This window comes from Rhodonellum sp. (genome assembly GCF_030656585.1).
GTDB lineage: Bacteria > Bacteroidota > Bacteroidia > Cytophagales > Cyclobacteriaceae > Rhodonellum > Rhodonellum psychrophilum.
In genome coordinates this window covers 57,672-103,142 of the sequence record NZ_JAUSPP010000057.1, presented here as the reverse complement: position 1 = coordinate 103,142, position 45,471 = coordinate 57,672, and the positions used below count along the sequence as shown (strand labels likewise).

At 42.4% G+C, this 45,471-nt stretch carries 33 protein-coding genes and 1 pseudogene (1 of these 34 cut by a window edge); 6 read left to right on the top strand and 28 right to left on the bottom strand.

The genetic code is table 11. The features are described 5' to 3' along the window. Positions 1-666 precede the first annotated feature (666 nt). The 5 genes from Q7J63_RS13650 to Q7J63_RS13630 all read right to left on the bottom strand — a co-directional run bounded on the left by Q7J63_RS13650 (position 667) and on the right by Q7J63_RS13630 (position 6,065). Positions 667-1,452: an SDR family oxidoreductase gene (locus Q7J63_RS13650; protein WP_304886916.1), complete on the bottom strand. Its 786-nt coding sequence runs from the start codon at positions 1,450-1,452 to the stop codon at positions 667-669. 146 nt (positions 1,453-1,598) lie between these two features. Beyond that, entirely contained in the window at positions 1,599-2,423 is an 825-nt protein-coding gene (locus Q7J63_RS13645) for an amidohydrolase (RefSeq protein ID WP_304886914.1), read from the bottom strand. 311 nt (positions 2,424-2,734) lie between these two features. After that, the gene (locus Q7J63_RS13640; RefSeq protein WP_304886912.1) at positions 2,735-3,592 is read right to left on the bottom strand and encodes a fumarylacetoacetate hydrolase family protein; all 858 of its coding nucleotides are present in this window, start codon (positions 3,590-3,592) and stop codon (positions 2,735-2,737) included. A 267-nt stretch (positions 3,593-3,859) separates the two neighbouring features. Next, entirely contained in the window at positions 3,860-4,618 is a 759-nt protein-coding gene (locus tag Q7J63_RS13635; RefSeq protein WP_304886910.1) for an SDR family NAD(P)-dependent oxidoreductase, read from the bottom strand. A gap of 139 nt (positions 4,619-4,757) precedes the next feature. After that, on the bottom strand, positions 4,758-6,065 hold the full coding sequence (locus Q7J63_RS13630) for an L-fuconate dehydratase (RefSeq protein ID WP_304886908.1): 1,308 nt from the start codon (positions 6,063-6,065) through the stop codon (positions 4,758-4,760). 110 nt (positions 6,066-6,175) lie between these two features. On the opposite strand from Q7J63_RS13630, the gene Q7J63_RS13625 reads away from it, so the two are divergent. Both Q7J63_RS13625 and Q7J63_RS13620 read left to right on the top strand, forming a co-directional pair. Beyond that, positions 6,176-7,048: a helix-turn-helix domain-containing protein gene (locus Q7J63_RS13625; protein WP_304886906.1), complete on the top strand. Its 873-nt coding sequence runs from the start codon at positions 6,176-6,178 to the stop codon at positions 7,046-7,048. Positions 7,049-7,125: 77 nt separating this feature from the next. Continuing rightward, positions 7,126-7,902: a hypothetical protein gene (locus Q7J63_RS13620; protein ID WP_019598637.1), complete on the top strand. Its 777-nt coding sequence runs from the start codon at positions 7,126-7,128 to the stop codon at positions 7,900-7,902. A gap of 172 nt (positions 7,903-8,074) precedes the next feature. Here Q7J63_RS13620 and Q7J63_RS13615 read toward each other — a convergent pair whose 3' ends face one another. The 7 genes from Q7J63_RS13615 to Q7J63_RS13585 form a co-directional block, all read right to left on the bottom strand. Further along, positions 8,075-8,473, bottom strand: coding sequence for a response regulator (locus Q7J63_RS13615; RefSeq protein ID WP_304886904.1), 399 nt, complete (start codon positions 8,471-8,473; stop codon positions 8,075-8,077). Then, positions 8,470-9,489, bottom strand: a complete 1,020-nt coding sequence (locus tag Q7J63_RS13610; protein ID WP_304886902.1) for a response regulator — start codon at positions 9,487-9,489, stop codon at positions 8,470-8,472. Before Q7J63_RS13610 ends, Q7J63_RS13615 begins: the two co-directional genes overlap by 4 nt. 3 nt (positions 9,490-9,492) lie before the next feature. After that, positions 9,493-9,927: a response regulator gene (locus tag Q7J63_RS13605; RefSeq protein ID WP_019598634.1), complete on the bottom strand. Its 435-nt coding sequence runs from the start codon at positions 9,925-9,927 to the stop codon at positions 9,493-9,495. A gap of 12 nt (positions 9,928-9,939) precedes the next feature. After that, a complete protein-coding gene (locus tag Q7J63_RS13600; protein ID WP_304886900.1) occupies positions 9,940-12,327 on the bottom strand; it encodes an ATP-binding protein in 2,388 nt (795 codons plus the stop codon). A gap of 64 nt (positions 12,328-12,391) precedes the next feature. Beyond that, complete coding sequence (locus Q7J63_RS13595; RefSeq protein ID WP_304886898.1) at positions 12,392-15,670, bottom strand: PAS domain S-box protein; 3,279 nt, start codon at positions 15,668-15,670, stop codon at positions 12,392-12,394. A gap of 127 nt (positions 15,671-15,797) precedes the next feature. After that, positions 15,798-16,871, bottom strand: coding sequence for a Gfo/Idh/MocA family protein (locus Q7J63_RS13590; protein ID WP_304886896.1), 1,074 nt, complete (start codon positions 16,869-16,871; stop codon positions 15,798-15,800). A gap of 85 nt (positions 16,872-16,956) precedes the next feature. Next, positions 16,957-17,526, bottom strand: coding sequence for a peptidylprolyl isomerase (locus Q7J63_RS13585; RefSeq protein WP_304886895.1), 570 nt, complete (start codon positions 17,524-17,526; stop codon positions 16,957-16,959). Positions 17,527-17,971: 445 nt separating this feature from the next. Here Q7J63_RS13585 and Q7J63_RS13580 point away from each other — a divergent pair, with 445 nt between their 5' ends. Beyond that, positions 17,972-18,766, top strand: a complete 795-nt coding sequence (locus Q7J63_RS13580) for a HipA family kinase (RefSeq protein ID WP_304886893.1) — start codon at positions 17,972-17,974, stop codon at positions 18,764-18,766. Continuing rightward, positions 18,744-19,136, top strand: coding sequence for a DUF3037 domain-containing protein (locus tag Q7J63_RS13575; protein WP_304886891.1), 393 nt, complete (start codon positions 18,744-18,746; stop codon positions 19,134-19,136). The genes Q7J63_RS13580 and Q7J63_RS13575 overlap by 23 nt, the downstream gene beginning before the upstream one ends. Positions 19,137-19,632: 496 nt before the next feature. Here the strand turns inward: Q7J63_RS13575 and Q7J63_RS13570 are convergent, their stop codons facing one another. The 11 genes and pseudogenes from Q7J63_RS13570 to Q7J63_RS13520 form a co-directional block, all read right to left on the bottom strand. Continuing rightward, positions 19,633-20,568, bottom strand: coding sequence for a phosphoribosyltransferase (locus Q7J63_RS13570; protein WP_019598625.1), 936 nt, complete (start codon positions 20,566-20,568; stop codon positions 19,633-19,635). Between the two features lie 72 nt (positions 20,569-20,640). After that, entirely contained in the window at positions 20,641-22,002 is a 1,362-nt protein-coding gene (locus Q7J63_RS13565) for an oligosaccharide flippase family protein (protein ID WP_304886888.1), read from the bottom strand. Next, the gene (locus tag Q7J63_RS13560; protein WP_304886886.1) at positions 21,999-23,135 is read right to left on the bottom strand and encodes a glycosyltransferase family 1 protein; all 1,137 of its coding nucleotides are present in this window, start codon (positions 23,133-23,135) and stop codon (positions 21,999-22,001) included. Before Q7J63_RS13560 ends, Q7J63_RS13565 begins: the two co-directional genes overlap by 4 nt. Next, a complete protein-coding gene (locus tag Q7J63_RS13555; RefSeq protein WP_304886884.1) occupies positions 23,132-24,346 on the bottom strand; it encodes a glycosyltransferase family 2 protein in 1,215 nt (404 codons plus the stop codon). Before Q7J63_RS13555 ends, Q7J63_RS13560 begins: the two co-directional genes overlap by 4 nt. Before the next feature lie 13 nt (positions 24,347-24,359). Beyond that, positions 24,360-24,530: pseudogene (locus Q7J63_RS20885) on the bottom strand (DapH/DapD/GlmU-related protein); the annotation flags it as partial. Between the two features lie 452 nt (positions 24,531-24,982). Beyond that, positions 24,983-25,966, bottom strand: a complete 984-nt coding sequence (locus Q7J63_RS13545) for a glycosyltransferase family 2 protein (RefSeq protein ID WP_304886881.1) — start codon at positions 25,964-25,966, stop codon at positions 24,983-24,985. An 11-nt stretch (positions 25,967-25,977) separates the two neighbouring features. Further along, positions 25,978-27,654, bottom strand: a complete 1,677-nt coding sequence (locus Q7J63_RS13540; RefSeq protein ID WP_304886879.1) for a T9SS type A sorting domain-containing protein — start codon at positions 27,652-27,654, stop codon at positions 25,978-25,980. Between the two features lie 40 nt (positions 27,655-27,694). Then, positions 27,695-29,086: an O-antigen ligase gene (locus Q7J63_RS13535; protein ID WP_304886877.1), complete on the bottom strand. Its 1,392-nt coding sequence runs from the start codon at positions 29,084-29,086 to the stop codon at positions 27,695-27,697. Positions 29,087-29,156: 70 nt separating this feature from the next. After that, a complete protein-coding gene (locus Q7J63_RS13530) occupies positions 29,157-30,341 on the bottom strand; it encodes a glycosyltransferase (protein WP_304886875.1) in 1,185 nt (394 codons plus the stop codon). Positions 30,342-30,343: 2 nt separating this feature from the next. Further along, a complete protein-coding gene (locus tag Q7J63_RS13525) occupies positions 30,344-32,524 on the bottom strand; it encodes a Wzz/FepE/Etk N-terminal domain-containing protein (protein WP_304886873.1) in 2,181 nt (726 codons plus the stop codon). 2 nt (positions 32,525-32,526) lie between these two features. After that, positions 32,527-33,246 (bottom strand): TolC family protein, encoded by a 720-nt coding sequence (locus tag Q7J63_RS13520; protein ID WP_304886871.1) that lies wholly within the window; start codon positions 33,244-33,246, stop codon positions 32,527-32,529. A gap of 287 nt (positions 33,247-33,533) precedes the next feature. Between Q7J63_RS13520 and Q7J63_RS13515 the strand changes: the two genes are divergently transcribed. Continuing rightward, positions 33,534-34,700, top strand: a complete 1,167-nt coding sequence (locus tag Q7J63_RS13515; protein WP_304886869.1) for a glycosyltransferase family 2 protein — start codon at positions 33,534-33,536, stop codon at positions 34,698-34,700. A gap of 108 nt (positions 34,701-34,808) precedes the next feature. Here the strand turns inward: Q7J63_RS13515 and Q7J63_RS13510 are convergent, their stop codons facing one another. The 3 genes from Q7J63_RS13510 to Q7J63_RS13500 all read right to left on the bottom strand — a co-directional run bounded on the left by Q7J63_RS13510 (position 34,809) and on the right by Q7J63_RS13500 (position 41,583). Beyond that, positions 34,809-36,026: a sugar transferase gene (locus Q7J63_RS13510; RefSeq protein WP_304886867.1), complete on the bottom strand. Its 1,218-nt coding sequence runs from the start codon at positions 36,024-36,026 to the stop codon at positions 34,809-34,811. Next, entirely contained in the window at positions 36,023-36,424 is a 402-nt protein-coding gene (locus Q7J63_RS13505) for a PleD family two-component system response regulator (RefSeq protein WP_031327236.1), read from the bottom strand. Before Q7J63_RS13505 ends, Q7J63_RS13510 begins: the two co-directional genes overlap by 4 nt. Positions 36,425-36,693: 269 nt before the next feature. Continuing rightward, positions 36,694-41,583, bottom strand: a complete 4,890-nt coding sequence (locus Q7J63_RS13500; RefSeq protein WP_304886864.1) for a PAS domain-containing protein — start codon at positions 41,581-41,583, stop codon at positions 36,694-36,696. 637 nt (positions 41,584-42,220) lie between these two features. On the opposite strand from Q7J63_RS13500, the gene Q7J63_RS13495 reads away from it, so the two are divergent. Further along, positions 42,221-43,471: a serine hydrolase gene (locus Q7J63_RS13495; RefSeq protein WP_236613242.1), complete on the top strand. Its 1,251-nt coding sequence runs from the start codon at positions 42,221-42,223 to the stop codon at positions 43,469-43,471. Between the two features lie 592 nt (positions 43,472-44,063). Here Q7J63_RS13495 and Q7J63_RS13490 read toward each other — a convergent pair. Together Q7J63_RS13490 and Q7J63_RS13485 are read right to left on the bottom strand one after the other, a co-directional pair. Continuing rightward, positions 44,064-45,026, bottom strand: a complete 963-nt coding sequence (locus Q7J63_RS13490) for a sodium-dependent bicarbonate transport family permease (RefSeq protein ID WP_304886862.1) — start codon at positions 45,024-45,026, stop codon at positions 44,064-44,066. A 25-nt stretch (positions 45,027-45,051) separates the two neighbouring features. Next, on the bottom strand, positions 45,052-45,471 hold the 3' portion of the coding sequence (locus Q7J63_RS13485; protein WP_304886860.1) for a hypothetical protein. It continues 51 nt past the right edge of the window; only the last 420 of its 471 coding nucleotides appear in the window; the start codon falls outside the window, past its right edge; the stop codon is at positions 45,052-45,054.

The following is a 45,471-nucleotide window of genomic DNA, read 5'->3' as shown; positions in this document are numbered from 1 at the left end:
GACGAGTGGGTTTTTTGTCATTGTCGTTTGGATTCAATGGCGTTGTTTGAATTTAGAATGTAGAGGGTAGATTGCCTACGGCGAAGATTGCGCTATGCGCGTAGACTTATTTAGCATAAGGAAGTCGTGTGGATTCAATGGCGAGATTTGAATTGATAAAGTAGAGGGTAGATTGCCTTCGGCGTAGATTGCGCTATGCGCGTAGATTTGGATTCCATAAGTTATGCAATTCAATTTTTTTGTTTGAATGTTTTTGCGAATCGAATCCCCAATTCAATCCCCAATTCAATCCATCAACTGCAGCAGAACCCTTTCTACGCCGAAGGCATCTACCCCGAAGGAACGAAGGGAATCTACGCCGCAGGCTTCTCCAATTTGGACACCTAATCAGAACCAAATCTACCCTTCAAAAGGGTAGAGGGTAGATTGCCTTCGGCGTAGATTGCGCTACGCGCGTAGATTTTGATTCCATGAGAAAACAGTTCGTTTATCATTAGAAATTTTTTTAGTGAATTGAGTCCTCAAGCCCAATTCTCGCAAGTGAAGCAGAACCCTTTCTAAGCCGAAGGCATCTACCCCGAAGGAACGAAGGGAATCTACGCCGCAGGCTTCTCCAATTTGGACACCTAAACGGAACCAAATCTACCTCCTTCTGAAGGACCAAATCTACCCTTCTATCGCCCGATCCAAATGCGTATACCCCCCATCCACAAAGAGGTGCTGACCTGTGACATGGGAAGTTCGGTCTGAAAGCAGAAAGACAACCGTGTCCGCAATTTCCTGTGCGGTGGTCATCCTGCGCCCGAGTGGGATTTTTCTTTGGATGTCGTCCAGTTTTTGGTTGGGATCCTCGAAAGTATTCAACCAGTTTTGGTAAAGTGGGGTCAACACCTCTGCGGGGACCACTGCATTGACCCTGATGCCGTAGGGCAACAATTCCACTGCCCATTCCCGAGTCAGGGAGAGTTGGGCACCTTTGGCGGCAGTATAGCCCGATGTATTTCCTTGGCCAGTAATGGCAGTTTTGCTGCTGATATTGACAATGCTTCCTTTGGATTTGATCAATTCAGGTAGCGCATAGTGGACCAATGCATAATAGTGCAACAGATTTTTTTCGACCGATTCCAAAAAAGCCTTTGGTGTACCTTTTTCCAAACCCACGCCATCATTGGCTCCGGCATTGTTGACCACACCGTCGATCCTCCCAAAGTAATCAATCGATTCGTTTACAACAGATTGACAGGTCTCCGCATCTGTGAGTCGATGGCAGATGTGGAGGGACTTTAGACCCATTGACTGAAGTTCAAGCACCAACGCTTGCCCTTCTTCTTCTGATGGATCGATAATGACTGGAAATGCCCCTTCTTTCGCCAAAGTTCGCGTGATGGCTGCACCAATTCCTTTGGCACCTCCGCTGATCAGATAGACTTTTTTTTCTAGATGTAGGTTCATTTGGTTTAAAAATTTTATTTTGATGTTAATTTAAACAGTTTTTTGTCCAATGGTGCAATCATGGAAGCACTCCATATTTCAAACGAATGGAATCCTGCATGCTGTCTTTTCCAGTGTCTATTTATGCGATTCCTTATCTTTCCTTTCTAAACCCCATAAAACCGGCAGGCATTTTCCCCAAAAACCATTTGTTGTTCCGCAGGGCTGAATTTCTGGAAATAATCCATCGCCAAGTCGTGTACTTGAGTATAGCTTCCCGCCAATAGACAAACCGGCCAATCCGATCCGTACATCATTCTTTCAACTCCAAAAGATTCCGCGACGGCATCGAGATAAGGCTTGAAATCCTCCTTCTGCCAATTCTCCCAATCGGCTTCGGTAACCATTCCCGAAACCTTGCAACTGACATTTGGCAAACTTGCCAACTGTTTGATTCCCTTGTTCCAAATTTTGAATTCCCCATTTTTGATGTCCGGTTTTGCCATATGGTCCAAGACAAACGCTTGATTGGGAAATTTCTTGACCAAATGATAGACCGCTTCCAAATGCTTTGGATAAATCAGAATATCGTAGGTGTATCCATATTTCTCCAAATGTCCAATTCCCTTAAGCAATGCCCTATCCTCCATTTCTTCGGGGGGAAGGCTTTGGAGGATTTTACGGAAACCCGCCAATTTCACCTCAGGCGAATACGCTTCAAGTTCAATCTCTATCTTTCTTGAACGCAAGTCAATCCATCCCACAACTTTTTTGACCCAAGTATGCCTCTCTGCCAAATCCAATAGGAACCTGGTTTCTGCCTTCGATTCGGTTGCCTGAACAGCAATGCATCCTGCCAGACCATTATTTTCCAATTCTGGTTGAAGGTCCTCGGGCATAAAGTCCCTTTGGATGGCATTCATCTTGTCGTCGATCCACGCATCCCGTATCGGATCGTATTTCCAGAAATGCTGATGGGCGTCGATTTTCATGATTTTCCGATTGGAGTATAGGTAGTGAAAGGGTAGATAAAGGGGTAGAGAAAAGGTAGAGAAAAGGTAGAGAAAAGGGTAGAGAAAGTGGGAGGGCAGAAGTTGGGAAAATGGAAGAATGAAATGCCTTATTCATTTTGGCAATTTCATTTTTCCAGAATTTCTATTTTCCATCCGTACTCTCCTTTTTCTCCAATCAGTTTTTTTTGCAATTTCAACCCTATTCGGAAACTGATTGCATCTTTCGGGTTGCATTGTCCCAATGCTCAATTTGACTTTTTACTCACAAATTTCCCCTTGTCTGTTTGAGATCAGGCTTTGTAATTAACGGCTTTTTGCTTGGCTACTCCCAAGCCTTCGATTCCCAATTCTACGATGTCTCCTTCTTTCAGATACCTTGGTGGTTTTAAGCCCATGCCGACGCCGGAGGGTGTTCCAGTGGAGATCACATCCCCGGGAAGTAAACTCATGTATTGGCTGATATGGGAAACCAGGGTGGGGATGTCAAAAACCAAATCAGCCGTATTGCTGTCCTGAAGCGATTCCCCATTTACGGTTAGCCAAAGTCTAAGCTTATGTGGATCTTTGATTTCATCCTTGGTGACCATATAGGGGCCAAGGGGTGCGAAGGTATCCGCACTTTTTCCTTTTACCCACTGTCCTCCGTGATGGAGTTGAAAATCCCTTTCACTGACATCGTTGTGGACACAATAGCCGGCAACGTATTCCATGGCCTCTTCCTTGCTCACGTAATTTGCCTTCTTGCCGATGACCACGGCAAGTTCCACTTCCCAGTCGGTTTTTTGGGAGTTTTTTGGAATGACCACTTCGTCAAAAGGGCCGCAAAGAGAGGAGCTTGCTTTCATGAAGATGATGGGGATCTCGGGAACAGCCATCCCGCTTTCTTTGGCATGGAGGGAATAATTCAGCCCCACGCAGATGATTTTGGATGGCCTTTTGATCGGAGATCCCAATCTGGTTTCTTTACTGATTTCCTTTAAGTTATCTATTTCTGATACAAGCCAAGATTGAAGTCTTTCCAGACCATTTTCCCCAAAAAATTCCTCGGACCAATCCTCACCAAAAGGACTGCAATCCATCCATTTTCCGTCTGGGGTTTCAATACCAGGCTGTTCTTTTCCAAACGCTCCGAATCTAATTAGTTTCATGTTTTTATATGGATAAGTTAATTTTTTGATTAGAAATATTGTACAATTAAGGTTGAAAAAAGAGGCAGTGATTGGGGAATAAAGTCGATATTGGACTGGATTCAGGCTTGAATATTGATTGATAAAACCCTAATGACTTGTTTGGCGCTGTCTCAAATCTCTTCCCAAATTCTTTTTTTTAATTCAGAAGCTCTCCAAAAATTTATCCTTTTCGAAATCCGCGGATGCTTCCTTCCTCTTAATATCCCTGTGACCTCATTTTCACAATTACATTTTCAATCCCAGAAATCCCCCATCAATCGGAAAATTGCTTCCGGTAATGAAAGAAGCTTCGTCGGAGGCAAGGTAATAGACCAAGGCTGCGATTTCGGCTGGTTGCCCCATCCTTCCGATCGGTTGGCTAGCGGCAAGTTTTTCAAACATTTCGGATTCTTTTCCCGGATAGTTTTTTGCTAAAAATCCATCCACAAACGGTGTATGGACTCTGCCTGGAGAGATGCAGTTGCAGCGGATGCCTTGGTCCACATAATCCCTTGCAATGGACAAGGTCATAGAAAGCACCGCGCCCTTGGTCATGGAATAGGCAAAGCGGTCTTGCAAACCCATCGTCGCGGCAACAGAACACATATTGATGATGGCTCCACCACCGTTTTCCCTCAGTTTTGGGATTGCCGCAGCCGTACAGTTGAAAATGCCTTTGACATTGACTTTATACAGGCGGTCAAAGTCTTCCTCCGAGGTCTTTTCAATGGAGCCTATATGGGAGATTCCGGCATTGTTGACCAATACGTCTATTTTACCGGGGATTTTTGAAATGACTTCCTGCATCTGTTCGGAATCAGATACATCCCCCTGTATAAAAACCACATTTTGACCCTTGGATTTAAATTGCTCCTCAACAGCCAAACCGATACCTGTATTGTAATCGATAAAGTAAACTTGGTGGTGGTTTTCTGCGAAACGGTTGGTGATGGCCAAGCCGATTCCACTGGCTCCCCCGGTCACGAGGATTGATTTTTTTGTCATGTTGAAGGACTATTTTTGGGTAAGGTTTTTTCCGGTTGGACCGAATGACTTAGATTACAAGCTTGCATTTTAAAACAGATGGGGAATAGTCACACGATTTTTCCTTGAGGCTTTGATTTTCTCTTTACATTAAAATTCATCATTTCTTGGCGGTCTTCCAAACCGGTCCTGTATCAAAATCATATTCTTCCAAAGAGGTCTTCTTCATTTCAATGCTGTAGCCGGGTAAAGTTGGCGTCATGTACCTTCCTTTTTGGATCACCACAGGATCGATGAAATGTTCGTGGAGGTGATCCACATATTCGATCACTCTTCCTTCCATGCTTCCGCTGATGCACACAAAATCCACCATGGAAAGGTGTTGGACATATTCACATAAGCCTACGCCACCTGCATGCGGGCAAACAGGAATCCCGAATTTGTGTGCCATCAGCATGATGGCCAGGTTTTCATTCACACCCCCGACACGGCAACTATCGATTTGGCAAATCCCCAATGCGTTCGCCTGCATCAGTTGCTTGAAGACAACCCTGTTTTGGCAATGTTCCCCTGTGGCCACTTTTATGGGGGCCACGGCACGGGCGATGGTGGCATGCCCGAGAATATCGTCTGGACTTGTGGGTTCTTCGATCCATAAGGGATTGAAACGTGCCAGTTCCTTCATGTTGTCTATGCTTTCCTGGATTTCCCACTTTTGGTTGGCATCCATCATCAACTGCCTTTCGGGGCCGATTTCTTTTCGGATGATGGCTGCTCTTCGGAGGTCATCCTGAAGGTCAGCGCCCACTTTCATTTTGAAATGGGTCCAACCTTCCTGTACCGCTTCTTTGCAGAGCATTCTGATTTTTTCGTCCGAATAGCCCAGCCAACCCGTGGAAGTGGTGTAGGCCGGATATCCATTTTCTTCCAAGTACCGAATCCTTTCCTTTTTTGTTTTTTCTTGGGCCTTAAGGATCTTCAAGGCAGTTTCGGGCGGCATTACATCTGTGATATAACTAAAATCGATGCATTTGACCATTTGCTCGGGAGACATGTCTACCAATAATTTCCAGAGTGGTTTACTCTCTGACTTTGCATAGAGGTCCCAAACTGCATTGACCAAAGCACCGGCGGCCAAGTGTACGACCCCTTTTTCAGGCCCCAGCCATCGGATTTGGCTGTCACCGGTCAGCTGTTTCCAGAATTTTCCGAATTCAGAAACGATGTCTTCCAGTTTTTTACCGATGACCTGATGCACCATGGCCTCCAGGGCAGCACAGCAGATTTCATTTCCCCGGCCAATGGTGAATGTCAAGCCATGACCTTCAAGACCGGGATGATCGGTGTACAATATGATATAAGCTGCCGAATAATCGGGATCAGTGTTCATGGCATCTGACCCATGCTTTTCAAGGCTGGTGGGAAACCGTATGTCTTTGACGGTGTGGTGGGTAATACATATGCTCATCTTGCAAATTGTCAAATATGCTTTTCAATTACTACCTTCTTATTATTCGATTTACATATTATTTTATCTTTTATGTTTTCTTTTTAAAAAAATTGGCTAAAATTTAGGGAATGAAGGCCAAATTATTAGAGAGAAGAAACCCATTTGACAAATCCTTTACTTCGGTTATCCATTCATTTCCGTATTTTCTGGACATCTGGCATTACCATCCCGAAATGGAGCTGGTGTATATCAGCAAAAGCTCTGGGACCCGGTTTATCGGGGATAGCATCCAACCTTTTTCCCCTGGTGAACTGGTATTGATCGGAGAAGACTTGCCGCATCTTTGGCAAAATGATCAGGCCTATTTTGAAAAGGGAAGTGAATTGAAAGCCGAGGCGATCACCATCCATTTCAAAAAAGAATTTGCTGGAAAGGAATTTTTGGAGATTCCTGAGATGAAGGAAATCGCGGAGCTTTTTCAACGGGCAGGGCAGGGGATCGTGTTTTCCCCCGAGGTTGCGGAATCCGCAAGGGAGTTGATGCTTGGTATCCACCGTGAATCCGGTTTTATTCGGCTAAAGCTGTTTTTAGAACTTTTACAAATGTTGGTGGAAGAAAGCGAGTACTCCCTTTTGAGCACCAAAGGATTTATCAATCCCGGCGAAAATTTGGGTGATACCAGAATCGACAGAGTTTATTCCTATACCTTCAACAATTTTCGGAAAAACATCACCTTGGAGGAGGTGGCCGATATTTCGAACCTCAACCCCACCGCATTTTGCAGGTTTTTCAAGAAAGCCACCAAGAAAAATTATTCGAAATTCCTGAATGAAATCCGAATCGGATATGCATGTAAATTGCTTTTGGAACAGAAGCTGAATATTTCGGAAGTGGGTTATGAATCAGGATTTAACAACCTTTCCAATTTCAACAGACAGTTTAGAAATATCCTGGGGCTCTCTCCAAGTGCTTATTTACAAAAACACCAGAAGCACAATTGAATTCTTGGCACATTTATTGGTAAATTTTTTCCCATTTGAATCCATTTTATTTTTCACACCAATAATGGCCAAGCATCATGAAAACCAAAGGAATTTTATTTTTCAACCTATTGATCGTCATGATCTTAGGGTCATGTCTATCAGATACCGAAAATGACACCATCAATCCAGGAGAAGGTTATGCAGTGCTCTTGGTGATCGATGAGGACAGCATCGACAATGGAAATGAACCCAACAATTTCACTGAGGTGGATGTCAATGATCAGCTGGCAACAGTTGGCTTGCGTACCCCATTAAAGTATTTTCAGGACAATCTTGGGAATACCATTGATCTTTTCACTGGACAGGTAGGAGATGAGGGTTGGTTTGCTTTGAAAAATATCCCCAATAGATGGAGAAATGCAGGACCAACGAACAATGGTGCCAGGAATTATCTGACTCCTGGTCCAGGATTGGGAGCGCCAAACGTGGATGATGACCGAGAAATCCATTTGGATGAAATCCCCGATGTTACGCCACTTAGGGCAACTGGATTGAAAATGCTTATCGGGCAAAAAGTATTGGCGGTGGTTTATGATAGTGATATCAGCATCAATTACTCGCCACTCGAGGGGAATCTCAAAGGAGCAAACTTGGGAATGGTTGCTCTCGAGGTAGTGGATGTAAGGGCAAGGACCGGCGGATCTTCTTCGGATCTTCCTATTGTCAGCGTAAAAATCTTGAATGTGAATGAAATCGACAATTTGGATCTTAGACTGTTTTCAAATGCGCCCGTTCCACAGTCTTCCTCAGAGCCCTTTGACATCAATCCTCCTGCTACTGTTTCGCAAGGAGTATTTGAACCTGCAAATTGAAGCACAATTGAACCCGAAACATGCATTCTTTTTCCCAGTGGGATTGACACTGCAAAAAAATCAGACTATTGAGAGAATAAGCCGTCTCACCGATATGGGACAAAACCAGGGGACAATGGACTGATTGTGAAGCAATTTCAGGCTGTTATAAAATGTTAATGCTTAACACGGGTTAAAAAAACTTTGACAGAGGTTCCAGTTGCTTTATGGATTCCATATCTGCCAACATCAGTGGTTTTTCCAAATATCCGATCACATGTCTGAATTTTTCCGCTTTTTTCCTGTCTGAGAGATTGATGGAAGATGTAATCATCACGACGTAAATGGGGGAGTGGGGATATAAATTTTCCAAGGCAGTCAGAAAATCCCAAGCATTAAAATCAGGCAGGTGAATATCCAGTAGGATCAGTGAGCTGAGGTCTTGGGTTTTTTCCACTTGGTTGTATTCCAATGCCTCATTTACAGTTGTAAACAGCAAAGGTGATGGGTGGATTTTGCTTTTGATAACAAGCTTCTTGACAATTGTTAGGATCAAATCCTCATCATCGATGATCAAAACTTCATATTTCATTTTTCGGGGATATTGATGTTTTCTGTTTTATTGGAGATATTCCGAATGATCTTGTCCAGTTCATGGCCTGATTCGATGATGTGGTTGATGAAGATCTTTTTTTCCGAATCCGAAAAATCATCGTCCTCTGTAAGCATATTGATGAGTCCCATCATCCTGGCCAATGGAGCCCGAACGACATGGGATTGAATCCAGCTGATTTCCTTTAACTTGACGTTTTGCTCTTCGATGGCTTCAATATAGCGTCTTCTTTGGGTGACATCGTTGGCAAGGACCAGTTTTGCCTTCAATCCATTGAAATCCAATATGTTTGAGCTGATTTCTACATCGATTATTTCCTGATTTTTCTTAAGGTGCCTGAAGATACCAAGGTGGTTGATTTCACCATCTGAAGTTGAGTTTTCCATCGCATTGTCCAAAAAGTTGTTTTCTTCCTTTTGTCTGATGTCGCGGATGGTCATGGACAAAAATTCTTCTTTTGAATAGCCATAATGCTTGATGGCGGCCTGGTTCACATCCAAAAAGGCCAAATTACCCATCTCATATACCCACATCGGAATGGGGCTCAAATGGAACAATTCCTTGTACCGTTTTTCAGAATCATAAATCCTTTGGGATGCGGCATTTCGCTCTATTCCATAAATAATACTTTTGAATAGGTTGGTGGCATTCAGATCATCTTTCAACAAATAATCGGAAATCCCCAAAGAGAGAGATTTTCTCCCAAATGCCATGTCCGAATAGCCTGTCAAAACGATTACGGGGATGTTTGCTGCGATTCTTAAAATCTCCATGATCAAATTTTCACCGCTCTTGTCAGGAAGGGAAAGATCCAGTAAGACCGTGTCGAAGTATTTGGGCGATTGGGTCAAAATTAGATTGGCTTCCGCAAAATTTTTGGCTTCCACTATTTTTGGGGCCTTTATCGCTTCCTCCAAATAGGTTTCAATCAACAATCTATCTCCACTGTTGTCATCGATGACCAAAATGGTATAACTCCTGCTATCTCTAAACATACGCTAATTTTTATTGGGGGGAAGCCTCACGATACTCACGAAAAAGCTTTCAATTTCAGTGACCACTTTTATGAAGTCATCCATGTCTACGGGTTTGGTGATGAAACAATTCGCGTAATTTTTATAGGAGGAAAGAATGTCATTTTCAGAAGAGGAAGTCGTCAACATGATCACAGGGATTTGCTTGAGAGATTCCTCCTGCTTGATAAATTTCAATACCTCATGCCCATTTTTCCTGGGAAGATTGATGTCCAATAGAATAAGATCAGGCGTGGTTTCGTTTTTGTATTCCCCTTCTTTCATCAAAAATTCCATGGCTTTTTTTCCATCCCTTACCACACTGATTTTATTGATGATTTTTGCCTCTTCCAATGCCTCCATCGTCAACAAGATATCTCCTTCATTGTCCTCCACCAATAATATTTGAACCTGTTTCATACCCAATAATACTTAAATAGTTTCAATATTTTTTGCGATATTAAAATAAAAACTGCTTCCTTTTCCCTCCTCAGAATCTACCCAAATTTTTCCACCGTGGTTTTCTACGATTTTTTTGCAAATGGCCAAACCAATCCCTGAGCCCTGAATCTCCTCCTTTTGGTGAAGGCGGTGGAAAATGGTGAAGATTTTTTCCTTAAACTCTTTTTTAATGCCCAATCCATTGTCCGTTACGCTGAAAATCCAATGGGTTCTGTCCTCCGTACCATGAATGCTGATTTCAGTCGATTCCATTTCCCGCTTGTATTTCAATGCATTTTCAATCAGATTCTGAAAGAGTTGCTGAAGGGGTGCCTTTGAAGCATTTATCTTCGGCAAATTGCTGATCTTGATTGTTGCATTTGATTGTGAAATCAAACGTCTTTCCAAAAGCAAAATATCTTCTACCATCAATTTGGTATCAATCACTTCTTTGTTTCCCACATTCCCGGCCCTACTGTACTCCAAGAGATCCAAGATAATTTTTCTCATTCTTTGGGCACCATCTACGGCAAAGTGAATGTATTTCTTGCCTTTTTCATCCAAAATAGGATGGTATTTTTTCTCCAAAATGCTCAGAAAACTTGAAATCATCCGCAAAGGCTCCTGTAAATCATGGGAAGTTACATAGGCGAATTGCTCCAATTCGGCATTTGAAGATTCCAATGCCTTTGCCCTTTTGATGAGTTGATCGCTCATCTGATACAGTGCTTTTTCGGTGGCTCTGGAATCAGTAATGTCTTTCAAGACCACTACAGCGCCCAATTTTCGCCCATCTGTCGTTTTGATCTCTTCTCCCGAACAAAGCACAATCCGCTTGGGAAGGTTTTTTGGAGCGATCATTATTTCCTGGTCTTTTATCTTCTCCCCATTCAATGCTTTGAATAAGGCTATCTCTTCTGTTTTCAGGAGCCTTTTACCATCCGGGTGAAAGAGGCTGTAATGGTTGCTCCAGTTTTCTGTCAAAATTTCTTCCGCGCCAAGCCCATGAATGTTTCTGGCAGCTTTGTTGAACAGCATTAAATCCCCTTTTTCATCTGCGGCAATGATCCCTTCGGAAAGATTTTCCATCATGTACCGGAGGAATTCCTTTTCTTTTTCCAGTGCGCGCTCAGATGTTTTCCGGGAAGTGATGTCTTGAGTCGCTCCCGTCACCCTGATGGGTTCGCCCTTTTCATTCCTGATAATGATCCCCTTATCCACCACAAAAGCATATTCACCATTGTTCTTGCGAAACCGAAATTCCAGCTCCCAATATTCAGTGGTTCCTGAAAAAAACCCATTCATTTTGGAGTTTACCCATTCGAGATCTTCGGGATGAATATGTGCTTGCCAAAATGTATCATTGGAAGTCAATTCATTGACTTCATGCCCAAAAAGCTTGCTGAAAGTTTCAGATCTGTAAACCTTGTTCGTAGTAAAATCCCTGTCCCAAATGGCGTCAGAGGTAGCTTTGGTCGCAAATTGAAATCTTTCGATACTTTCCTTTAATTGTTTGGATTGTTCGTCTACTTTTTTGCCGAGTACTTCGGGTTGTTTGGCGAGGTTAAAGACGATATATCCCAAAAAACAGGATAAAATCATTCTTAATCCGATAAGCGGGAGAATGTCTCTGAAGGCTGTAGACTTTTTCAATTGGACAATTAAATTCCAATCCCCTTCGGGCAGATTGAGGTTTACGATTCCACCTTCATAGGATTCTTGACTGGTATTGAAAAACTGTTCTTCGATATTGGTTTCCGGATTGATTTTGGAAAGCCCGATGTAAAATGGATTGTCGGCCGCCTTGTCGATTCCAGCCTGTTTCAAAAAAGTATCCAAATGGATTATCACTGCAGCAAATCCCCAGAATTGGCCATCCTTGAAAATGGGTTGTCTGCCTACGATTCCAATGCCTCCTTGTTTCAACTCAAAAGGACCCGCAAAATAGAGGGTTTCATTTTCTTTTGCTATGAGGGCCTCTTTGATTAGCTTTTTCTGTTCAAGGATATCATACCCGATCACTGGTTCGTTTCCATCAAGGGGATAAACATATTTGATCACGCCACCTTCCACCAATTGCAAGGCATCAATCCCCTCTGTTTGTGTCAGGATATCCTTGGCTATGGAATCGAAATTATCGCCAATCCCAATGTTTTTTTCAAGGAAGGCAAGGATTTTGGTGGCAGATTGGCTGTAATTCAGACTTGAGGAAATCTGTTTTTGGATCAGGATGGCTTGGTCTTTTGCCAATTGTTTTTCGTAGGCGATCTTTATCTCAAACTGTTTGTAAGAAAAATACTGCGTCAGGATCAAGACTGACATAAAAACCATTCCTCCCAATAAGGCCGGTGGGAACTTGATTTTAAATATTGTAGACATTCCTCATTCTTTTTACTGGAAAATTAAAACGTATGTATTTGCAACATCCAAAATCGATCGGGAATCATTGCTTTCCCAAGGTAAAATGAAAGGAACTTCCTTCGCCTTCAACAGAGTTGACCCAGATCTTTCCATTATGGTTTTCAATTATTTTTTTGCAGATGGCAAGTCCCATTCCCGAACCCGAGTATTCATCTTTTTGGTGAAGTCTTTGGAAAATAATGAAGATTTTGTCAAAGTATTCTGCATTGATTCCTATCCCATTGTCCTGGACGCTAAACTCCCAATGTGTTTCCATTTCTTTACCTTCGATGGTAATTAGGGGTTTTTGACCTTCCTTTTGATATTTGACCGCATTGGTAATCAGGTTTTGAAACAGCAATTGGAGAGGGTTTTTGAAGCCATAAATTTCTGGAAGATTCGAAAATACAATCTTAGCTTTTTTTCCCATAATGAGCTTTCGGTTGTAAAGCAAAACCTCCTGTATGAGTAGGGTAGTGTCTATTGGTTCTTTTGCACCGTCCGGTCTTCCCACCCTGGAAAATTCCAAAAGTTCCAGAATGATTTCGCGCATCCTTTGTGCACCATCTACAGCAAAATGAATGTATTTTTTACCTTTTTCATCAAGGATAGCCCCATATTTTCGCTCGATCTGGGTGAGGAAACTGGTGATCATTCTTAAGGGCTCTTGCAAATCATGGGAGGCGACATAGGCAAATTGCTCCAACTCTTGATTAGAAATGGAAAGGTCTTTGTTGCTTTTCAGCAGTTCGGTATTGAGGTTCTGAAGGGAAGCTTCATATTCCTTCCGGTGGGTAATGTCCTGGATGGCACCGATAATTCTGACAGGCTTCCCTTTGGAATTCCTAATTATAGACCCCCGGTCAATTACATACGCATAACTCCCATCTGATTTCTGCAGCCGGTATTCGTTTTCAAAGAAATGCTCTTTTGGATCTCCAAAAACCCGGGCGAGGTTTCCAATGACTTTCTGGTGGTCGATTTCATGCAATTGCTTTTCCCATTTCTCCCAAGTTGGCTTTTCATTTATTATATCAAATCCAAAAAGAATTTTAAATCCTTCGCCCCAAAACAGTGCGTTGGAAGGGATGTCCCAGTCCCAAATGGCATCATTGGTGGCTTTGGATAATTTTTCAAACCTCTGGTTGTAAATCGCTATTTCTTCTTCTTTTCTTCTTTTTTCCGTGATGTCCCTAAAATATACCGATAGCCCACTTGAAGAGGGGAAAGCACTCACCCCAAACCAAATATCCAAAGCGGGATTGTATTCATCAAAGTGAACAGGTTTCATGGTTTTTATTGCCTTATGGTAATTGGAATAAAAAGCTGATTCTTTTAAGTCCCTGTAGGTTTCCCAAAGATTTGCTCCCAAAATCTCCTCCTTTTCCAACTTCAGCAATTTTCTGGAAGTATGGTTCATGTAGGTCACTTCCCCTTTTTTGTTCACGGCAAAAAAAGCATCTCCGATGGATTCCAAAATGGTGTTTTTCTCTTGCAGATTTCGTTTGATGGTGTCCAAATTGTCCTTTCTTTCCATGGCGACCGCTAGATTGGTGGTCAGAGATTGAAGGAAGGAGATTTCGTCTGCATTCCAAATTCTTCCCTTTGTACAATCATCAAAGCCGATATAGCCATAAAAATCATTCTCAATGAAAATCGGCACCTGCAATGTGGAAAGGATGTCCTGTTCTTCCAAAATCTTTTTGGTGGGATCATCCAGATCCTTGGTTAAGTATGCAAAAGGCTTTTTGTGATTGATAGCCTCTAAAAATAGGGGATGCTCCTCCAATTCAATCGCTTTGTAATGGGGGTTGTCGATTTGTATCGAAACCTTGCCGTTGGTCCATTCCAATTCCTGATTTGCCATCAGGCGATTGGTCAGGGGATCCCGGTAGTTTTTGATAAAATAAGCACGATCGGCGTCCACAGTTTCACCCATGATTTTCAGGCAATTGGAAACCGCCTTCTCCCAGTCGTCAAAATCCATCAAGGTTTCGATGACCACTGCAATGCCTTTTAATAATTTTGTTTTGGCGATGAGGGCAGCTTCGCTTAATTTCCTTTCGGTGATGTCCCTTTGGATGGCTAAAAAATGGGTAAGTGTCCCACCTTCGTCCTTTAGGGGAGTTACTGATATGTTGACCCAAAATTCCTCTCCGCCTTTTTTATAGTTGATCGTTTCAATTTCAAAAGGTTCTTTTCTTCTCAAAGCTTCTCCCAAAAGCCCCAGAGCGGAAAAATCAGAATTGGGTCCTTGCAAAAATCTTGGGTTTCTACCCATGACCTCTTCAGAGCCATAACCTGTTAGTTTTGTAAAGGCATTGTTTACATAAATGATTTTTGGCCCGGGGGCATCTAGGAGATTGGATTCCGTAATGATGACTGAGTCAGTGGAATTGGTGATGACCGATTCCATCAATTTCAATTCCTGCTCCCTTTTTTTAATGACGCTGATGTCTCTGCTTATTCCAACCAATCCGATCACCGAACCTGATTTGTCCCGTAAGGGGATTTTGGTAGTCAAGAGGGTTTTTAGGCTTCCATTTTTGTTGAGAATGGTTTCTTCCTGGTTAAAGAGGCCTATTTCGGATTCAATTACCTTTCGATCGTCCTCAAGGAATTTTTGAGCATCCGCTGCATTCACAAACTCAGCGATCGTTTTGCCTATCGTATCTTTTTCGGATTTTGCACCGATCAGTTCCAAGTTGGCTTTGTTGTTGATCAAATGGCGGGAATCCCTGTCCTTGACAAAAATATTATCAGGGATGATGTCGATGAGGGTTCTGAGCAAATTTCTCTCCCGAAAAATGGTCTCTTCCGCCTTATTTTTTTCAGTCAAGTCCGTGATCGTGGACATTTTGAGCCGCTGACCATCAGGTTGCACCAGCAACTGAACCGTCTCCGACAAATCGATATGCGCACCGTCTTTTCTGGTGGTCTGCCAGAAGACGGGCTTTTCGATGCCGGTTTTGATGAAATCCTGATGATCGGCAAGAGCTTGTTTTTGGAAGGCTTCAGGAATACAATTGATAAAGTTTTTCCCCAATAATTCCGATCGCGAACATCCAAGGATGCGACAAAATTCTTCGTTGACAAATATAAAAACGCCTTTGTCGTCCGTAATGGAGATTCCGGAGTTGGATCCATTCAATACAGAAAACAAAAGAGATTGAGTTTGCAAAAGTGAGAAACCCGACAAAGGTTCAATGAATTCTTCCGATTGGGTTGTCTGCTTTTTTATGTGAAAATCGTTTTTCAATATGTCAATCGGTTTTTTTTGTTTTTGAGAAATTTCCACTGTTTGGTGGGGTGATTTTTCCATTTGGAAGTCTTGCTTTTTTAAAAGTGGGTGGTTCAAGCTACATTTTAATCAACAATAAACCTTATAAATACCAAAAATTTCAATGTTTTTTATCCCGAGATCCATTGAAGAAAAATCAACAATCAAGTCATAGGAAGATGGTATTTCCGGATTTTACCGATGCATCGCAGGCCACTGCAATCCGCATACTGTTCAGGGCATCTTCCAGGTGATCGCTCAGGCCAATGTCTTCCTGAATGGCCTTTAAAAAATACCTTTGCTCCCGATTGCAAAGCTCCTGATGATCGGGTTCATCGCTCAGATCAATCCATTGGTCTTTATAGGTGAAATTGTTTTGCGCATCTATGTCTGCGTGATGGATTTTGATGCTTTCGGTTTTGGTGTGCGCATCCACATGGTCGGATTTGCCCATTTCCCCTGCTTTTCGGGCCACGATCGATACAGCACCCTTCGGCCCAAAAACATCCTTGATGAAGAAGGCATTGTCCGAAACCATCGGCCCCCAACCGGCCTCATACCAGCCTACCGATCCGTCTTCAAATCGGATCTGCAATTGGCCGTAATTGTAGTTCCCTTCAGGGATATCCTCCGTCAACCTTGCTCCGATGGCGGAAACAGAAACCGGCTTTGATCTTGTCATTTGGCACATGATGTCAATGTAATGGACCCCGCAGTCCACGATCGGACTGAGGCTTTTCATCAAATTGCGATGGACATCCCACATGTACCCTTGACTTTGCTGGTTGAGATTCATCCGCATGACCAAAGGCTTTCCCATTTTTTGCGCTTCCAATACAAACCTTTCCCAAGAGGGATGGTGTCGAAGAATGTAACCGACCACCACTTTTTTCTTTGCTATTTTGGCAGCCGCAATGATTTTTTCTGTTCCGGCAACGGTGTCGGCCAAAGGCTTCTCGATAAAAACATGACAGCCGCTTTCAAGCGCCCTGATGGCAAAAGCTTCATGGGTGTCCGGATAGGTCGAAATGCAAACCGCATCAGGCTGGGTCTGGTCCATGGCGATGTCGAAATCCGTGAACAAAGGATATTTGCTGCCCAACTTTTTGTTCAGTGTTTCTTTGCTTTTGCCGCGGGAAACCAAACCGCAGATGTCGAATTCCGGCATCTGATGATAGGCGAAGGCATGGGAAGCGCCCATATTGCCACAACCGACCACTAGGATTCTAAGGGGTTTATTCATTTTTTTGGATTAAAGAGTGGAGCAAAAAAAATGTTTAAATACCGGGTTTTAAACCATTAAAGGATCTATTTATGAAGGATTTTTTTTATTGAATCGAGACCTTCATACTGATCGGCGTCAAGGGTTGGTTGAGGCTGTCCCTTTGTACAGCGACGATTTGATCCACCACATCCATGCCCCGGATCACCTGTCCAAAAACTGTATAGTCGCCATCCAACCGGGCGAGTCCATCCTTGTTTTGGACGATATAGAATTGGCAACGTGCGGAGAGTTTATCCGGATTGTCGTCTCTTCCTGCACCGAGGGCACCATAGCCATGTTTGAGATCGGGATGGAATTCCGGGGCCAAGAGGTATTCGGGATCGTTGAAGCCCTCCTCAGTATCCGGGCAACCTGCCTGCGCCACAAAATTTGGGATGACCCGGTTGAAGGTCAAGGAATCCCAATATCCAGCCGTTGCCAATTGGATGAAGCTGGCTTGGTGCTTTGGCGTTTGGTCATGCAGCAGGATATGAATGTCACCTAAGGAGGTGGAGATTAAGGCGATTTTTCGCTCTTCTTTTTGGGCGAAGGCCTCCGACATGATCATTCCGAATACGAAGGCTAAGGAAAGCCAAGAGCGAATCCTTCCGAAGTGAATTTTTAATGATGGCATAGACACGGGGATATTTGGTAAAACTGTTGCCAAATAAGCAAAAATTTGGAAGAATATCTAAGGCTAGGTCATGTATTGGTTTTTCTTGGCGGATTCGTTTCAATAAATGATTTTTTTGGTGGAAATGAAAAAATAAAGGTGAGTTCCTGGGATTTAACCCCTGTTATGGATTGCCAATTCAATTTCAACCTGAAATTGATTCATTATCAGCTAATTGTTCACTGTTTTTGACTCTTATATAGTGGTTTGGCTTTAGGCCTTATCGTCCAAATAGTCCGATTTTCTTGCAGTTTATACCCCTATAGGCAAACCCAATGCCTACTTCCGGAGGAATGGATGAGGTGATTATTTCCCCAAATCCCTTTGGGAATTGACATCATATCGTCCAGATATAATAACTTTACTTTTGTTGGATCCCAGAAAGTGGAATTGGAAACTGAAATACATGGAAGAAAAACTTGATCTAAGGACGGTAAATGTCCGCCGTTATATTTTGCCCCTTCGGGAAGGTGGGTCCCTGCCTGCCTTGGTCGATGCCGACGATGGCTTCAACTATGTGTTGAAATTTCGTGGAGCGGGCCAAAGGGAAAAGGCGTTGATCGCCGAATTGCTGGGAGGGGAAATCGCCCGATTTCTGGGATTTAAGATGCCGGAACTGGTCTTTGCCCAGCTGGATGAGGCTTTTGGCCGAACGGAAGGAGATGAGGAGGTTCAGGATCTTTTGAAATTCAGCCGGGGATTGAACTTGGGCATGCACTTTCTCAAGGGTGCTTTGACCTATGATCCCGTTGCGATGAACATTGACCCTTTGTTGGCTTCACAGATCGTATGGCTGGATGCTTATATTACAAATGTAGACAGGACTTTCAGGAACACCAATCTGTTGATTTGGAATCGGGAACTTTGGTTGATTGACCATGGAGCTTCTTTTTTGTTTCACCACTCTTGGACAAATTGGGAAAAGCATGCCATCGGACCTTTTTCCATGATCCAAAATCATGTGCTGTTGCCTGTTGCGGATCGTCTGGAAGAGGTGGACGCAGTTTTCAGAGAAAGGTTGAAAGCTTCAGATATCAAAAAAATCGTCGGTGCATTGCCGGACGATTGGTTGTTGGCGACAGGAGAAGAAGAATCCCCTGAAGAACAGCGGCAGATTTATGCGCAATTTTTGACAACTCGTTTGAATCATTCCCAAATTTTTGTAAAAGAAGCCCAAGATGCCAGGAGATCACTTGTATGAGTATGCGGTTATCCGCTTGGTTCCCGATGTAGAACGAGAGGAATTCATCAATGTCGGTGTGATCCTGTCTTCGATAAAAGGAAAATTCCTTCAAACCAAAATCAAGGTAGATGAATCGAAGTTAAATGCCTTTGCGCCAAACCCGGACCTTGACCTTTATGCTTGTCATTTGGCCTCTTTCGAGAAGATTTGCCTCGCCGGAGAGGATGGTGGCCCCATTGCCCAAATGGACCTTGCCTCCCGATTTCGTTGGCTCACAGCAGTCAGAAGTTCTGTGATCCAGACCTCCAGGCCTCATGCTGGGCTGACAGACGATTTGCCGGGAACACTCGACCGCTTGTTTGGGATTTATGTTGGGGAATGGGATTGATCGGGATTTGGTGTTTCAGAGGAGAATTCTTTTCATTTGAACCATCAAAACTTGATTTGAGTCGAATTTGAAAAGGCGCAATGGAATTTGGTTCTTATGCCGATAGCGGTTCCACTTTACCGGTTTTGTTGGTCAATTTATCTTGTCCATTGGAAGGAGAGGATTCGGGAAGAATCCTCTTTTCACTACAGAAGCCTTCTTGGTTTATCATCGTCAGATTAAACCCGTTTTATGGATTGCAAAATCCATTTAATATTTTAATTTTCTGATAATCAATTAGGTGTTGACTATTTTTGACTTCACCCAATTGGTGTCAGGAATTGTTCGCCCAATAGACTGATTTTCTTTCAGTTTCAATCCCATTTGGAAACCTGTTGCATATTTCCATCTAACTTAATCAAGTTAGATGCCCTACGTTACTTTTCCGCTGTCTTAGAACTCGGGTTAAAATTGATACAAGGGAGGAGACTGTCAAAAAAAAGGCAGGCTACGCCCCTTATCTGTTGCGGATTTTATTCCTGACTTTCAAAGCCAAATTCCGGAGATAGGGGAAGTATTTGCCACTTTTTAGATTATAAATGACGGATTCGGAGTTGAAAATCATCTCGAAATTTTCAGTACACAACACCGGTTTTTTCGTGATCCGGTTGATCTCGATGGCCTGACTCAATGAGCTTTCAACAAAGAGGACATACCCACTGGAGGCATAGGTTTTGGCTTTGTGTGCAGCGTGGTTGTTTGCTTTTTGCCTTGCTTCTTTGTTTGGTAGGTCCAACATGACCAAATCATTGTATTTCACATTGTTATTCGCCAGCCATGTTTCCGTCTCCTTACGGTATTTTTCGAGTCGGGAAGTTACGATCGTCCCTATCTTGACCTCGGGTATGAAAAGAGGTGCCGCATTCAGTACAAAATCAATGTATTTTGGTCCATCATCATTCAGGTCTTCGGTTGGATCCACGCAAAGAACGCCGTCGATATCGAAACAAGACTTTTCCAAGAAATAATGATTGAGAACATTCCACTGGAAATATCTTGGAAGTGGAACGACCTCAAAATGATAATCTACCAAATTCTCCTTGCCTGGAATGACATAGATGGCGCAAAAGCTAAGGGTAAAATTGTCCCCAATATCCTTCAGACTTTCCTTACATTTTTTGATTGCAGAACCCGAAGCCACACTGTCATCGACAATCAGGATTTTTTTGAAATCCTTGATGTTATAAAACTGTCCGCGTGCCCCGGCCTTGTAAATATGACCGTTGATAAAGGAACTCAGGTCTGTGTAGGGTTTATTAAGATACAATGCAAGCAGATTGGCGGGGAGCATCCCACTACGGGGAATCCCTACGATCAGGTCAAAATCACGGGGCAAAATGCTTAAGGATTTAAGAATGATTTGATTCAAATCTGAAATATTCCTGTAGTACATAGGTTTTGGATGACGTTAACGATTGAAATTTAAGGATAATCCTGACAATCCTTCCATTGCAGGCGTTCGATTTTATTTTGTGGACCGATTAGATCGGCTGTTTTTGATTTTTTGGAATTGATCCACCGCTATTTTAAAAGCTTTGGGATAATTGAAGAAGGTTTCTTTCAGGATATTGCCGTAGCTGATGCTTAGGAATTTATTGAGTATGTATATTTTGATCACCACGGTGATGGATATTGCCACCAAGACACCCATAGCAGCGCCGATCAAGCCAAATTGAAGAATAAATACCCAAGAGAGGGCAATGCCATAAGCCAGTGTCCCAAATACCAAGACCATGTTGTAGGCGGGTTTGCCGATGGCGTCCAAGAAAATGCCGGTTTGCCGATCCAGGGGTTTGAGGATCGCAATAAGGGAAATCAACTGGAGATAAGGAACGGCATCGAGGTAATTTTCCCCTGCCACCAAGAGGATAATGTATTTGGCCAGAAAAACCACGACCACAAGAAATGCCATACTAAAACTGAACATTGCCGCCACGGTCATTTCAAAAATCCTCGAGACTTCAGCCATCTGCTTTTTTTCATGTGCTTCAGAGGCTTTGGGAAAGGAAATCGATGAAATGGAATTGATCGGGATGTCCAGTAAATTGACAATCCTACCGGCACTGTTGGCCATGGCAACTTGTACTGGAGAAAGCAATGCCCCCAAAAGGAATTTATCCATGCTGGAGGTGAGCATGGAAACCAGGTTGGTCCCAAAAACAAATTTCCCAAAATGGAAAATTTTGCCCAACCATTCCTTGTGCCAGCCCCAGAGTATCTGAAACTGGTTTTTGACCTGATATTGGGAAGTAAGCAAAGCAAAGATAAAGCAGAGATTGTAGTACCATGCCAATTCGATAAGGCTGGGTGTATAATCCAAGAGGTAAACGATTGCGATAAAGACAAAAAACGGTACACTCTTGCTGATTCCGGCAAAAAAATAGGATTTGAAGTTGAAGGTTGCCTGCATCAAAATCAGGTTGTGTGTATGAAAAATCAGAAACGGGAGGAAGAAGACATGGATTTGAAGCAAGTCTGCAAGGCCTTTTGCGCCAAACAGCGTTTCGGCAAAAGGCGCGGCCATCCAGATAAAAAGAATGATCAGGAGGGTAAGTGCGGCATTGAGTTGTAAGGCCGAAATCTGGATTTTGCTGTTTTCCATGCCTTTTTCTGAGACGATGAATTTGATCATCCCGTTTTGAAGAAATCCATTTCTGGCCATATCGATGATCGCGGCAATGGTGATGAACAGCACCCAAACCCCAAATTCCTCAGGTGAAAAAAGCCTCACCAGGATCATGAATCCCACGAATCCCACGATAAAATCCACCCCTCGGTGCATCATGGAAAAGAACCCGCTGCTCAACCAATAATTTTTCTCGCTCATTTGTGCATGTCATGAATTTTGGAGTAGGTATCCAAAATGGTCTTTGCTCCTTGTTCAAAACTGAAGAGTGGCACCCTTGCATATCCCTTCGATATCAAGGAGGATCTGAGCACCTGATCTTGAAGCAGATTTTCGATGGCCTCACAAATGGCCTCCGGATTGAATGGGTCTACCAAAACAGCCGCATCTCCAGCTATTTCAGGCATGGAGGAGGTGTTGGAGGTAATGACCGGACAGCCACAGGCCATGGCTTCAAGGATAGGCAAGCCAAAACTTTCCCGTAGGGATGGATACAGAAACATTTCAGCACCGGAATACACATAGGGCAAATCCTGGTTTGGGATATAGCCGGTAAGGTGGATTTTGTTGCGGATGGATTTCGCATCGATGCTAGCCAAAAGTGCATTCAATTCGTTTTCCCCAAAGTCAGGCATCACGATATCCATATTTAATTTACCTTTTTGATCAAGCTTTTTGAGGGCCAAGAGTACGCCTTTCAAGTTTTTTTTGGGCGCGGTATTTCCTAAAAAAAGCAGATATTTCTTGGGTAGTCCGTAGTCTTTGATTTTGTCTGTGATGGCGGTGATGGAATGAGGCTGAAAATGGTGGGCTACACCATTGTAGATCACTTTCACCTTCTCCTTTTCGAATTTGAAGTATTTGTCAATCACTTTTTTTTCAAATTCGGAGACGGTAAAAATCGCATCACTATTTCTCACCACCTTTGGCACATTCCATTTTCTATACAGATTGCCTAACCTCTGATACCAAGAGCCTGATCTAACATCGGTCTTTTCCAGGTAGATGATGTCATGCAGTGTCAAGACCAAGGGTACCGAGGTATTGATTGGCGCAGTATTTCCGGTGCAATGGAGCAAATCCAATCGGTACGTTTTGACCGCTTCCGAGAGGTGTTTTTGTTCCCAGATAGGGTAGGGGCTTTTCTTGAGCGGGATGATCTTGAAATTTTCGCTTTCGCTGATGGTTGCTGTGTCTACATCAGGGTTGACAAAAATGAAATACTCGTTTACCCTATCGATTTTCTGCAATTCCTTGATCATTTGCACCGCCACGATGTCCATCCCGTGTTTTTTCTTTCTGAAGATCCTTTGTGCCTCGATGCCTATTCTCATTTTGAATCTTTCGTTTTCTTGGTTTCTTCCTCGATTGTTCCATGAGGGGTGTGGATAAATGTTTCGTTGGCTCCCTTAAGTTTGAAAATAACAGAGACAAATGACAAAATCCCTTTGGGAAGAAGTGTCAAAGCGCTGAGCAAATCTTTGTTGAAGTACGACCCGGGTACGGCGATCAGGATAGAAAGATAACCCATGACCATGATCAGGAGCCAAAGGAAAGGCTGTGGAGCGGCTCCGGGGATCAGGGAGATTCCCAAAGCAACCGGCAGCAGCCCGATGAGCATGACCCGCGGCACGATGGCCATTTGGATCACTTTGTCAAAGTAATCCAAATTTCCATTTTTGAACAATTCATAAAATCCATTGAAAAAATGTTTCTTCAAATATTTGATTTGGGCGGATAGCCATCTTTTTCTTTGTTTTTCAAAAACCTCTGCTTTCTGCACTTTTTCATCGTACACGATGGCCGATTCACAATAGTCTACCAAGATCCTATTTCTCAGAAGGTAAAGTTCCATTTCTTTGTCGAAACCACCGACGGCAGTCAGTTCCCGCATGACCGTATTGTATAATTTGAATTCCAAACCCATCGCAGAACCGATGATCGCAGAACTCAATCCCATTACCCGATGTCCCTTTCTGAAAATATGGTTGTTGATGGCTTCCGATATGGCATCAAGGATGGCCATTGGCGTATTCTTGTTTTTGGCAGTCCGCTGCCCCTGGACGACGGCATGGCCTTGCGAAAATGCCTCATTCATCCGATACAGGTAATCTGAAGCGGCCACGTTGTCGGCATCAAAAACCAAGGCATAGTCAAATACTTCCTTGGTTTGGTCCAAGGCGACATTGAGGGCTTTTGCCTTGGTGCTTTTTTCGAAGGAAACCTCCACCACCTGCAAGGGCATTGCCCTGAGTTTTATGAGAGTGGAAGGTTGCAGGGAGTCGGCGATGATGACTACATGAACCAATTCTTTAGGGTAGTCCAACGCCAACGCATTCATGGCGGTATCCAAGATTACACCATCCTCTTTGTAGCTGGGAATATACAGGACGAACCTCTTGAGGGGCAGCTTTTGGGGGTATTTTTTTTCCTTGTAAAATTTACCTGCCAAAGAAAATATCAGGAGATACACCACTTGAAGCAGTAGGAAGATAAAGACCGCCATACCGAATAGCGCAGTGAAAATTTGCCAGATTTCATTCATATCACTTTTGTTTTCAGAGAGGAGTATTGATGTTTTTAAGGAATTTGGCAGGGACTCCGCCGACAACTGTATAGGGTGCGACGTCCTTGGTGACGACTGATCCTGAGGCGACGACGGCACCTTTGCCTATGGTGACACCTTTCATGATGATGCACCTCATGGCGATCCATACATGGTCTTCAATGGTTATACCCTTCTTTATTTCGGAAGCATCCTGGTCTCCGATGGCGTGGAAATCATTGTCCATAATTATGGTATAAGGTCCGATATCTACATTGTGGCCGATGGTGATGGAGGTACTGGCGGAGATATGGACACCATTGATGAAAGTGTCTTTCCCGATGGTCAAAGAAGCATTTTTTTTGACAAAAATCTTGCATCTGTCAAATTTTGACCAAAATTTAACACCATCTGCAATTTCCACATTTCCATAGATTTCCACTTTGGGCCTGTTTTTAGTCAAAACCATGGAACCCAACTTTTTGGCGTTTCGAAAATACCATTTTGCCATCAACAGCTCCACGAATCCGCCAATGAGAAGGCTGAGCAAGGCAAGTGGGTGGCTGGGAAGTCCTTCTTCTTCGAGGGCTTTCTTTTTCTTGCCAAGGATGCTTGAAATTTTTGAAACCATGATTTTTAAGTAAATATTTTAATTTCTTGTCTTGTTGCGTTCTTGATCGAATAGCTTCCATCTCCATTAGCGACCAGTTGAGGCTGGGCAGAAACATTGCTGTTCTTGAGGTTCCACAGGCATGCTGACCAAAAAGCCTTAAGGTGGTCAAATTCCCCTTTGAGGGAAAAGGCCAGGACTGCCTTGGGAAAAGAAAGGATCCCAAAGGAAATCAGGCTGATGGTACGTTTCCAGCCTTTTCTGTTTCTTCTTGTGAAGATCAATCGGCCTCGGTGGAGGTAATAGGTTTTTATCGGGCTTTTTTTTCCTATGGACATGGATTCCTTATGATATACCGTGGAATTGCCGACAAAATATATTTTGTATCCCTTTGCCTTGATCCTTTCAATCCAATCATGTTCTTCGTAGTAAAGGAAATAGAGATCTGGCATCAATCCCACATCAAGAATAACCTCCCTTGGAACCATCATCGCCGACCCATGAACCAACTCCGTTTCGATGGTGTCATCGCATTGTCCAAGATCCAGCTCTTGGCCACCCCTGGCGAATCCCCTGATTGTAAATTCACTGATGCCGCTTGATCCGCCCCATTGAATGGTATTGTCTCTATCGAAGTACTTGATCTTGGGGGAACAAGCGCCAATGGAACTGTTGTTTTCGAACAGATCCACTAAGGGTTGTAGAAAATCAGGATCTACGATGGTGTCGTTGTTGAGAAAAAGCAAATATTTTCCTTTTGCAACTGCGATCCCCGAATTGTTGCCGGCCGCAAAGCCAAGGTTTCTGTTATTCTTGATGACTTTTGTCCCTGGGTACTTGGTCATTATTTCTTTTTCCGGATCAATCGTTGATCCATTGTCTACCACGATGATTTCAAACGGGCCATAATTTATTTTGAATATTGACTCCAAAAATGCCAAAGTACAGCTCAACTGATTAAAATTTACACTTATTATACTGACAAGTGGTCGATTCAGCGAATTTTTCATTTGAAACTCAATTAATTTTTGAATAGAAGATGGCTCAGACTGGTTGTTTTTGTGTCTATCTTCAAAATATACAGGCCATTTGGGAATTGGCGGAGGTCCAAAATTCTATCTAAGCTGTATTCATCCTGAAATTTTTCCTGAAATAAAATAACACCATTGGTATTGATCAATGCGATGGTACCTGCGTTTTCCCGAATGTTTAGGTACTTCATGTTCAGGTAATCCGTGGAGGGATTGGGATAGATTTTTAAGCTTCCGAAAGCATTGTTCAGCTTGTAAATTTCTTGGTATTCAAAGGCTCCCATATCCATTTTTCCGTTTTTTGGTCGGGGAAGCTGATCATGGTCGAAGTTCAAATCAAATCCCGCAATCGGCAGTCCCGAGTTGATCAGCGGAGAACGGAAGTTTTGTCTAAAATCATAATTTTCGGAGGATTCGAAAAAGAGCGAATCAATGGCATTGCTGAATAGATTTGCTCTTGAATATTCGGTGGGAAAAGACTTGTTCAGGTCGATGAATGCCCGGTTGGCCACGATGGGGAAAACCCCTGGATTTACAATCACATTGTTTTGTATAATGGTTTTGTTTCCTAGAGCATCAGGAGAATTGATCCCGCTTGTCTTGGGAGCGATTAGGGTATTGTTGAAGATGCGGATATCGAAAACACTTTCACCGGTAATGTTTTTGACGTAAATCCCATGTTTCGGGAAATTCTGTGGGGAGGATTCCGGAAAGAGTTGGCTGCCCGGATTCACGATCACATTGTTATAGATGACATTGCCGGAGTTTCCGAATACCTCAATGCCTGAACCCATCCCGTCCGCGATGAAATTGTTGAAGACCTCACAAACACTGCCCCCACCGATCAGGATCCCACTCATTTGCCCGAAGGACATTTCTTGGCTGTCTAGGGTTACCCGATTGTTGAAAATCTGGCAATTTGATGGTGTAGAGCTCACTTGAATGGCATCTTTACCGATGTTGTTCAGGACATTGTCATGGATTTTGACATCCTGCATAAGGTGTTCCAATACAGGTTTGCTTCCACCATCACAATCCCAGGTACGACCATGGTAGAAGGAGCTGCCGATATACATCCCTTCGTCCCCAATGGCATCAAAAACACAGTTGCTGATGATAAGGCCTTCAAAAATAAAATTTTCCCTCAAGAATGAATCGTTTTGACAGTTTGAATCTGATTTTGCCATAATTCCAGACTTGGCGATATTGTATAAACCGATGCCTGAAATCTCGATTTGACTGGTTCCGTCCTCCAGTGATATCCCGTTCCCGTTGGAGACATCCCGAATGGAAATTCCTTTTTCATTGGGCGCATTTTGGTTGGAATTTTCCCCTATTATCTTTAGGTACTTCGAATTTCTTACCGCTATGCCATAATTGATTCCTTCTGAAAGAACAACAGGTCCCCCTTTATTCACGATCACAATGGGTGAATTTTTATCGCCCCTTAGATTCCTGATCAAAATTTGGGAATAGGTACCCGCCATCAAGATGATGCTGTCTCCGGGAGCAATGTCCTGAAAAGAAATAGGATCAATGACCAGGATTTTATTTGTTGAGGGGTTGACAAAAAACACTTTTTGAGCTTTGGTTTTTCCCGAACAAAAGCACGCCAAAACCACCGTAAATAACAATGGATTGAAAATGTTTTTGTAAAAATAAAGCATGTCAGGAATGTTAAAACAGATCTTTTGTGTTGAAAAGGTGTCAAGAAGAATGGCTGGCTTTGGTTTGGTCTTGCGGTTCATCCGGTTTGGTATCCCAGAGATACGCTTTCCATATCAAAGGAATTGAGATAAAACAGATGATATTGGAAGGATATTGCCCAATGATGGAATTGCCGTAGCTGGCCAGTACGATTCCCGTTAAACCTGCAAGAAGGGCCCCCATGGTATTTCTCAAACCAGGGTCGTCTATGTTGAATATCTTGAAAAAGCCAAGACCTAAAATGATCAAAATACCCGCTACATGGATGATGAGTCCAACGATTCCTGTTTCGGCCCAAATCCTCACATACCAGCTGTCTGTTGGCGTGTTTGCCAACAAGGTGTCGGGACTGAATCTCAATCCAAAATATCCGGCCGAGCCAATACCTCCCCCGAAGGGTTTGTCGGCCAAGTATTTGGCGAATATCTTCTGATTGTCCTTTCTTACATTTAATGAGGCATCCTCAGGGTCCAACGCACTCCTTAATCTTTGGATATCATAGTTTCCCTGTCCAATATAGGTGTACTTGAGCACGCCAAAAGCGGAAGCAGCGACAATAGCCCCAAGGATCAAAACCTTAAAGTTTTTGTTTACCAAAAGATAAACAAAGCCACCTCCCGCAGGTACGATCAGAGCTCCTCTGGTCCCAGAGATCAACATGCCATACAGGCAAAGAAGTCCACCCAAACCAAAGAGTATTTTTTTTGTTTTGGACCCGGGACCGATTGCAATGATTGCAAATACCAATGCTGCCTGAGCCATCGAAGCACCAAATTGGCCAGCGTCGGAAAAAAAAGAAAACACCCGCAATTTCCCATGCAGAATATGGGTGGAGGCGTTCCCTGCAGCAAGCCACGCATTTTCAGCGCCATCCAATCCTATCATTTTTTGTTTCAGCCCCCATAGGACGGCAAGGACAGACCAAGCCAACCAGGTGTAGAGAAATATTTCAAGATGCTTTTTGTCTTTGAGATAAATCAGGCAGATGATGATGATAAACAGAAAGTTGAAGGAGGTGCCCCTGACAGCATAGAACCAAGCAGTCAAGCTTACTGCCTGTGGATTCAGAACCTGGAGGGTCGTATAAACAAACCAAACAAAGAATACATAAAATGGGGCGGAGTTCAAGGATTGTCTTCCTGAAGGATCGCTTTTGACAAGTGAAAGAAAAACACTGACGAAAATAACGGCATCCAAGAGAAGCCCAAAAGGGATCGGAATGTATCTAGACAAGCCATTTCCTACAAAAGCCAAGTTGAATGCCAAAAATAGACCGAAAAGTGGGTATTGGAAAATGAAATACATCACAATCAACAAGGGAATGATGATGAAGATCAATCCAATTCCAATGAATTGCGCCTTGGCGACCAGCAAGCCAAAAACAATGGCCAAGGATCCCCAAAGTAAATATTCAAGGATGGCCTTGCTGTTTTGCGATATGTTTTTTGGTAAGGCCAGTTGCTTAATCGGTAAACTGCCTGAGAATGGAAATCAACTCGCTTGCTTTTTTCTGCCAAGAATTTTCTGCTGCAAAAGCCTGCCTTTTTTCGATCAAGGCTGGGCTATCTTTTTCCAGTAATTCCTCAATGGCTGCAACAAAAGTATCTGGTCTGTCGGCAATCTTCACCAAGTCCACAAATTCAGGCAGGTCAGAAAACGAAGTCATGATGACAGGCAAGCCTATTGCCAGGTATTCATTGATCTTAAGGGGGTAAATGGAAATGGTGAATTTGTTCTTTACGTATGGGATGATGGCAATATCCAGTGTTTGCATAATGCCAGGCACCTCCGTAATGGCGACTGCAGGTTTGAACATCACATTGGGGAAGCCTTCGAGTTGCTCGACGACAGTCTGATCCAATACCCTGCCGACCATTAAAAAATGGCAATTGGGCATTTTTTCCACTACTGATTTGATCAAAGTGGTATCAAAACGATCATCAATGGTACCCACATAACCTATTGTTTTTGGACTGTTTGAGGTGAGCTCTTTCTTTACAAACGGCGCGAAAACTTTTATGTCCACTCCGTTTTTGACGACTTTATTGATCTTGGTTTCAAGTCCTTTGATCTTGGCGAGATGATCGGAAGTGAAAACGCAGGCATCCACCTCTTCCATCAGTTTGCGCTCCATTTTTCCCCCATGTTTTTTGAGCCAAGGAGCAGCACTTATTTCATCATAACAGTAATAGAGATGGGGGACATTGGGAAAAAATTCCTTGATCCCCACACTTGTGAAGGGATTGAATGCGGTGATGATGGCATCCGGATAGGAATTCTGGCCTTTCATGGTTTTGAGAACGCTACGCAAGATGATCCGATAATTGATTTTGTTCAATCGTTCAAATGTTTGGTCGTTGTTTGCCCAAAAAGAAGGAATGATCGGTGGAGCTGTGAAAATATTGACCTTGTCCTCTTTTGTTCCGTTGTCAAAGGACTCGATTCGATTTTCAATCCCCATTATTTTTTTCCAAGGGATCATGCTATTGGGTTTTCGCATTCCTGTCAAGACGTCCTTGACCGTGAATGGATAATCCACAAACCATACATCGTATTCCGATGAAATGCCCTTCATCAATTCCACGGTTGACTTGAGGTAATCGCCTTTCCAAGGGGTCATTGAAATACAAAGTATCGTTTTTTTCATACTTATTTATTTAGGGTGATAAGGCCTTTTACCCAAACCCGCAACTTTCCTCTATTCTTTGGGACTTCAGAAATTACCTCTTCCATATAATTGACATTCATGTCTGTACCCACGGCATAAATTTCTGACTTGGGAAAAGTTTCCTTGATGAAATCCAAGGCTGCTTTGTCATGAAAACCCCAAGCCTGATCAGCATTGACCATTAAGATAACGATGGAAGGTACAATGGAGGAAAACGTATTCAGCACGGCATTTTCAAACTCTGGTATCCGTACAATGACGCCATCCTGTTCTTTCAGGTTTTGCTTCAGCTCTTGGATGACTTGATTTCCTATGGGGTCATATTTGCGGGCAAAGATTTTAGATTCTTCGTTCTCAGTGAGCTCAGGTGTGTCATTTGACTCGGTGAAATAATAATAAATCACTTTGTCAGTTAATTTTTGGAGTGCCTTGGAAACAAAAAGTCCCGCCTCATTCATATTGTCCTGGGTACGGGTGCTGGTGAGGAAGATAAGGTTCTTGGCCTCGGTATTTCTTTTGTTTAGGGCGATGTTGAGGTTGTTGGAAAGCAGGTTGAGGAGTTTTTGTTGGAGGTCTTCCTGTAGGATTTTTTTGTTTTGGATCGGTGAAGAAATGACTCCCAGAAGTTTTAGATTGGTCGCTTCCTGAATGGAAGAAGGCGTTTTGATTTTTCTGTCCATGATTTCAAGTCCTACGATCGTGCCGACCACAAAGAGAAGGGATACCATAAAACCTGCGATGAGGACCATCGCCATTTTGGATCCTTTGGGGTTTAAAGGATAGAAGGGGCGGTCCAAAAGGCTCAGGTTTCCGAAGAGTTCTGAATTGCTTTTGTGAATTTTGGCTTGGTTGAGTCCATGCAGGATGCTCAGGTATTCTTGTTCGGCAATTTGGATTTCCCGTGCCATTTTGCTCAGGTTGAAGCCCACGGGGGCAAATTCACTGAAAAGGTCGATGAAATAGAGCCTTTGGGTGAGGAGTACCTCGAGTTTTGCTTTGTTTTTGTCTATTTCCAATACGTATTTCAAATATTCGGACAGGACTGTCAGTCGGGGAAGAATCTCTTTAGAGTAGCTTCTGGAGTAATACTCGTCTGCAGTATTGATCATTCCTGCCCTCATGTTGTCCTGGACTTGCTGCAGGGAATCCAAGGTTTTGATGTTTTTTGGACTGGATTCGCGCAGGGAAATAGTCGTGATGGCGGTGGTCAATTGCGCAATTTCCTTCATTTGCCGCATGATGCCTTCTCCATTGAGGTATTTGGCGGCCGTCTCATCCATGGAAACGGAGATTTCCGCCAAGGCTTTGGTGGAGGATTCTAGCTCCATTTTAACTTTGTAGATATCTTTCTCCAATTCCTCCTTGCCCTCGGAGATGAATTTTGTCTGCTCTTCGTAGTTGATGATTTGATTTTCCTGGGAGTAGTTTTTGAGGGTTTCTTCGGCATTGTTGAGCCGCATCTTTGCTTTTTCCAATTCGGCGATAAAATATTCGATAATCCCACCTGCTTCGAAATTACGGGTTGAGCTATATTTTACCTTGAAGATATCGGCCAAGAGCGAAAGGGTGGACAAACAAACACCCGGATCATTGGAACGGTAGATGATTTCCAACATGTCACTGTTTCCTTTTCTGGAAAAAGTCATGTTCGCCTTGATGGCGTCGATGTTGTAAAAGGTTTTGGATTTCTGGAGTAAAACTTTGAGGTCGTTTGGCTCCTGGTTATAATAGTCAATCCTGATTTTTTCCTCAATCGTTTTTATCTCCTTTGTTTTGGTCAATTCAGCGACTACGGCGGGAGATAAATGTTCCTCTCTGAGTTTATTGAAATTTTCTTTGGAAATGATGTAGGGATCTGGACTGTCCAATGACAGGTGAAGTGCCAGCAAGCTGATGGCAACATCTTCCAGGGTTTCCCTGGATTGAAGAATGGTGGTCAGGTTATCGAAAGCATTGTTTACCGCAAAATAATCCACCCGGCTATTGGACATACTCGAAAGATTCGTCCCAGAGGCAATCCCGGTGTTGAAGATCATTCCGGATTGGTATTCCTTTGGATTGTTTCTATTGAGTAGAAATGCCAATACGGCTACTGTCAGTGGGAAAAAGACGATGATGAATTTTTTTCTGACTAATAATTTGATGATCCTGATTAAATTCACAGCTATTGATTTTTTAATAAGTTGTGAGGAGCCAAGCCGGCCAGCGCCGCGAGATTGTGGTACCTTTCGAGAAATTCAAATTTGGCATCCGAGTAGTAAGATCTGGATTGGGCCAATACGTCCGTCAGACGGGACAGTTCCCCAATAGGGATGATTCCATCTTTAAATTCCTTTTCGGCAATGATGTAATTTGTTTTCAACGCTTCCTGTCCCTCACTTCGGATTTTCAAAAGTTCGTAGGCGCCGAGCAGTTTGAAATATTCCAAAGTTACGAGCCGTCTCAGTTCAAACTCCATTTCATTCTTCTGGAATACGACGGCCTTTTTTTCTTCTTCAAATAGCTTGATCCTTGATTTTCTTCCCATGAATTCAAACAAGGGTACATTCACTTGCAAGCCTGCCCTGTAGCCGTTTACGAGTGAAGTCGAGGCCGCACCGCCAGGATTGAAACTGTCCCCTGTGATGATCCTTTGGTCACCAGCAGAATAATTTGCAAATCCGAAAACATTGTTTTGCCAAAGTCTTTTGGTGAGCTCCACTTGGTACTCTGCTTTTTCTATCAGTGCATCCTGATAATCCAATTTGGGGCTGAAATCCAACGTTTTGCTGATGATTTCTTCCAATGGGAGGAGTTGATCTTCCAGATTTTTGCCAAGATCCAATTGTTCAATCCCCTGTCCCATCCCTTTGAAGGAGACCATCAACAAGAATTGAAGTATCATAATAATGTATATGAAATTCGTTTTTCGCATATATTATCTTAGGTGATTGATGTTTTTATCATTTGGGATTTGGGTGAAGTCCGATGAATTGATATTACTTTATTATATTTATTTCCAAAATTACTCCATTTATACAAAATATATGGAAGGCATCACAATTAATATAGGGTATTACTTAGGTTTTCTCTCATCTTCGGCCTTTTTTTGGTGCTTGAAATGATGTTTGGTTTGTTAAATTAGGTAATATTTGATTCAAAAGGATAAATAAATTTTAGAATAAGAAGAGGATGGTAGAAATTTTATTTTGGATTGGTGTGGCGATTGTATTTTATACTTTCATAGGGTATGGAATTTTTTTATATATACTGCTTAAATTTAAAAACAACAAGGAGGGGATGATGCATTTGTTTTCAGACACCTACCATCCCGAGGTGACACTTGTGATCCCTTGTTTCAATGAAAGTGATATCTTGGATGAAAAAATCCAAAACTGTTTGGATTTGATTTATGCTCCGGAACTCTTGGAGATCATCTTTATTACAGATGGGTCGACAGACAACTTTAGGGAGGTGATTGGCCGGTATCCAAGGGTAAAGCTGCTGCATGACGATGCCCGAAAGGGTAAAACCGCAGCAGAAAACAGGGCAATGACGTTTGTGAAATCACCGATTGTCATTTTTTCAGACGCCAATACCATGTTGAATAAGGAAGCTGTAAAGAATATCGTCAGGCATTTTGAAAATGAAAAAGTAGGATGTGTTTCAGGTGAGAAAAAAGTCCTGACCGAAGAAAGGGATGGGGCGAGTTCGGCAGGGGAGGGACTTTATTGGAAGTATGAATCCTTCCTCAAAAAAATGGATTCTGATTTTCACAGTGCGGTTGGCGCGGCAGGCGAACTGGTGGCCTTCAGGTGTTCAGAATATGAGGATTTGCCGGAAGATACTATTTTGGATGATTTTATGCAGTCACTGCTGATCGCATCAAAAGGGTTTAAAATAGTCTATGAGCCTGAGGCTTACGCATTGGAAAAAGGCTCGGCTTCCATCAAGGAAGAGTACAAAAGGAAAAAGCGGATCAGCAGTGGCGGTTGGCAATCCGTACAAAGACTCTGGGATAAAATCACTTTATCCAAGGATCCCAAACTTTATTTTCAATACATTTCCCATCGTGTACTAAGATGGACAGTAACCCCATTCTTGTTGATTCTGTTGTTTATACTCAATATTTTCCTCTTGGATTCAGGTTTGTTCTATCAACTTTTTATGCTGGGTCAGGTCGTTTTTTATCTTATGGCGCTGATTGGATGGTATTATGAAAACAAGCAGATAAAAGTCAAACTGTTTTTTGTGCCTTTTTACTTCACTTTCATGAATTATTCGGCGATTACTGGTTTTTTGCTTTACATGAAGGGAAATCAATCAGGTGTTTGGGAGAAGGCCGCCAGAAAAGCATGAGACACCAGGCTTCCTCAGGCTTGTCCTTTAGGACTAAAAAAACCCATCCTGAGCGAATCAGGATGGGTTTTTTTATTATTTTTTTTTTAAAATTCGGACATCCATCCATCAGACATTCTCCTTTTGAAACAGGGCAGGGATGGTCATCAACATGATCTTTATGTCCATCCAGAAGCCAAATTTTTCAGAATATTCGTTGTCCAATTGCATGCGTTCTTCTTCAGACATTGGGCCTCCCTTGCCTCTTTTGGTGACTTGCCACAAGCCAGTGATCCCTGCAGGCGCCATGAATCGCATCGAAAACTGATCCGTGGTCAATTTTTCGGCTTCATAGATCGGCAATGGACGGTTGCCCACGATCGACATGTCTCCCTTGAATACATTGAACAACTGAGGCAATTCATCCAAGCTGGAATTCCTAAGAAATTTTCCCAAGCCTGTGATTCGAGGATCATCGGTCAACTTAAAAAAGGCCGCGCCCGTATTTTTCTTGCTGTTGAGGTGCAAAATCTCGCAAACCTGTTGTCCCATCTCATTGAACAAGGGGCTTTCGCAGGATTGGTTGTATTTAGTACAGGTTTCACATTTTTTGAATTGAAAGCCATCCTGTGCATTGTCCGTCACCGATTCCGGGACTGTTTCTTTTTCTTGGTTGTTTGCGTATTGATTCAAATGGCTGAGTTCCTTGAGTTTTTTGTCCGCATCGGGCACCATGGACCTGAATTTATAGAACTCGATGATTTCCCAGCCGGTACCCACTCTTTTGGATTTGTAAAAAATAGCTCCTTTTGATTCCAGCCTGATCATGATTGCAATCAGGACCATGATCGGGGAGATCAGCAGTAGGATACTCCCAGAGACCAGTACATCAAAGGATCTTTTCCAGAAGGGTGTTCTGTAATTGACCGTCAAAATTTTTTCTTTATTGAGATTTTCCATAAATCCTCTCATGGGAGGATTCTCCAGAAGATTTTGGATTTCGTCGAGGATTTCCAGCTCTTGCATTTGGCTGGTAGAAAACAAACCACTTATACTCTCTTTGATGGCTGTTTTTTTGTCAGCAAAATCAAAATGATCTGAAATAATGCAGATCTGAAAGTTATTTCGAATTGCGTAAGGTTTGATTTTTTTGATGTTGTCTACGAAGCTTGGGTTTTTCAGATCTCCAAACAAAAAAACTGCATCCATTGAGGTGGAACCTTTTACTTCATTGATGAATGAAAAGATGTCCTCCTGGATCCTAAGGTCAAATCCTTTTTCCAAGATCTCCTTTGATTTGACGTTTAGGGCATATCCGGGTTTGATAAATACCAATTTCTTTTTCATGTCAAGTCAAATTTGTATCTGCTGAAGAAACGGTCTATCCTGACATTCAATTCTTGTGGATTGAAAGGTTTCATCAGGAAATCGTCCGCTCCGCATTTAAAAGCATCAATCCTTGAATTGACGCTTTCCTCTCCCGACAAAACGATCAAAGGTACTTTTTCAAAATAATTGAATTTCCTTACTTCTTTGATAAACTCGATACCGTTCATTTCTGGCATGTTCAGGTCCAATACCACCACATCAGGGATATTTCCCTCCATGATCCAACTGAGCGCTTCTACTCCATTGAGCTTTAGGACGACTTCAAAATTTTCATCAAGCTTGTTTTTTAGCAAAAGACCCATGACAGGTTGATCATCTATCAGCAATAGATTCTTTTTTGATTTTTTGGTTGGCATTTTCAGTAGGGATTTTTTTGATTTCAACAACCGAAACTAAGTATTATTCAATTATAAATAATTATTACAATAAATAAATATATTTTAGTAGAATTTCGGTGTTGAATATTTTTATTTTATAATGCATTAACCTATATAGATGCGCATTTTTTTACGGTGTAAAATAAGCATTTAAATTAATTTTTTTCGGAATTAATGCTTGTAGTAAATTGAAAGTTGATTGGATATATAATTTCATGTTTATTTAAGATCAGTTCTTAAAGAAGGCATTATAACTCTGACAATTCTTTTTCGATCACCTTTTTGAGGTGGATCCATTCAGCAGCGATGTTTTCAAAATACTCTTCCAACTCACCGATGTCTCCATCGGCTTTTTCCTCGATGATTCTTGACCATTTGTACAGTTCCAGAAAGGAAATGGATTGTGATGACCCTTTTATGCCATGGCTGTCTGCTTTGATTCCACTTCTGTTTTGATGTTTTATGTTTTGGCGCAAGCTTTCTATTTGGATTTCAAATTCCAGGGATGCTTCCAAGAGTTGCTTGTAAAGAGGTAAATTGTGGTCTATAAGATCCAACAGGTCTTGCTTGCGAAAACTTTTTTCTACTTCAAAGACTACTTTCATAACTTTATGTTCGATTTCCTTTATATTTTTCCCTAAGTACTTTTCCAGTACCAACACCAAAGCTTCAGGTTCAATCGGTTTGGATAGGAAATCATCCACACCTGCATCAAAGCATTTGGTCTGTTCCTCTTTCAAGGCACCCGCGGTCAAGGCAATGATTGGGGTATGGTAGCCTTTTTCATGCTCAAATTCCCTTATCTCCCGGGTTGCAGATAGGCCATCGAGTACAGGCATCTGCACATCCATAAAAATAAGGTCAACTTGGTTTTGTGTGAAGGCCTCCACTGCAAGTCTTCCGTTTTTACATGGGATTATTTTCACATTGGGGAGATGGTTGGTGACCAACGTTTGGATCAGGAGCATGTTCATGCTGATGTCTTCCGCGATCAAGACGGTCAATTCCCCATCATTGATGCTTTTGTTTTCCGATTCTGGATAGTGGAATACTACGCTTGAGGGCAGTTCTTTATTGATGTTGGTGATGAATTTAAACAATTCATCCGCTTTGACGGGTTTTGTGAGATTGCACCGAACGCCTAGATTCTTACATTCCTCCTTGATTTTGAGATCATCGATGGAGCTGTGGAGCAAAAAGACAGGGAACAATTCAGGGGTCAATTTTAATTTTTCGCGGATCAATCTAATCGTAGTCAAACCATCCATAAAAGGCATGTGGTAATCCACGATGGCCAAATCGAAATCATGGGACTTTTCCAATAGTTTCAGTGCAGACAAACCATTGTCGCAACCCACGTATTCAATCCCCCAATAGGCAAAATTATGCTCGAGGATAAGTCGGTTTTTGTCATTGTCATCGATGACCAAGACCTTTTTAATAGGGATTTTCTCCTGATTTGATCTAGGCTCTTCCTCTTTGAATTTGGTGATGATCGAAAAACTAAATGTAGATCCCACACCTGTCTCGCTTTCTATTTCTATCTGGCTCCCCATTTTTTCGGCCAGTAGTTTGGAAATGGTTAGGCCTAAGCCCGTCCCTCCAAATCGTCTTGTCGTGGAGCTGTCCGCTTGGGAAAAGGCCTTGAACAATCTTCGTTTTTGGGAATCTGAAATACCGATCCCAGTATCCCTAACCGAAAAGCCGAAGCTTCCGTGGAATGCATCAATCTTCTGGAAATCGACTTTGATTTCCACCTCACCATCAGAGGTGAACTTGACGGCATTGCTCAACAGATTGATGAGGATTTGCTTCAACCTGAAAGGATCCACTTCTCCAAATTTTGGCATTGTGGGGGAAATGTTCAATAGCAATTCCAAGCCTTTTTGAGCAGAATGGTATTTGATGATGTCCGCACTCTGTGAGACCAGATCATAAATGTCCGTATGGACAATTTCGAGTTCTAATTTACCGGCTTCGATTTTTGATAGGTCCAGCACATCATTGATGATATTCAAGAGTGCTTTACCGGAGGTATTTGCATTGTCGGCATATTGTTTTTGGACAGGTGAAAGTGGGGTTTTGAGCAATAAATCCGTGAAGCCAATCACCCCATTGAGCGGAGTCCGGATTTCGTGGCTCATGTTGGCAAGAAATTCCGATTTGGACTTGTTGGCGGTATCTGCGTTTTCCTTTTCCTGAATCAGGTTTTTTTCGAGTTGAGACTTCAGCTTAAGATTGGCGAGAATCTGGGCAAAAACCATCAACAATGATTTTTCGACCTCAAAATTCAATTTTTTCTTTAAGACAAAATCAAAACCCACGAATCCAAGACATGCCGTCTTGTCCATGATGGGGATGGTAATGAGGCTCTTGATATTCTGAGGTTCCAAAATCTGCCTGACGCTATCATTTTCGGGAAGTGCCTCAACGTCCGGTATGAAAGTGAATTCATTGTTAATATGGCTGTTCACCCAATCCCCCATGTTTTCCAAGGGGATTTCCTGCAAGTTTTCTATTTCGGGAGCGATACCCGCTGCACACCATTCGTAGGTGTTTTTACAAGTTCGACTTTCCCAATCATAATCAAAAACATAAACCCTGTCGGCTTCGACAAAGGTTGCCAGCTTTTGAAGGGAGTCATTTACTCCAGTGTCAATTTGTGATAAATCGATGTTGATATAGTGGGCAGCCATATCGATCAGGATTTTTTGAAGGTCGGTTTGTTTTTTTAGGGTCTCTTCAGCGTTCTTTTCCTGGGTGATATCCGATGTTTTTCCATCCAGTCTTACAGGCGTTCCATTTTTATCAAAAATGGTTTTTCCGGTATTTTTCACCCATTTGATGTTTCCATTTTTCGTTATTATCCTGTATTCCGCTTCGTAGGACTCTTTTGTTTCAAGATCCGAGTAGATTTGTGCGATTACAGATTTGTCTTCGGGATGTATTGATTTTTCCCACCATGAACTGTCATTCATCCATTCGTCGACAGAGATACCAAAGAGTCTTTCGGCTGAAGGAGTGACATAAAGCATTTCATAAGAGGGTAATTTTACTGCCCAAATCACATCTTCAATTCCATATAAGATCCCTTCAAGTTTTTGGGTGGTTTCCAAAAAAGCAATTGATTTTCTGTGGACTTCATCAATGTCCTGGAATGTCCCATAAACGCGGATACACTGCCCATCCCTAAATTCAGATTTGCCTAAAACCCTGACCCATTTTTCCTTTCTTTTTGAGGTGATGATCTGGGTTTCCAAATCAAAGCTTTCCCCATGCTCCTTACATTTTTTAAAGGCTTGTGAAATCAAAAGCCTACTAAGGCCTTTCTTGTAAAAGTTGATTCCCTTTTCAAAATCTGGAATAAAGGTTTCTGGAACTTCATGGATGGTCTTTGTCATGAGGGACCAATGAAGGTTTTCAGTCAAAAGATCCATCTCCCAAGCCCCTAACTTGGCTATTTGACCTGCTTGTTCAAGGGTTTCCTTGGTTTTTTCAAGTTCAATCTGGGTTTGTTTTCTATCGGTAATGTCGGTAAATCTACCGGTGATTTTTTTGATGATTTTCTCCCTGTCCATAATGGGTGAGGCCTTTTCTTTTAGCCATCTGGTTTCACCACCCATGACCACCCGGTATTCAAGGTCAAAGGCAATCCCTAACCTAATATTCCGATGGGCATTTTTGCAAAGCTCCTTGTCGTCATTATGGACAAAATGGTCTGTAAAATCTTTGCTTTCCTCAAAAAATTTGAGATCCACTCCGATTACTTTTTGACTGTTGGGGCTGAAATACTCGTATTTTTCCGTCAGGCAATTGTAGAGGTAAAATGCATCGCCGATGGTTTTGACGATCAGGCCAAGCCGTTCTTCCGTGATTTTTAGCGATTGTTCCGTCTTTGTTTTTTCTGTGATGTCCACACAGTTGGCAATAACCATCTGGGTCTGTCCGCCAAAGTCAGCCAGGCTATTTTGATAAGCCCAATACCTGTTGCTGCCGTCTTTGGCAATGATCCTCAGCACTCCCTTGTGCGTTCCTTTTTCGTAGATCTCTGAAAAGTAACTGTCCATGAAGGGCAGGTCATGGGGATTGATAAAATCCTGGAGCTTTTTACCCAAAACCGTATTCAGGTCATATCCCAAGGAAACGGTGGCTGCAGGGTTGATTTTGGTGATCGTTCCCTCTTGGTCGTGGACACAAACCAATCCCTGTGAATTTTCAAAGATATACTTGAAAAGCGTTTCTTCACTTTTTTTATTGGTGATATCAATGATGAGGCCATTCAAAACCCCTTCATTCGGGCTTTCACCTTTGGAGAAGCGTCCTTTTTCAAAGACCCACTTGATTTCTCCATGACTGTCTATTATCCTGTATTCCAGCTCCCAAGGCATATTTTGTTTGATGGCGTCGGTGATTTGGCGCCGTACTTTTTCCCTGTCTGGTGGTGAAATGATACTTTCAAAATTCCGGATATTGCTTTTTATAAAGTCAGAGGGTGGATAGCCGGTGAGCGTACTGATGCCCTCACTGACGAACGTGAAGGTGAAATCCTCATCGTAAAGACTGCTGTAGGTCGTTCCTGGAGTATTCTGGATCTGGGCATTTAATTTTTCCTTGCCAGCTTCCAATTCCAGATTTTTTTTCCGGAGTTCCAGCAGCGCCATCACTTGGTTGGCCAAGGCTTTCAGGTTGTTTTTTTGACTCTCGGTAAGCGACATTGAGTTTTGGTCGAGTACACACAAGGTTCCGATAGCAAAACCATCAGGAGTGACCAAAGGGTAACCTGCGTAGAATGTCAAATTGGGAAATCCCGTCACCAAAGGGTTTTCTTTGAACCTTTGGTCCAGCTTGGCATTGGGAATTTCAAAAAGGGCATCAGGCTGATGGATTGCATGGGCACAAAATGAAACATCCCTGCTGGTTTGTTTTTGGCTCAGTCCATGAGTCGATTTGAACCATTGCCGTTCTGAATCCACAAAACTGACCAGAGAAATTTCGGTTTCACAAATCTCTGAGGCCATCTTCGTCAAAAAATCAAAATCCACCTCCTCGAAGCTATCCAAAATGTGATAGGAGGCAAGTGCATTGAGCCTTTCTGTTTCATTACTAGGTATTTCCGGTAAGCCTATTTTTCTTTCCATTGTCACAACTCAAAATCGAATTCAAAATTTTTTGAATTTTGTCTAAAATCCAAAAAATAATTTTTAAAAATACAATTTCAACCCAATTAATTTATTTTTTGGCTCAATTAAAAAAAGAATATTTTGGAGTGCGGGATTTTAGGTCTTTGTGGGTTTTTTTACCGTGTTTATTAGGTCTCTTTGATTTTCAGGCAGATTAGTTCCTGGGGTAGGCCCATTGTCCACTTCAAGGAAGGGATGTTTTCAGTCCAGTTTTTGCATTTTGTCGCTTGGTCAAAATCTGGAATTCCACCATAAATGCAGGAGGGGCGACTCTTAAATTTTGGGTACCACAAAAATGGCTTGGCGCAGTCAAAAAAATCAATACAGTGAAATTTGGTCTCCCGATGATGGTCTCCTGATTATTGTTTTCTGGCGCATTATCTTTTCCTTTTTTTGTGCACCTGTATTTCAAAAACTTTGTCGAGAAGGGTGATACTACAATAGGCTTGGGTCCGTTTATTGTGGAATAAGTAGAGGTAAGGATATCCGATTTTTTTTTGAATTCACCCAAAAAAACCAATAGGATCCCTTATTTTCGCAAAAAATATAGCTTACCCTAAATTCACACATGCACTTGCTTTCTTTAAAATTACCCTTGTCGAGATTCCTCCTTATTTCTGTTTGCCTCCTTTCCTTTTATGCTTGCCAGACCAACCCTTCAGATAGCCAGAATGATGCGTCCATAGCCTATCAGGATTCCCTGCTCCAAGTTTTGGCGGCGGAAGAGGCCGATCGGCAGAAGATAAGCATACCTGCTTCTTTTACCCCGGAAAGTGCGCAGGCTTTGGGAAACCAGCTTGATTCCATCTTCAACTTTTTGCATCAAAAAAAGGGATTTAACGGGACTGTGCTTTTCACAAAGTACGATGAAGTCATCTTCAAGGGGGCTTTTGGCTATAAAGACCTTGCGAGAAAGCAACCCCTCAAAATGGAAACAGCCTTCCAACTGGCCTCTGTTTCCAAACAATTTACAGCCATGGCCATCATGATGCTGAAAGAGCGGGGAAAACTGGAATACGATGATGATATCCAGCAATTCATCCCCAATTTTCCTTACCCAGGCATTACGATCCGGCAATTGCTCACCCACAGGTCCGGTCTATCCAATTACACCTATTTCAGTGATAAATTCTGGCCCGACAGGACCATTCCCATCACCAACGAGGACGTCATCAACCTTTTTGCCCAACATCAGCCGGCAGCCTACTTTCAGCCCAACTTGAAATACGAGTACAGCAATACAGGGTATTTACTCCTTGCCTCGATCGTGGAAAGGGCTTCGGGGAGACCATTTGCCACTTTTCTTGAGGAGAATATATTTGGACCATTGGAAATGACCAACACATTTACCTTCAGGGAAGACCTTCCCTCAGAAAATGTTGCCATCGGCCACACCCGCAACAAACGAAAAAGATCGCCGGATTACCTTGATTTTGTACTTGGTGACAAGGGAATGTACTCCACTGTTGAGGATTTGTACAAATGGGACCAAGCCTTGTATTCCAATAAACTGGTGAAGTGGAATATTTTGGAGGAGGCCTTGACCGGTTTCGATCAGAGCGAAAAGAAGGGGAAGGAAGATTATGGATTTGGATGGCGGATAAAAACGCTAAAAAATGGTGACCCTGTATGGTACCACGGAGGCTTGTGGCATGGCTACAACACCTACCTCCTGCGCAATCCAAAAGACCACAGCACCATCATTATCCTGAGCAATGTGGCCAATGGCAGCTTGAAATTCTTGAGTGACCTTCAGGATTTTCTCTATCCCATCCTTCCCCCAACGGACACAGCTGAAAACAAGAATGGCAAAGAAGGGGAAATAGATGTTTTGAATAAAAGTTGACCTTTCTTATTCCCGAGGAATGGGAGCGGAGTCTTTCCCTCCCAGACCAGAACCAAATTTTCTTCATTCTTTATTGCCAATACTTTGAGTGTAGTAGTCCTTCTCCTAGTTGTTAAAACCCGACACAAAACGGGCTAAAATCCGATAGATGCATCCCTTCTCCTATTGGACTTGAAACAGCAAAAAACGAAGACCATTTTGAGAATAGGGAGTAGTACTGATATGGTGAATTCATAAACAGCAAACTACTGAAGATCGTCAAGCCATTTTAAGCTGGAGTTGAATTGGGATTGCATATCAGGGGCTAAAAGCCTAGGGTCGGAATTAATAGTTGGTGATTTATGGATTTTTTTTTTCATAAAAGATTTGCGGGAATTGTTTTTAAAAGTAACACTACCTGAACCAGTATTTTTTCAACCCGTTTTATGCATTTCGAATGCCATTCAATACTATATTTATCTGATAATTAGTCAGTTGATTTTTTTTTATTGACTTCACCAGGGCGGTATCAGGAATTGGTCTCCCAGTTGTCTGATTTTCTTTTGGTTTCCATATCCTAAGAAAGCCAAATGCATATTTCGGATTCAACCAATCAGGTGTTTTGAACAATCAATAAATAGAGAGGCATTCCAATCGTAATATTTACCGGGAAGGTAATGGCAAGGGCCATTGGTAAGAAAAGCCCCGGATTTGCTTTGGGAACAGATATTTTTAGGGCGGCGGGAACCGCAATGTAAGAGGCACTGGCAGCCAAAACGGCAAACATAAATCGATTGCTGATGTCTTCGGTGACAAAAGAACTTAAAATTGCAATGATGCCTCCATTGATCAATGGAACCAAGATTGCGAAAATAAGTGGAAATGACCCAAAGGAAAAGAATGCTTTAAGCTTTCTCCCACTCGTAATGCCCATATCCAACAAGAAAATAGCCAAAAAACCCTTAAATAAATCATTGGTGAATGGTTTGATTCCCTCCGCCTGCTCAGCATTGGCCATGAAGCCAATGATTAAACTTCCCAATATCAGTAATACACTGCCATTTGTAAAAGAGTGTCGGATAGCCGTTCGCTTTTTAATTTTCTCGTTTTCATCTTTATTGAAAACCGAGATAAGCACCAATCCCATGATTATTGCCGGGGACTCCATCAATGCCATGATGGCCACCATGTGCCCGTTGAGCGTCAAATGCTGCGCTTCAAGATAGGAAACAGCAGTTACAAAAGTAACGGCACTCACCGAGCCATAAGCCGCAGCGATAGCCCCTGCATCGAAGACACTCAATTTTTTTCTCAAAATAAAGAAAGTGTACAAGGGGATAAGCAAAGAAATGAAAATCCCAAACAAAATGGACCAGCCAATTTCTAAGGTAAATTCTTCATGGGACAATTCTTGACCACCTTTAAAACCGATGGCAAAAAGGAGATACAGTGAAATAAATTTCGAGGAATTTGCTGGTATTTCTAAATCGCTTTTTAAATATACGGCGATGACACCAAGCACAAAAAAAAGTAATGCAGGGTTGGTTAGGTTTTCGATCAGTAAGTTGTAATTCATGAATTTTGTTTTTGCGCTTGTTATTTTATATTTCCTTAAATAATCTCTTCTCTTTCGAGGTGATGAGTCCCTTTATTTCTATGGAAAACTCCTGAATATAATCTTTAAACAAGGTTGAATTCATGATTTCATCCACCTGATTTTTGATATTAAACTCCGCTAATTTCTGTTGTTGGTTGAATAAGGATTGGTCTTTGAAATCTGAAAAATAATACTCCACATACAATTCCTCAATTACTTTTTGGGAAGGAAAACCTATTGTTTTATTTCTCTTGATAATCCCATTTATAAATCTACATGAAGTGTCATTCACTATATAAATCCTTTTGATTTTTTCTCTATATATCAAATTTTTTACCTCTAACATATAGTCGAAATCCTGCTGCTGTACAATAGCCCCAGAATAGGTGATGAAGAAAATATTTTTCCCATATTTATTTTGCAA

Coding starts and splice junctions, on each gene's coding strand:
- Q7J63_RS13650 (WP_304886916.1), bottom strand. CDS start 1,452: ATGAACCTACATCTAGAAAAAAAAGTCTATCTGATCAGCGGAGGTGCC.
- Q7J63_RS13645 (WP_304886914.1), bottom strand. CDS start 2,423: ATGAAAATCGACGCCCATCAGCATTTCTGGAAATACGATCCGATACGG.
- Q7J63_RS13640 (WP_304886912.1), bottom strand. CDS start 3,592: ATGAAACTAATTAGATTCGGAGCGTTTGGAAAAGAACAGCCTGGTATT.
- Q7J63_RS13635 (WP_304886910.1), bottom strand. CDS start 4,618: ATGACAAAAAAATCAATCCTCGTGACCGGGGGAGCCAGTGGAATCGGC.
- Q7J63_RS13630 (WP_304886908.1), bottom strand. CDS start 6,065: ATGAGCATATGTATTACCCACCACACCGTCAAAGACATACGGTTTCCC.
- Q7J63_RS13625 (WP_304886906.1), top strand. CDS start 6,176: ATGAAGGCCAAATTATTAGAGAGAAGAAACCCATTTGACAAATCCTTT.
- Q7J63_RS13620 (WP_019598637.1), top strand. CDS start 7,126: ATGAAAACCAAAGGAATTTTATTTTTCAACCTATTGATCGTCATGATC.
- Q7J63_RS13615 (WP_304886904.1), bottom strand. CDS start 8,473: ATGAAATATGAAGTTTTGATCATCGATGATGAGGATTTGATCCTAACA.
- Q7J63_RS13610 (WP_304886902.1), bottom strand. CDS start 9,489: ATGTTTAGAGATAGCAGGAGTTATACCATTTTGGTCATCGATGACAAC.
- Q7J63_RS13605 (WP_019598634.1), bottom strand. CDS start 9,927: ATGAAACAGGTTCAAATATTATTGGTGGAGGACAATGAAGGAGATATC.
- Q7J63_RS13600 (WP_304886900.1), bottom strand. CDS start 12,327: ATGTCTACAATATTTAAAATCAAGTTCCCACCGGCCTTATTGGGAGGA.
- Q7J63_RS13595 (WP_304886898.1), bottom strand. CDS start 15,670: ATGGAAAAATCACCCCACCAAACAGTGGAAATTTCTCAAAAACAAAAA.
- Q7J63_RS13590 (WP_304886896.1), bottom strand. CDS start 16,871: ATGAATAAACCCCTTAGAATCCTAGTGGTCGGTTGTGGCAATATGGGC.
- Q7J63_RS13585 (WP_304886895.1), bottom strand. CDS start 17,526: ATGCCATCATTAAAAATTCACTTCGGAAGGATTCGCTCTTGGCTTTCC.
- Q7J63_RS13580 (WP_304886893.1), top strand. CDS start 17,972: ATGGAAGAAAAACTTGATCTAAGGACGGTAAATGTCCGCCGTTATATT.
- Q7J63_RS13575 (WP_304886891.1), top strand. CDS start 18,744: ATGCCAGGAGATCACTTGTATGAGTATGCGGTTATCCGCTTGGTTCCC.
- Q7J63_RS13570 (WP_019598625.1), bottom strand. CDS start 20,568: ATGTACTACAGGAATATTTCAGATTTGAATCAAATCATTCTTAAATCC.
- Q7J63_RS13565 (WP_304886888.1), bottom strand. CDS start 22,002: ATGAGCGAGAAAAATTATTGGTTGAGCAGCGGGTTCTTTTCCATGATG.
- Q7J63_RS13560 (WP_304886886.1), bottom strand. CDS start 23,135: ATGAGAATAGGCATCGAGGCACAAAGGATCTTCAGAAAGAAAAAACAC.
- Q7J63_RS13555 (WP_304886884.1), bottom strand. CDS start 24,346: ATGAATGAAATCTGGCAAATTTTCACTGCGCTATTCGGTATGGCGGTC.
- Q7J63_RS13545 (WP_304886881.1), bottom strand. CDS start 25,966: ATGAAAAATTCGCTGAATCGACCACTTGTCAGTATAATAAGTGTAAAT.
- Q7J63_RS13540 (WP_304886879.1), bottom strand. CDS start 27,654: ATGCTTTATTTTTACAAAAACATTTTCAATCCATTGTTATTTACGGTG.
- Q7J63_RS13530 (WP_304886875.1), bottom strand. CDS start 30,341: ATGAAAAAAACGATACTTTGTATTTCAATGACCCCTTGGAAAGGCGAT.
- Q7J63_RS13520 (WP_304886871.1), bottom strand. CDS start 33,246: ATGATACTTCAATTCTTGTTGATGGTCTCCTTCAAAGGGATGGGACAG.
- Q7J63_RS13515 (WP_304886869.1), top strand. CDS start 33,534: ATGGTAGAAATTTTATTTTGGATTGGTGTGGCGATTGTATTTTATACT.
- Q7J63_RS13510 (WP_304886867.1), bottom strand. CDS start 36,026: ATGAAAAAGAAATTGGTATTTATCAAACCCGGATATGCCCTAAACGTC.
- Q7J63_RS13505 (WP_031327236.1), bottom strand. CDS start 36,424: ATGCCAACCAAAAAATCAAAAAAGAATCTATTGCTGATAGATGATCAA.
- Q7J63_RS13500 (WP_304886864.1), bottom strand. CDS start 41,583: ATGGAAAGAAAAATAGGCTTACCGGAAATACCTAGTAATGAAACAGAA.
- Q7J63_RS13490 (WP_304886862.1), bottom strand. CDS start 45,026: ATGAATTACAACTTACTGATCGAAAACCTAACCAACCCTGCATTACTT.